Origin of the sequence: Klebsiella sp. EMBS2024 (genome assembly GCF_036233805.1) — a bacterium.
Lineage (GTDB): Bacteria > Pseudomonadota > Gammaproteobacteria > Enterobacterales > Enterobacteriaceae > Klebsiella > Klebsiella pneumoniae.
Genome location: NZ_JAZARW010000001.1, coordinates 4,043,514 through 4,095,690 on the forward strand (window position 1 = coordinate 4,043,514; position 52,177 = coordinate 4,095,690).

The 52,177-nt window shown below is 54.3% G+C and carries 75 protein-coding genes (1 of these 75 running past the window's edge); 16 read left to right on the top strand and 59 right to left on the bottom strand.

Annotation, left to right across the window (positions count from 1 at the left end; all coding sequences use genetic code 11):
- Positions 1-388 precede the first annotated feature (388 nt).
- The gene (locus VZP09_RS18420; RefSeq protein ID WP_002919123.1) at positions 389-943 is read left to right on the top strand and encodes a gamma carbonic anhydrase family protein; all 555 of its coding nucleotides are present in this window, start codon (positions 389-391) and stop codon (positions 941-943) included.
- On the opposite strand, the gene VZP09_RS18425 is transcribed toward VZP09_RS18420, so the two are convergent.
- From VZP09_RS18425 to dprA, 6 genes are read right to left on the bottom strand one after another with little or no spacing between them, the layout of a single operon-like run.
- Positions 919-1,176, bottom strand: coding sequence for a DUF1488 domain-containing protein (locus tag VZP09_RS18425; protein ID WP_064153730.1), 258 nt, complete (start codon positions 1,174-1,176; stop codon positions 919-921). The genes VZP09_RS18420 and VZP09_RS18425 overlap by 25 nt on opposite strands.
- Positions 1,173-1,991: a shikimate dehydrogenase gene (gene aroE, locus VZP09_RS18430; protein ID WP_002919126.1), complete on the bottom strand. Its 819-nt coding sequence runs from the start codon at positions 1,989-1,991 to the stop codon at positions 1,173-1,175. Before aroE ends, VZP09_RS18425 begins: the two co-directional genes overlap by 4 nt.
- Before the next feature lie 3 nt (positions 1,992-1,994).
- Positions 1,995-2,567, bottom strand: coding sequence for an L-threonylcarbamoyladenylate synthase type 1 TsaC (tsaC, locus tag VZP09_RS18435; protein ID WP_002919132.1), 573 nt, complete (start codon positions 2,565-2,567; stop codon positions 1,995-1,997).
- Between the two features lie 4 nt (positions 2,568-2,571).
- Positions 2,572-3,114, bottom strand: coding sequence for a DNA topoisomerase family protein (locus VZP09_RS18440; RefSeq protein ID WP_004145330.1), 543 nt, complete (start codon positions 3,112-3,114; stop codon positions 2,572-2,574).
- A gap of 26 nt (positions 3,115-3,140) precedes the next feature.
- Positions 3,141-3,614 (bottom strand): DUF494 family protein Smg, encoded by a 474-nt coding sequence (gene smg, locus VZP09_RS18445; RefSeq protein ID WP_002919137.1) that lies wholly within the window; start codon positions 3,612-3,614, stop codon positions 3,141-3,143.
- A complete protein-coding gene (dprA, locus tag VZP09_RS18450; protein ID WP_004185889.1) occupies positions 3,586-4,710 on the bottom strand; it encodes a DNA-protecting protein DprA in 1,125 nt (374 codons plus the stop codon). Before dprA ends, smg begins: the two co-directional genes overlap by 29 nt.
- A gap of 128 nt (positions 4,711-4,838) precedes the next feature.
- Between dprA and def the strand changes: the two genes are divergently transcribed.
- From def to mscL, 5 genes are all read left to right on the top strand, one after another.
- The gene (gene def / locus VZP09_RS18455; RefSeq protein ID WP_004174081.1) at positions 4,839-5,348 is read left to right on the top strand and encodes a peptide deformylase; all 510 of its coding nucleotides are present in this window, start codon (positions 4,839-4,841) and stop codon (positions 5,346-5,348) included.
- 14 nt (positions 5,349-5,362) lie between these two features.
- The gene (gene fmt / locus VZP09_RS18460; RefSeq protein ID WP_032415753.1) at positions 5,363-6,310 is read left to right on the top strand and encodes a methionyl-tRNA formyltransferase; all 948 of its coding nucleotides are present in this window, start codon (positions 5,363-5,365) and stop codon (positions 6,308-6,310) included.
- Positions 6,311-6,362: 52 nt separating this feature from the next.
- The gene (gene rsmB, locus VZP09_RS18465) at positions 6,363-7,658 is read left to right on the top strand and encodes a 16S rRNA (cytosine(967)-C(5))-methyltransferase RsmB (RefSeq protein ID WP_004174079.1); all 1,296 of its coding nucleotides are present in this window, start codon (positions 6,363-6,365) and stop codon (positions 7,656-7,658) included.
- 13 nt (positions 7,659-7,671) lie between these two features.
- Entirely contained in the window at positions 7,672-9,048 is a 1,377-nt protein-coding gene (trkA, locus tag VZP09_RS18470) for a Trk system potassium transporter TrkA (protein WP_002919153.1), read from the top strand.
- Between the two features lie 140 nt (positions 9,049-9,188).
- Entirely contained in the window at positions 9,189-9,602 is a 414-nt protein-coding gene (mscL, locus tag VZP09_RS18475) for a large-conductance mechanosensitive channel protein MscL (RefSeq protein ID WP_004145325.1), read from the top strand.
- Here mscL and VZP09_RS18480 read toward each other — a convergent pair.
- From VZP09_RS18480 to rpsJ, 31 genes are all read right to left on the bottom strand, one after another.
- The gene (locus VZP09_RS18480; protein WP_004188380.1) at positions 9,538-9,816 is read right to left on the bottom strand and encodes an alternative ribosome-rescue factor A; all 279 of its coding nucleotides are present in this window, start codon (positions 9,814-9,816) and stop codon (positions 9,538-9,540) included. The genes mscL and VZP09_RS18480 overlap by 65 nt on opposite strands.
- A gap of 57 nt (positions 9,817-9,873) precedes the next feature.
- The gene (gene zntR, locus VZP09_RS18485; protein WP_328795332.1) at positions 9,874-10,299 is read right to left on the bottom strand and encodes a Zn(2+)-responsive transcriptional regulator; all 426 of its coding nucleotides are present in this window, start codon (positions 10,297-10,299) and stop codon (positions 9,874-9,876) included.
- Positions 10,300-10,301: 2 nt separating this feature from the next.
- Complete coding sequence (locus VZP09_RS18490) at positions 10,302-10,670, bottom strand: DUF1992 domain-containing protein (RefSeq protein WP_002919204.1); 369 nt, start codon at positions 10,668-10,670, stop codon at positions 10,302-10,304.
- A gap of 108 nt (positions 10,671-10,778) precedes the next feature.
- A complete protein-coding gene (gene rplQ / locus VZP09_RS18495; RefSeq protein WP_002919206.1) occupies positions 10,779-11,165 on the bottom strand; it encodes a 50S ribosomal protein L17 in 387 nt (128 codons plus the stop codon).
- A 40-nt stretch (positions 11,166-11,205) separates the two neighbouring features.
- The gene (locus VZP09_RS18500; protein WP_002919219.1) at positions 11,206-12,195 is read right to left on the bottom strand and encodes a DNA-directed RNA polymerase subunit alpha; all 990 of its coding nucleotides are present in this window, start codon (positions 12,193-12,195) and stop codon (positions 11,206-11,208) included.
- A gap of 25 nt (positions 12,196-12,220) precedes the next feature.
- On the bottom strand, positions 12,221-12,841 hold the full coding sequence (rpsD, locus tag VZP09_RS18505) for a 30S ribosomal protein S4 (protein WP_002919224.1): 621 nt from the start codon (positions 12,839-12,841) through the stop codon (positions 12,221-12,223).
- A gap of 33 nt (positions 12,842-12,874) precedes the next feature.
- Positions 12,875-13,264: a 30S ribosomal protein S11 gene (gene rpsK / locus VZP09_RS18510; protein WP_002919257.1), complete on the bottom strand. Its 390-nt coding sequence runs from the start codon at positions 13,262-13,264 to the stop codon at positions 12,875-12,877.
- Between the two features lie 16 nt (positions 13,265-13,280).
- Positions 13,281-13,637 (bottom strand): 30S ribosomal protein S13, encoded by a 357-nt coding sequence (gene rpsM, locus VZP09_RS18515; protein WP_002919259.1) that lies wholly within the window; start codon positions 13,635-13,637, stop codon positions 13,281-13,283.
- Between the two features lie 146 nt (positions 13,638-13,783).
- Positions 13,784-13,900, bottom strand: a complete 117-nt coding sequence (gene rpmJ, locus VZP09_RS18520) for a 50S ribosomal protein L36 (RefSeq protein WP_000868187.1) — start codon at positions 13,898-13,900, stop codon at positions 13,784-13,786.
- Between the two features lie 33 nt (positions 13,901-13,933).
- Positions 13,934-15,265, bottom strand: coding sequence for a preprotein translocase subunit SecY (gene secY, locus VZP09_RS18525; protein WP_002919515.1), 1,332 nt, complete (start codon positions 15,263-15,265; stop codon positions 13,934-13,936).
- A 7-nt stretch (positions 15,266-15,272) separates the two neighbouring features.
- Complete coding sequence (gene rplO, locus VZP09_RS18530; protein WP_002919516.1) at positions 15,273-15,707, bottom strand: 50S ribosomal protein L15; 435 nt, start codon at positions 15,705-15,707, stop codon at positions 15,273-15,275.
- A 3-nt stretch (positions 15,708-15,710) separates the two neighbouring features.
- Positions 15,711-15,890 (bottom strand): 50S ribosomal protein L30, encoded by a 180-nt coding sequence (gene rpmD / locus VZP09_RS18535; RefSeq protein WP_001140434.1) that lies wholly within the window; start codon positions 15,888-15,890, stop codon positions 15,711-15,713.
- 3 nt (positions 15,891-15,893) lie between these two features.
- The gene (gene rpsE / locus VZP09_RS18540) at positions 15,894-16,397 is read right to left on the bottom strand and encodes a 30S ribosomal protein S5 (protein ID WP_002919545.1); all 504 of its coding nucleotides are present in this window, start codon (positions 16,395-16,397) and stop codon (positions 15,894-15,896) included.
- A gap of 14 nt (positions 16,398-16,411) precedes the next feature.
- A complete protein-coding gene (gene rplR / locus VZP09_RS18545) occupies positions 16,412-16,765 on the bottom strand; it encodes a 50S ribosomal protein L18 (protein ID WP_000358960.1) in 354 nt (117 codons plus the stop codon).
- A 9-nt stretch (positions 16,766-16,774) separates the two neighbouring features.
- Positions 16,775-17,308, bottom strand: a complete 534-nt coding sequence (gene rplF / locus VZP09_RS18550; protein WP_002919662.1) for a 50S ribosomal protein L6 — start codon at positions 17,306-17,308, stop codon at positions 16,775-16,777.
- Between the two features lie 12 nt (positions 17,309-17,320).
- Positions 17,321-17,713 (bottom strand): 30S ribosomal protein S8, encoded by a 393-nt coding sequence (rpsH, locus tag VZP09_RS18555; RefSeq protein WP_002919665.1) that lies wholly within the window; start codon positions 17,711-17,713, stop codon positions 17,321-17,323.
- A 33-nt stretch (positions 17,714-17,746) separates the two neighbouring features.
- Complete coding sequence (gene rpsN / locus VZP09_RS18560) at positions 17,747-18,052, bottom strand: 30S ribosomal protein S14 (protein WP_002919667.1); 306 nt, start codon at positions 18,050-18,052, stop codon at positions 17,747-17,749.
- A 14-nt stretch (positions 18,053-18,066) separates the two neighbouring features.
- On the bottom strand, positions 18,067-18,606 hold the full coding sequence (rplE, locus tag VZP09_RS18565) for a 50S ribosomal protein L5 (RefSeq protein ID WP_001096200.1): 540 nt from the start codon (positions 18,604-18,606) through the stop codon (positions 18,067-18,069).
- A 14-nt stretch (positions 18,607-18,620) separates the two neighbouring features.
- On the bottom strand, positions 18,621-18,935 hold the full coding sequence (gene rplX / locus VZP09_RS18570) for a 50S ribosomal protein L24 (RefSeq protein ID WP_000729185.1): 315 nt from the start codon (positions 18,933-18,935) through the stop codon (positions 18,621-18,623).
- A gap of 10 nt (positions 18,936-18,945) precedes the next feature.
- On the bottom strand, positions 18,946-19,317 hold the full coding sequence (gene rplN / locus VZP09_RS18575) for a 50S ribosomal protein L14 (RefSeq protein WP_002919748.1): 372 nt from the start codon (positions 19,315-19,317) through the stop codon (positions 18,946-18,948).
- A 165-nt stretch (positions 19,318-19,482) separates the two neighbouring features.
- Complete coding sequence (rpsQ, locus tag VZP09_RS18580; protein ID WP_002919751.1) at positions 19,483-19,737, bottom strand: 30S ribosomal protein S17; 255 nt, start codon at positions 19,735-19,737, stop codon at positions 19,483-19,485.
- On the bottom strand, positions 19,737-19,928 hold the full coding sequence (gene rpmC / locus VZP09_RS18585; RefSeq protein WP_002919754.1) for a 50S ribosomal protein L29: 192 nt from the start codon (positions 19,926-19,928) through the stop codon (positions 19,737-19,739). The genes rpsQ and rpmC overlap by 1 nt, the downstream gene beginning before the upstream one ends.
- Positions 19,928-20,338, bottom strand: coding sequence for a 50S ribosomal protein L16 (gene rplP, locus VZP09_RS18590; protein ID WP_002919759.1), 411 nt, complete (start codon positions 20,336-20,338; stop codon positions 19,928-19,930). The genes rpmC and rplP overlap by 1 nt, the downstream gene beginning before the upstream one ends.
- 12 nt (positions 20,339-20,350) lie before the next feature.
- Positions 20,351-21,049 (bottom strand): 30S ribosomal protein S3, encoded by a 699-nt coding sequence (gene rpsC / locus VZP09_RS18595; protein ID WP_002919766.1) that lies wholly within the window; start codon positions 21,047-21,049, stop codon positions 20,351-20,353.
- 17 nt (positions 21,050-21,066) lie between these two features.
- Positions 21,067-21,399 (bottom strand): 50S ribosomal protein L22, encoded by a 333-nt coding sequence (gene rplV / locus VZP09_RS18600; RefSeq protein ID WP_002919773.1) that lies wholly within the window; start codon positions 21,397-21,399, stop codon positions 21,067-21,069.
- Positions 21,400-21,413: 14 nt separating this feature from the next.
- A complete protein-coding gene (gene rpsS, locus VZP09_RS18605) occupies positions 21,414-21,692 on the bottom strand; it encodes a 30S ribosomal protein S19 (protein WP_001138115.1) in 279 nt (92 codons plus the stop codon).
- A gap of 16 nt (positions 21,693-21,708) precedes the next feature.
- Positions 21,709-22,530, bottom strand: coding sequence for a 50S ribosomal protein L2 (rplB, locus tag VZP09_RS18610; protein WP_002919786.1), 822 nt, complete (start codon positions 22,528-22,530; stop codon positions 21,709-21,711).
- A gap of 17 nt (positions 22,531-22,547) precedes the next feature.
- On the bottom strand, positions 22,548-22,850 hold the full coding sequence (rplW, locus tag VZP09_RS18615) for a 50S ribosomal protein L23 (RefSeq protein ID WP_000617546.1): 303 nt from the start codon (positions 22,848-22,850) through the stop codon (positions 22,548-22,550).
- Positions 22,847-23,452, bottom strand: coding sequence for a 50S ribosomal protein L4 (gene rplD / locus VZP09_RS18620; RefSeq protein WP_002919794.1), 606 nt, complete (start codon positions 23,450-23,452; stop codon positions 22,847-22,849). The genes rplW and rplD overlap by 4 nt, the downstream gene beginning before the upstream one ends.
- 10 nt (positions 23,453-23,462) lie before the next feature.
- Positions 23,463-24,092 carry a 50S ribosomal protein L3 gene (gene rplC, locus VZP09_RS18625; protein WP_002919796.1) on the bottom strand — a complete coding sequence of 210 codons (630 nt, stop codon included), beginning with the start codon at positions 24,090-24,092 and terminating at the stop codon, positions 23,463-23,465.
- Positions 24,093-24,124: 32 nt separating this feature from the next.
- Positions 24,125-24,436: a 30S ribosomal protein S10 gene (gene rpsJ / locus VZP09_RS18630; RefSeq protein ID WP_001181005.1), complete on the bottom strand. Its 312-nt coding sequence runs from the start codon at positions 24,434-24,436 to the stop codon at positions 24,125-24,127.
- 383 nt (positions 24,437-24,819) lie between these two features.
- Here rpsJ and VZP09_RS18635 point away from each other — a divergent pair, with 383 nt between their 5' ends.
- The gene (locus VZP09_RS18635) at positions 24,820-25,305 is read left to right on the top strand and encodes a prepilin peptidase (RefSeq protein WP_020801891.1); all 486 of its coding nucleotides are present in this window, start codon (positions 24,820-24,822) and stop codon (positions 25,303-25,305) included.
- On the opposite strand, the gene bfr is transcribed toward VZP09_RS18635, so the two are convergent.
- From bfr to fkpA, 11 genes are all read right to left on the bottom strand, one after another.
- A complete protein-coding gene (bfr, locus tag VZP09_RS18640) occupies positions 25,289-25,765 on the bottom strand; it encodes a bacterioferritin (RefSeq protein WP_002919971.1) in 477 nt (158 codons plus the stop codon). The genes VZP09_RS18635 and bfr overlap by 17 nt on opposite strands.
- A 73-nt stretch (positions 25,766-25,838) precedes the next feature.
- Positions 25,839-26,033 carry a bacterioferritin-associated ferredoxin gene (bfd, locus tag VZP09_RS18645; RefSeq protein WP_004152415.1) on the bottom strand — a complete coding sequence of 65 codons (195 nt, stop codon included), beginning with the start codon at positions 26,031-26,033 and terminating at the stop codon, positions 25,839-25,841.
- A 180-nt stretch (positions 26,034-26,213) separates the two neighbouring features.
- Complete coding sequence (gene tuf / locus VZP09_RS18650; protein WP_004174069.1) at positions 26,214-27,398, bottom strand: elongation factor Tu; 1,185 nt, start codon at positions 27,396-27,398, stop codon at positions 26,214-26,216.
- A 69-nt stretch (positions 27,399-27,467) separates the two neighbouring features.
- Positions 27,468-29,582: an elongation factor G gene (gene fusA, locus VZP09_RS18655; RefSeq protein ID WP_002920103.1), complete on the bottom strand. Its 2,115-nt coding sequence runs from the start codon at positions 29,580-29,582 to the stop codon at positions 27,468-27,470.
- A gap of 96 nt (positions 29,583-29,678) precedes the next feature.
- Positions 29,679-30,149, bottom strand: coding sequence for a 30S ribosomal protein S7 (gene rpsG, locus VZP09_RS18660; RefSeq protein ID WP_002920113.1), 471 nt, complete (start codon positions 30,147-30,149; stop codon positions 29,679-29,681).
- Between the two features lie 95 nt (positions 30,150-30,244).
- On the bottom strand, positions 30,245-30,619 hold the full coding sequence (rpsL, locus tag VZP09_RS18665; RefSeq protein WP_002920115.1) for a 30S ribosomal protein S12: 375 nt from the start codon (positions 30,617-30,619) through the stop codon (positions 30,245-30,247).
- A gap of 124 nt (positions 30,620-30,743) precedes the next feature.
- On the bottom strand, positions 30,744-31,031 hold the full coding sequence (tusB, locus tag VZP09_RS18670) for a sulfurtransferase complex subunit TusB (protein WP_032415754.1): 288 nt from the start codon (positions 31,029-31,031) through the stop codon (positions 30,744-30,746).
- A gap of 7 nt (positions 31,032-31,038) precedes the next feature.
- Positions 31,039-31,398 (bottom strand): sulfurtransferase complex subunit TusC, encoded by a 360-nt coding sequence (gene tusC, locus VZP09_RS18675; protein WP_004174061.1) that lies wholly within the window; start codon positions 31,396-31,398, stop codon positions 31,039-31,041.
- Positions 31,398-31,784 (bottom strand): sulfurtransferase complex subunit TusD, encoded by a 387-nt coding sequence (gene tusD / locus VZP09_RS18680; RefSeq protein ID WP_002920128.1) that lies wholly within the window; start codon positions 31,782-31,784, stop codon positions 31,398-31,400. The genes tusC and tusD overlap by 1 nt, the downstream gene beginning before the upstream one ends.
- Positions 31,784-32,506 carry a helix-turn-helix transcriptional regulator gene (locus VZP09_RS18685; protein WP_002920130.1) on the bottom strand — a complete coding sequence of 241 codons (723 nt, stop codon included), beginning with the start codon at positions 32,504-32,506 and terminating at the stop codon, positions 31,784-31,786. Before VZP09_RS18685 ends, tusD begins: the two co-directional genes overlap by 1 nt.
- A gap of 168 nt (positions 32,507-32,674) precedes the next feature.
- Entirely contained in the window at positions 32,675-33,505 is an 831-nt protein-coding gene (fkpA, locus tag VZP09_RS18690) for an FKBP-type peptidyl-prolyl cis-trans isomerase (protein WP_004185922.1), read from the bottom strand.
- Between the two features lie 222 nt (positions 33,506-33,727).
- On the opposite strand from fkpA, the gene VZP09_RS18695 reads away from it, so the two are divergent.
- The gene (locus VZP09_RS18695; RefSeq protein WP_002920136.1) at positions 33,728-33,946 is read left to right on the top strand and encodes a protein SlyX; all 219 of its coding nucleotides are present in this window, start codon (positions 33,728-33,730) and stop codon (positions 33,944-33,946) included.
- Between the two features lie 58 nt (positions 33,947-34,004).
- On the opposite strand, the gene slyD is transcribed toward VZP09_RS18695, so the two are convergent.
- The 4 genes from slyD to kefG all read right to left on the bottom strand — a co-directional run bounded on the left by slyD (position 34,005) and on the right by kefG (position 37,253).
- On the bottom strand, positions 34,005-34,592 hold the full coding sequence (slyD, locus tag VZP09_RS18700) for a peptidylprolyl isomerase (RefSeq protein WP_002920140.1): 588 nt from the start codon (positions 34,590-34,592) through the stop codon (positions 34,005-34,007).
- A gap of 93 nt (positions 34,593-34,685) precedes the next feature.
- Entirely contained in the window at positions 34,686-34,886 is a 201-nt protein-coding gene (locus VZP09_RS18705; RefSeq protein WP_002920143.1) for a YheV family putative zinc ribbon protein, read from the bottom strand.
- An 11-nt stretch (positions 34,887-34,897) separates the two neighbouring features.
- The gene (kefB, locus tag VZP09_RS18710) at positions 34,898-36,703 is read right to left on the bottom strand and encodes a glutathione-regulated potassium-efflux system protein KefB (RefSeq protein ID WP_032415755.1); all 1,806 of its coding nucleotides are present in this window, start codon (positions 36,701-36,703) and stop codon (positions 34,898-34,900) included.
- Positions 36,690-37,253 carry a glutathione-regulated potassium-efflux system ancillary protein KefG gene (gene kefG / locus VZP09_RS18715; RefSeq protein ID WP_328795333.1) on the bottom strand — a complete coding sequence of 188 codons (564 nt, stop codon included), beginning with the start codon at positions 37,251-37,253 and terminating at the stop codon, positions 36,690-36,692. Before kefG ends, kefB begins: the two co-directional genes overlap by 14 nt.
- A 173-nt stretch (positions 37,254-37,426) precedes the next feature.
- Here kefG and VZP09_RS18720 point away from each other — a divergent pair, with 173 nt between their 5' ends.
- The 4 genes from VZP09_RS18720 to VZP09_RS18735 all read left to right on the top strand — a co-directional run bounded on the left by VZP09_RS18720 (position 37,427) and on the right by VZP09_RS18735 (position 41,678).
- On the top strand, positions 37,427-39,331 hold the full coding sequence (locus VZP09_RS18720; protein WP_004174057.1) for an ABC transporter ATP-binding protein: 1,905 nt from the start codon (positions 37,427-37,429) through the stop codon (positions 39,329-39,331).
- Positions 39,332-39,558: 227 nt separating this feature from the next.
- Entirely contained in the window at positions 39,559-40,557 is a 999-nt protein-coding gene (locus VZP09_RS18725; RefSeq protein WP_024264627.1) for a hydrolase, read from the top strand.
- Positions 40,554-40,772: a YheU family protein gene (locus VZP09_RS18730; RefSeq protein WP_002920151.1), complete on the top strand. Its 219-nt coding sequence runs from the start codon at positions 40,554-40,556 to the stop codon at positions 40,770-40,772. Before VZP09_RS18725 ends, VZP09_RS18730 begins: the two co-directional genes overlap by 4 nt.
- Positions 40,773-40,808: 36 nt before the next feature.
- Positions 40,809-41,678: a phosphoribulokinase gene (locus tag VZP09_RS18735; RefSeq protein WP_002920153.1), complete on the top strand. Its 870-nt coding sequence runs from the start codon at positions 40,809-40,811 to the stop codon at positions 41,676-41,678.
- A gap of 54 nt (positions 41,679-41,732) precedes the next feature.
- Here the strand turns inward: VZP09_RS18735 and VZP09_RS18740 are convergent, their stop codons facing one another.
- Positions 41,733-42,137: an OsmC family protein gene (locus VZP09_RS18740; RefSeq protein WP_002920158.1), complete on the bottom strand. Its 405-nt coding sequence runs from the start codon at positions 42,135-42,137 to the stop codon at positions 41,733-41,735.
- A gap of 306 nt (positions 42,138-42,443) precedes the next feature.
- On the opposite strand from VZP09_RS18740, the gene crp reads away from it, so the two are divergent.
- Both crp and VZP09_RS18750 read left to right on the top strand, forming a co-directional pair.
- Positions 42,444-43,076 (top strand): cAMP-activated global transcriptional regulator CRP, encoded by a 633-nt coding sequence (gene crp, locus VZP09_RS18745; RefSeq protein ID WP_000242758.1) that lies wholly within the window; start codon positions 42,444-42,446, stop codon positions 43,074-43,076.
- Between the two features lie 51 nt (positions 43,077-43,127).
- On the top strand, positions 43,128-45,206 hold the full coding sequence (locus VZP09_RS18750) for a YccS/YhfK family putative transporter (RefSeq protein WP_328795334.1): 2,079 nt from the start codon (positions 43,128-43,130) through the stop codon (positions 45,204-45,206).
- Here VZP09_RS18750 and argD read toward each other — a convergent pair.
- The 5 genes from argD to ppiA form a co-directional block, all read right to left on the bottom strand.
- A complete protein-coding gene (gene argD / locus VZP09_RS18755; RefSeq protein ID WP_004174049.1) occupies positions 45,196-46,416 on the bottom strand; it encodes a bifunctional acetylornithine/succinyldiaminopimelate transaminase in 1,221 nt (406 codons plus the stop codon). The genes VZP09_RS18750 and argD overlap by 11 nt on opposite strands.
- Positions 46,417-46,506: 90 nt before the next feature.
- Complete coding sequence (gene pabA, locus VZP09_RS18760; protein WP_002920229.1) at positions 46,507-47,070, bottom strand: aminodeoxychorismate synthase component 2; 564 nt, start codon at positions 47,068-47,070, stop codon at positions 46,507-46,509.
- Between the two features lie 32 nt (positions 47,071-47,102).
- Positions 47,103-47,705 (bottom strand): putative adenosine monophosphate-protein transferase Fic, encoded by a 603-nt coding sequence (locus VZP09_RS18765; protein WP_004181446.1) that lies wholly within the window; start codon positions 47,703-47,705, stop codon positions 47,103-47,105.
- Complete coding sequence (locus VZP09_RS18770) at positions 47,695-47,862, bottom strand: YhfG family protein (protein WP_002920231.1); 168 nt, start codon at positions 47,860-47,862, stop codon at positions 47,695-47,697. Before VZP09_RS18770 ends, VZP09_RS18765 begins: the two co-directional genes overlap by 11 nt.
- A gap of 106 nt (positions 47,863-47,968) precedes the next feature.
- Positions 47,969-48,538 carry a peptidylprolyl isomerase A gene (gene ppiA, locus VZP09_RS18775; RefSeq protein WP_002920238.1) on the bottom strand — a complete coding sequence of 190 codons (570 nt, stop codon included), beginning with the start codon at positions 48,536-48,538 and terminating at the stop codon, positions 47,969-47,971.
- A 276-nt stretch (positions 48,539-48,814) separates the two neighbouring features.
- On the opposite strand from ppiA, the gene tsgA reads away from it, so the two are divergent.
- The gene (gene tsgA / locus VZP09_RS18780) at positions 48,815-50,002 is read left to right on the top strand and encodes an MFS transporter TsgA (RefSeq protein WP_032415757.1); all 1,188 of its coding nucleotides are present in this window, start codon (positions 48,815-48,817) and stop codon (positions 50,000-50,002) included.
- Here tsgA and VZP09_RS18785 read toward each other — a convergent pair.
- Complete coding sequence (locus VZP09_RS18785) at positions 49,999-51,321, bottom strand: cytosine deaminase (protein ID WP_004174045.1); 1,323 nt, start codon at positions 51,319-51,321, stop codon at positions 49,999-50,001. The two genes, tsgA and VZP09_RS18785, sit on opposite strands and share 4 nt — an antisense overlap.
- Before the next feature lie 238 nt (positions 51,322-51,559).
- On the opposite strand from VZP09_RS18785, the gene nirB reads away from it, so the two are divergent.
- On the top strand, positions 51,560-52,177 hold the start of the coding sequence (gene nirB, locus VZP09_RS18790; RefSeq protein WP_002920243.1) for a nitrite reductase large subunit NirB. Its footprint extends 1,926 nt past the window's final position; 618 of the gene's 2,544 nt are visible here — the first part of the coding sequence; it begins with the start codon at positions 51,560-51,562; its stop codon lies off the right edge, out of view.

The window sequence follows — 52,177 nt, forward strand, 5'->3', positions numbered from 1 at the left end:
GTTAAGAATCCATGTCACTTTGAGTGCCCACACAGATTGTCTGATAAATTGTTAAAGAGCAGTTGCGACGCGCTTTAGCGCTCTGTCGCGAGGTGGCGTATATTACGCTTTCCTCTTTCAGAGTCAACCCGTTTTTCAGGATTTTTCTCTGCAACCGAACCGGCTGTTTGTGTGAAGTGATTCACATCTGCCGTGTCAGTGGGTGCGCATTATAGGGATCCCATTTTTTTGCACAAGCCTTTTTTCGATCTTTTTTTCTGAATGGTGATTTTTCACCCTTTTCGCCGTGTAATTGCACGATTTGCTCAATTTTCACCGTTTTCAGGGGTTGCACAGGGAGATAAAAGCCACCAAAGTCTTCTTACGTTCCCGTANNNNTGAGGTCTATATGTCTGCTCAGCTGCGCCCCTACAAAGCATTTTTCCCACAAATCGGTCTTCGCGTCATGATTGACGCATCCAGCGTTGTCATCGGCGATGTCAGAATTGCCGATGACGTCAGCGTCTGGCCTCTGGTGGCCATTCGCGGCGACGTCAACTATGTATCGATAGGTCAACGCAGCAATATTCAGGACGGTAGCGTTCTCCATGTGACCCATAAGTCCTCTTATAAGCCGGAGGGAAATCCGCTGATCATTGGTGAGGATGTAACTGTTGGTCATAAAGTGATGCTGCACGGCTGCACTATCGGCAACCGCGTACTGGTTGGTATGGGTTCGATCTTATTAGATGGTGTCGTCGTTGGCGATGACGTCATGATTGGTGCGGGCAGTCTGGTTCCGCAGAACAAACAGCTGGAAAGCGGCTACCTTTACTTTGGCAATCCGGTCAAACAGATCCGCCCCCTGACAGAGGCGGAACGGGAAGGACTCAAGTATTCAGCAAATAACTATGTGAAATGGAAAAATGAGTACCTGGATCAGGATAACCAGATCCAGCCCTGAGCATCTTCCTGACCATCGCGGATCAATGCTTCTGCCTCTTCCTCTAGATCCCAACGATGTTCCTGGAAGGCGGCCAGCCACTGCGCTGGCCCCTCTGCGCCGAAACGCTGCTGCAAGATTTGCCCTGAAATTGCGCAGGTTAATTGCATCCCATTCACCAGCACGGGAAAAACCACGCCCTGCCGTTCGGCATCCCATGATTCCCGGTCAGGAAACTGAATCGCCTGATTCATGCATTCAGTTCCTGCTGCAGCGTTTCAATGACCGGAGCGATAGCCGGCAGAACGCCGTGCCATAGCAGAACAGCATGGGCGGCTTGCGCCACCAGCATTCCCAGCCCATCGGCACAGTGGACTGCGCCATATTGCTGGCACCAGTGAAGAAACGGTGTCGGCCCTTTCTGGTAAAACATGTCATAGCAATATACGTCAGCGTTGACAATAGATGCCGGGATAGCTGGTACATCACCGTCTATTCCACTGGACGTCGCATTGACGATCAGATCGAATGTTTCCCCGGATAAGGTATCCATCTCCCTTGCGCTAACGCTCCCGGTATGGGCGAAGAGAGTGGCTAACTCACGGGCACGAGAATAGGTGCGATTCACGATCGTGACGGCGCATCCCAGCGACAGAAGCGGCAAAAGAACCCCGCGAGATGCCCCACCAGCACCAACCAGCAGGATCCGTTGGCGTGGCTTAATGAATCCCAGGCGTTCCAGATCGCTCAGAAGACCAATACCGTCGGTGTTGTCCCCCAGTAAACGGCCATCTTCCAGGCGTTTCAGGGTGTTTACTGCTCCCGCCAGCGCTGCGCGTTCTGTCAGTTCGTCGGCACGCGCAAAGGCTTCCTCTTTAAAAGGAACGGTGACGTTGGCCCCCTTTCCTCCTTCTGCAAAGAACTGATTCAGAGAAGAGACAAAATCGTCCAGCGGCGCCAGTACACGTCCATAAGGATGAGTAATTCCTAACTGGCGGGCAAACAGCTGATGAATAGCAGGCGACTTGCTGTGCGCGATCGGATTACCAAAAACGGCATAGGTTTCCATGGTTCACCCCTGGCGGAACAGTTCACCCGTCAGGGCATCACGGATTTCAGATGGGTTTTGCCGGCCGCCCGTGGCGCCATCCACCACCGGGAAGCTGTCGCCAAACTGAGCATGGACCTCTGCGGTAGTACGGCACGGTGGTTGCCCGGTGAGATTGGCGCTGGTCGAAACCAGTGGTTTTCCGTAGGCTTCGCACAATTCGATTACCAGCGGATGGTTAGTCACGCGTACGGCCAGTGAATCAAAACGTCCAGTCAGCCAGCGCGGCGTTTCAGGACGCGCCGGGAATACAAACGTCACCGGTCCCGGCCAGCAAGAGAAGATGGCTTCCCGCTGTGAGTCACTTAACCGTGAATCATCAATATAGGGCTTCAGTTGCTCAAAGCTGGCGGCGATAAGGATCAATCCTTTCTCAACAGGACGCTGCTTCAGCTCCAGCAGGCGCATAACGGCCGTTTCGCTGTCAGGGTCGCAGCCGACGCCAAACACAGCTTCGGTGGGATAGGCGATGACATGTTCATTTTTCAGGACCGCCACGGCATGGGCGACGGCTTCTGAGGGCAGGTTATTGTTCACTGATTTATTCCGCCGGGATCGGCTTTCCACATTGTTTACTGGCACAGAAGCGTCTGAGCCCCTGCGCCGTCTTCTTTTCTATTAACAGCGGGTAATGGCATTCAGGGCATTCGCCCGCCACCGGTTTAAAATTGATAACGAACTGGCAATCAGGATAGCGATCGCAGGAGTGAAAGGTTTTACCGAAACGGGAACGACGCTGGACCAGATGGCCTTGTCCGCACTGCGGGCAAGCGATAGCCGTCTCATCGGGTTTATCAATCAGCTCGGTATGTTCACATTCCGGATAGCGGCTACAGCCAATGAACATCCCAAAACGCCCCTGGCGTAACACCATAACCGCACCGCACGATGGGCACTCTTGCCCCTCCAGCACCTTAACGATATGCCCGTCCGCCTGGCTTTTCAGGGGACGAATATAGTCACAGTCCGGATAATGCGAACAGCCGAGAAACGGGCCATGTTTCCCGGAACGGATCACCAGTTCGGCCCCGCACTGCGGGCAGGGCTCATTTTTACGCACCGAAAACAGTGCTGATTTGGTCATAACAACTCGATGTTGCTGCAAAAAGATTAATGCAGCATACCTTCATTTACTTCGAAGAGTAATTCTTCCATTTGCTGATAGGCGTTTTCACAGCCCGGAATATTGAACAGTACCATCAGGATGACCCATTTCAGGTCTTCCAGCTCAAATTCCGCCGTATCCAGCGCCAGTACGCGCTCTATCACCATTTCTCGCGTTTCGAGGTTCAACACCTGAATCTGCTCGAGGAAGAGTAAAAACCCCCGGCAACTGGCATCCAGACGCTGGCACTCCTCTTCGGTATATACCCGAAGAGAGAGCGGGTCGGAAGCGAGCTGCATGGGTTCAACGAGACCTTCCTGATAATCAGCCAGTTTCTCGAGCCACATTAACGCGTTATAGATGTCTTCCCGCTCAAAACCCGCATCGGTAAGATCCCGCGTCAGTTTGTCCTGATCCACGCGCATTTCTGCTTCGCTATGGATGTAAGTTTCAAACAAATACATGAGTACGTCGAACATGGCTTGCCCTCCTTAATCGGACATAGCCGCCGGGTACAGCTGCGATCCAGCCTGCTAACTCCAGTTCAAGTAGCTGAGCTACGGTTACTGGCACAGATTGGCCGGCACGTTCAGCGACAACGTCAACAGGTGTTACCTCATCTCCTACGTTAGCCAGGAGCTCCGGAAATGGCAATGCTACAGACGGCTGATCGACGCAAATATTTATCGAATCAGACGTATCAGTCAGCCAGGCCAGCTCGTTATGCCAGTATTCCACAATATCCTCTGGCGAGGTCACTGGCACCGCGCCTTGCTTAATTAACCAGTGCGGGCCTTCCGATCCCGGATTGCCTATCGGGCCAGGCAGGGCGAACACATCCCTTCCCTGCTCCAGGGCGCAGCGGACGGTGACCAGCGATCCGCTTCGCAACGCCGCCTCAATCACCAGCACGCCCAGGCTTAAGCCGCTGATAATCCGGTTGCGCCTGGGGAAATGTGCGGGAAGCGGCGGCGTAATGAGTGGAAATTCAGATACCAGCGTACCGCCATTGTCGATGATCTGCCGGGCGAGAGTTGCATGGCGCCGCGGATAAACCTGACTCAGCCCATTGCCCAGTACCGCGATAGTTTTACCCTCCGCCGCCAGCGCGCCGCGGTGCGCGACCCCGTCAATGCCTAACGCCAGCCCACTGGTGATGGTAATCCCTTTATGCGCCAGCGTTTCGCTGAACAGTTTCCCCCAGCGGGCGCCATACCAGGAGTGCGAGCGACTGCCAATAACGGCAAGCTGCGCGCTGTGAAGCAGGGCGAGGCCGCCGCTGACCAGCAACGCGCCGGGGTAATCAGCGATAGCCTTTAACCGCAATGGATAGCGCGGATCGTCACCCCGTAACAGATGATGATCCGGTTGTTCCAGCCAGCGCCGCGTCTCGTCAAGCTCATGCTCGTCAAGCCGGAAAAATAACTTTGCCTGCGCCGCGGTCATCCCGACGGCATGCAGCGCTTCACGATCAACGCTGGCGGCTGCGCATAAGCGCTGAGCGACCTCTACCATCCTGTCGCCATACAAGCTACTGACCTTCATCAGCCGCAGCCAAATCTCGTCGGGCGTCATCCTTACCCCCTGCCATAAGCGGTATTGACAATCTTTGCGATTGGACAGTGAGACTGTCAATTGCAGGGGGTTTTGTCTAGAATAGAGCTAATAATCTTATCAACTCCTGAATACGACTCTGGAACTTTATGGCAGTTTTGCAAGTGTTACATATTCCGGACGAGCGCCTTCGCAAAGTCGCCGAGCCGGTCAAAGAAGTGAATGCGGAAATTCAGCGTATCGTCGATGATATGTTCGACACCATGTACGCCGAGGAAGGCATCGGTCTGGCCGCAACCCAGGTCGATATCCATCAGCGCATTATCGTTATTGATGTGTCGGAAAATCGTGAAGAGCAGCTGGTATTAATTAACCCGGAAATGCTGGAGAAAGATGGCGAAACCGGTATTGAAGAAGGCTGCTTGTCTATTCCTGAACAGCGCGCCCTGGTGCCGCGTGCGGAAAAAGTGAAGATCCGGGCACTGGATCGCGATGGTAAGCCGTTTGAACTGGAGGCCGATGGCCTGCTGGCTATCTGTATCCAGCATGAGATGGATCACCTGGTCGGCAAACTGTTTATTGACTATCTGTCACCACTCAAACAACAGCGCATTCGTCAGAAGGTAGAGAAACTGGATCGTTTACGTTCCCGTGCCTGATAACAAGGAATACCGTGTCACAATCACTACGTATCATTTTCGCCGGCACCCCTGATTTTGCAGCGCGTCATCTTGATGCGCTGCTGTCGTCTGAACATCAGGTTGTTGGCGTATTCACTCAGCCTGATCGCCCTGCTGGTCGCGGCAAAAAATTGATGCCAAGCCCGGTAAAAGTGCTGGCAGAAGCCCATAACTTACCTGTGTTCCAGCCATCCTCCCTGCGTCCGCAGGATAACCAGCGGTTAGTCGCCGATCTCGGCGCCGATATTATGGTGGTAGTGGCGTACGGTCTGATTCTGCCTAAAGCGGTGCTGGAGATGCCCCGTCTGGGCTGTATCAACGTTCACGGCTCGCTGCTACCGCGCTGGCGTGGCGCAGCGCCTATTCAGCGTTCACTGTGGGCGGGGGATAGCGAAACTGGCGTAACCATCATGCAGATGGACGTCGGCCTTGATACGGGGGATATGCTGTATAAGCTTTCCTGCCCCATTACCGCAGAGGATACCAGCGGCAGCCTGTACGATAAGCTGGCCGAGCTCGGCCCTCAGGGGCTGCTGGCAACGTTAGCCCAGCTGGCCAACGGCACCGCACGGCCTGAAGTACAAGATGAATCGCTGGTGTGCCATGCCGAAAAGCTGAGTAAAGAAGAGGCTCGTATCGATTGGTCGCTTTCCGCTGCGCAGTTGGAACGCTGCATCCGCGCGTTTAATCCGTGGCCAATGAGCTGGCTGGAAATTGACGGACAACCGGTAAAAGTGTGGCGGGCATCGGTCATCGCCGAAGCCGCTCACGCCGAACCGGGTACTATCGTGGCAGCAACCAAACAGGGTATTCAGATCGCCACGGGGGATGGGATCCTCAGCCTGGAGTCGCTACAGCCTGCGGGTAAAAAAGCGATGAGCGCCCAGGACTTACTCAATTCCCGCCGGGAGTGGTTTATCCCTGGCACCCGTCTCGCCTGACGGTCGTCTCTTCTGAAGCCCGGGTTCGCCGGGCATTTTTATTTTTGCGCTTATGAAAAAGAATATAAATTTACGCAGCCTGGCCGCCCAGGCTATCGAGCAAGTTGTTGAAAAAGGGCAGTCTTTAAGCAACGTACTGCCCCCTCTACAGCAGAAAGTCAGCGATAAAGATAAAGCGCTACTGCAGGAGTTGTGCTTTGGTGTACTACGTACTCTAAGCCAGCTGGAGTGGCTTATCAGCAAGCTAATGGCGCGTCCGATGACCGGCAAACAGCGCACCGTGCACTTTCTGATCATGGTTGGTCTCTATCAGTTACTCTACACCCGCATTCCACCACACGCCGCGCTGGCGGAAACGGTAGAAGGCGCGGTGGCCATTAAACGCCCGCAGCTTAAAGGGCTAATCAACGGCGTGCTACGCCAGTTCCAGCGCCAGCAGGAAGCGTTGTTAGCCGAATTTGCTGAGCATGAAAACCGCTATCTTCATCCCAAATGGCTGCTGAAACGCCTGCAGCAGGCCTGGCCGCAGCAGTGGCAGGAGATCGTCGAGGCGAACAACCAGCGCCCGCCGATGTGGCTGCGCGTTAACCGCAACCATCATTCCCGGGATGAGTGGCTTGCCCTGCTTAACGAGACCGGTTTAGAGGGCTTTACCCACCCTGATTATCCGGACGCCGTACGCCTGGCCACCCCTGCTCCGGTCCACGCGTTACCAGGCTTTGCCGAAGGCTGGGTGACCGTCCAGGACGCCTCGGCTCAGGGCTGTATGCGCTACCTGCAACCGGAAAATGGCGAACGCATTCTCGATCTCTGCGCGGCGCCGGGCGGGAAGACGACGCATATTCTGGAAGTCGCTCCCCAGGCTCAGGTTATGGCGGTGGATATTGATGAACAGCGTCTGTCCCGCGTCTATGACAACCTGAAGCGTCTGGGTGTAAAAGCGGATGTAAAACAGGGCGATGGCCGCTTCCCTGAGCAGTGGTGTGGCAATGAGCAGTTCGATCGTATTCTGCTGGATGCTCCCTGCTCCGCAACCGGCGTTATTCGCCGCCATCCGGATATCAAATGGCTGCGCCGGGATCGGGATATCGCCGAGTTAGCCCAACTGCAGGCCGAGATCCTCAATGCCACCTGGACGCACCTGAAGCCAGGCGGCACGCTGGTTTACGCAACCTGTTCTATTCTGCCGGAAGAGAACAGTCAGCAAATTGCCGCTTTCCTCGCGCGAACTCCGGATGCAGAACTTCACGCCACCGGCACGCCGGCGAGCCCCGGGCAGCAAAATCTGCCGGGCGTGGAAGAAGGTGATGGCTTCTTTTACGCTAAGCTAATCAAACGTCGGAACTAATGGGTCACTGCAGATGAAGATTATTATTCTGGGCGCCGGCCAGGTCGGCGGCACGCTGGCGGAAAACCTCGTCGGCGAGAACAATGATATTACGCTGGTTGATACCAATGGCGACCGTCTGCGCAGCCTGCAGGATAAGTTCGATCTGCGTGTCGTCCAGGGGCATGGCTCTCACCCTCGCGTACTGCGCGAGGCGGGAGCCGATGATGCCGATATGCTGGTAGCGGTCACTAGTTCGGACGAAACCAACATGGTGGCCTGCCAGGTCGCTTACTCATTGTTCAATACGCCAAACCGCATAGCGCGTATTCGTGCGCCTGATTACGTTCGTGATGCGGAAAAGCTCTTCAACTCTGAAGCGGTACCCATCGATCACTTAATCGCTCCGGAACAACTGGTCATCGACAACATCCACCGTCTGATCGAATATCCCGGCGCGCTGCAGGTCGTGAACTTCGCCGAAGGAAAAGTCAGTCTCGCGGTAGTAAAAGCCTATTATGGTGGCCCGCTGGTGGGGAATGCCTTATCCACTATGCGGGAGCATATGCCGCATATCGATACGCGCGTGGCCGCCATTTTCCGCCACGATCGCCCCATCCGCCCGCAGGGCTCGACGATTGTCGAGGCCGGAGATGAAGTCTTCTTTATTGCCGCCTCGCAGCATATTCGCGCGGTCATGAGTGAACTGCAGCGACTGGAAAAGCCGTATAAGCGTATTATGCTGGTCGGCGGGGGCAATATTGGCGCGGGTCTGGCCCATAAGCTGGAAAAAGATTACAGCGTTAAGCTTATCGAACGTAATCAGCAGCGAGCCGCTGAGCTAGCGGAAAAGCTGCAGCATACTATCGTCTTCTACGGGGATGCATCGGACCAGGAGCTGTTGGCTGAAGAGCATATTGACCAGGTGGACCTGTTTATTGCCGTCACTAACGACGACGAAGCCAATATTATGTCGGCTATGTTGGCCAAGCGAATGGGCGCGAAAAAAGTGATGGTGCTAATCCAGCGCAGAGCCTACGTGGATCTGGTCCAGGGTAGCGTCATCGATATTGCGATTTCGCCTCAGCAGGCCACAATTTCCGCACTCCTCAGTCATGTCCGTAAAGCCGATATTGTCGGCGTCTCCTCCTTGCGCCGCGGCGTTGCAGAAGCGATTGAGGCAGTCGCGCACGGCGATGAGAGCACCTCCCGGGTAGTCGGGCGTTCGATCGACGAGATCAAGCTTCCACCGGGCACGATCATCGGCGCCGTCGTGCGGGGCAATGACGTGATGATCGCCAATAATAATCTACGGATCGAGCAGGGCGACCATGTGATCATGTTTTTGACCGATAAGAAGTTTATTTCCGATGTCGAAAGGCTGTTCCAGCCAAGTCCTTTCTTCCTGTAATTCCCAGGGCGCCGAACAGGCGCCTTTTTATTATCCCTTATTATTCAAAGGTTAATATTTTGCAGTAACTATCTGCTGGGAATGGCAAATGAAAATACATTTGTTAAACTTACAACGTCAGCTGGCACAAGGAGAATAAAATGAGTTTTTTAAAAGAGTTTCGCGAATTCGCGATGCGCGGGAACGTTGTCGATTTGGCAGTGGGTGTGATCATCGGTGCAGCATTCGGTAAAATTGTTTCATCACTGGTCGCGGATATTATTATGCCGCCACTCGGCCTGTTGATTGGCGGGATCGATTTTAAACAGTTTGCCGTCACGCTACGTGATGCCCAGGGCGATGTCCCGGCTGTGGTGATGCATTATGGGGTATTCATTCAGAACGTTTTCGATTTCATCATCGTCGCGTTTGCCATCTTCATGGCGATTAAATTGATGAATAAGTTAAATCGTAAGAAAGAAGAGGCTCCGGCGGCACCGCCAGCTCCCTCTAAAGAAGAAGTTCTGCTGAGCGAAATTCGCGATCTGCTGAAAGAACAAAACAACCGTTCTTAATCAGCAGAGAAAGCAGAAGGCCAGTGGTAAAAAAGCGATTCGCTTGCTTGCCACTGGCCTCCCGATCAACCCTTCCTGCATGTTTATCTTTACGTTGATAGCTTCCTTTCCCTTTCTTGTTTTTCTCTACGCGCTGCCTGAATAACGGATCGTGGAGAAGTGCCTCAATGGCGTTATCTTTAATTTGTCCTTTAGTATGCTGATAGCGACTCATAGTTACTCCGGTATATGTATAAACTCGGCGCGAGTGTAGATCCGCGCGTTTAAAAAATCAACGTCCGCCATTGCCGTTGCTGGCCCCTTGTTCAAGGGCCTCAAGGATAGAACAGTAAACGCTGCTGTGGGTAGTGCCGCAACAGGCATCGTTGAGCCGCTGCAGAGAGCGGCGCATCGTCTGTAGCTCTTTAATCCGCGCCTCGACTTCACTTAATCGCGCCTGAACGATCCCTTTCGACTCCTGACAGGTATGATGCTCCGGATCGATGCGGATCGACAATAATTCGCGGATCGCTTCCAGGGTGAAACCCAGTTGTCGGGCATAACGAATAAAGCGCAGCCGTTGAAGATCGTTATCCGAGTACAGACGAAATCCTCCCTCGGTGCGTATGTCATGATCCATCATCTGCTGCTTTTCATAGTAGCGGATGGTATCAGGCGTCACGTCGGCCAGTTTTGCCAGTTCACCAATACGATACATATTTACTCCTGATTTATTTTTTGCAGCAACGCATCGGCGTACTCACCGCGTAAAAAGTCGGTGTTCAGACCTGCCTGACGTAACTTCAGCTCGAGCAGGGCAAGGCGTTTGCTAAGTTCGGCATGACGCGGATCGTCCTGACGGACGCCGTTCAGTAAGTCTGCCAGAGCCAACGCTTCTTTGCGTTGCTCCAGTTCCGGAGGAAGACATCCTGCATTTTTCAGAAGGCGATAGCCTGCCCGCAACTCCGCCGGCACATGTGAATCGTCATCGAGAGTCAGCGGTTCTCCGCTGCCGGGTAAATTATCGAACTCACCTTTGGTTTGGGCATCGAGGATATGACGTTCCGCCCACTGATCCAGCAACCACATTCTACGGCTCCAGGGGATGAACAAAAAGAGTACAGATAGTGTAGTGAAATGGGGATGGGGTAGATATAAAAAAACCCGCCAGGGCGGGTTTTTTTACGTTACTACAGATTACTCTGCAGCAGCTTCTGCTTTCGGCTCAGCACGATCAACCAGCTCGATGTATGCCATCGGCGCGTTGTCGCCTGCACGGAAGCCACACTTCAGAATGCGAGTGTAACCACCGGCGCGGCTCGCGAAACGCGGGCCCAGCTCGTTAAACAGTTTTGCCACGATCTCGTTATCACGAGTGCGGGCGAATGCCAGACGACGATTAGCAACGCTATCAGTCTTGGCAAGAGTAATCAGCGGCTCAACTACGCGACGCAGTTCTTTCGCTTTCGGCAGGGTCGTCTTGATGATTTCATGACGAACCAGCGAACCTGCCATGTTACGGAACATAGCCTGGCGATGGCTGCTGTTGCGGTTCAGTTGACGACCACTCTTACGATGGCGCATGACCTTATCCTTCTCAGTAAAACCTTAACCTGTGATCCGGTTACTCGTCAGCAATGCTTGCTGGTGGCCAGTTTTCCAGGCGCATGCCCAGAGACAGTCCACGGGAAGCCAGCACGTCTTTAATCTCAGTAAGAGATTTTTTACCCAGGTTCGGCGTTTTCAGCAACTCAACCTCGGTACGCTGTACCAGATCACCGATATAGTGGATAGCTTCTGCCTTGAGGCAGTTAGCAGAGCGGACAGTCAATTCCAGATCGTCAACAGGGCGCAGCAGGATCGGATCGAATTCTGGTTTCTCTTCTTTCACTTCTGGCTGACGTACATCACGTAGGTCAACAAAAGCTTCCAGTTGTTCAGCCAGGATGGTTGCCGCACGACGAATCGCCTCTTCAGGATCGATTGTGCCGTTGGTTTCCATTTCGATGACCAGCTTGTCCAGGTCGGTACGCTGTTCTACACGCGCAGCTTCAACATTGTAGGCAATACGCTCTACAGGGCTGTAGCAGGCGTCGACCAGCAGACGGCCGATTGGGCGCTCATCTTCTTCCGAATGAATTCGGGCAGAAGCCGGCACATAACCGCGACCGCGCTGAACTTTGATACGCATGCTAATAGCAGCGTTCTCATCAGTCAGGTGGCAAATCACGTGCTGCGGCTTGACGATTTCGACATCACCGTCGTGGGTAATGTCGGCTGCGGTCACAGGGCCAATGCCAGATTTATTCAAAGTAAGGATGACTTCATCTTTACCCTGAACTCTCACCGCCAGCCCTTTCAGGTTGAGCAGGATTTCAAGGATGTCTTCCTGAACGCCTTCTTTGGTGCTGTACTCGTGCAGTACACCATCAATCTCAACCTCGGTCACCGCGCAACCCGGCATCGATGAGAGCAGAATACGGCGCAGTGCGTTACCCAGAGTATGGCCGAAGCCACGCTCTAAAGGCTCAAGGGTCACCTTGGCGTGCGTCGAACTCACTTGCTCGATATCGACCAGGCGCGGTTTTAGAAACTCTGTCACAGAACCCTGCATTGTGTCCTCTCTTTGGTACTAAGCTTTACTTGGAGTAAAGCTCGACGATCAGGTGTTCGTTAATGTCCGCAGACAGATCAGAACGCTCCGGCTGACGCTTGAACGTACCTTCCATCTTGCCAGCATCAACTTCCAGCCAGGTTGGCTTTTCACGCTGCTCAGCCAGCTCCAGAGCGGCTTTCACGCGAGATTGCTTTTTCGCTTTCTCACGAATGCTGACAACGTCATTCGCTTTAACCTGATAAGAAGCGATGTTAACAACACGACCGTTTACCATAATCGCTTTGTGGCTAACCAGCTGGCGTGCTTCAGCACGAGTGGCGCCAAAGCCCATACGGTATACAACGTTGTCCAGACGACCTTCCAGCAGAGCCAACAGGTTTTCACCGGTGTTGCCTTTCAGACGTGCTGCTTCTTTATAGTAGTTACGGAACTGACGCTCCAGCACACCGTACATACGGCGAACTTTTTGCTTTTCACGCAACTGCACACCATAGTCAGACAGACGCGGCTTACGCGCACCGTGCTGGCCAGGAGCTTGTTCAATTTTACACTTGGTATCGATCGCGCGAACGCCAGACTTAAGGAATAAGTCGGTGCCCTCACGACGGCTCAGCTTGAGCTTAGGACCCAAATATCTTGCCATTTTCTTTCTCCAACTAACCTGGAAAACGCAGCGTTATACGCGACGTTTTTTCGGCGGACGACAACCGTTATGAGGGATCGGAGTCACATCAGTAATATTAGTGATGCGGAAACCAGCGGCGTTCAGTGCACGAATGGTAGATTCGCGACCCGGACCCGGACCTTTGACCATAACTTCCAGATTCTTGATGCCGTATTCTTTTACGGCTTCTGCGCAACGCTCTGCTGCAACCTGAGCTGCGAACGGAGTGGATTTGCGAGAACCACGGAAACCGGAACCACCGGCTGTTGCCCAACCCAGTGCGTTACCCTGACGATCAGTGATGGTAACGATGGTGTTGTTAAAAGAAGCATGGATATGAGCCACGCCGTCAGAGACTTGTTTTCTTACACGCTTACGTGCACGAATTGGTGCCTTTGCCATTATTCAATCACCCCGATTATTTCTTGATCGGTTTACGCGGACCCTTACGGGTACGTGCGTTGGTCTTGGTACGCTGACCGCGAACCGGGAGACCACGACGATGACGCAAACCACGGTAGCAACCAAGGTCCATCAGACGCTTGATGCTCAGGGTGATTTCACGGCGCAGATCACCTTCAACGACAAATTTACCTACTGCTTCACGCAGAATATCAATTTGTTCTTCAGACAGCTCACTGATCTTAACATTTTCAGCGATGCCCGTTTCAGCGCAGATGGCTTTAGAACGGGTTTTGCCGATACCGAAAATAGCGGTTAAAGCGATAACGGTATGTTTGTGATCAGGAATGTTAATGCCTGCTATACGGGCCACTATGCACTCCTACTATTTAATATGTACGCACCATGCTGAAAAGCCCGTTTTCAGGATACTCAAATGGAAACGTACAGACATACAAAAGATTGGCTGGCTAATCTAGCCAGCTCAATCCAACTTTGCAAGAAAAATATGCGAAAAAATCAGCCTTGGCGCTGTTTATGCTTCGGCTCGGCACTGCAAATCACACGGATGACACCATCACGCTTAACGATTTTGCAGTTACGGCATAATTTCTTGACGGAAGCACGAACTTTCATTTTTACTCTCCGTAACTTCTCGGGCGACCAGTTTTAACGGCCGTAGCCTTTCAGGTTCGCCTTCTTCAATGCAGACTCATACTGACTGGACATCATCAGAGTTTGCACTTGAGCCATAAAGTCCATAATCACGACAACAACGATAAGCAGCGAGGTCCCACCGAAGTAGAACGGCACTTTCATCGCGTCACGCATGAACTCCGGGATCAGGCAGATAAAAGTAATGTACAACGCACCAACCAGAGTCAGGCGAGTCATCACTTTATCGATATACTTCGCCGTTTGCTCTCCCGGACGAATTCCTGGTACAAATGCACCGGACTTCTTCAGGTTATCTGCTGTTTCACGCGGGTTGAAAACCAACGCCGTGTAGAAGAAACAGAAGAAGATGATTGCAGACGCATAGAGTAACACATAAAGCGGTTGCCCAGGCTGCAAATACAGCGAAATTGTTGTCAGCCAGTTCCAACCAGTACCACCCCCGAACCATGACGTGATGGTTGCCGGGAACAGTATAATACTGGAAGCGAAGATTGCCGGGATTACCCCCGCCATATTCACTTTCAGCGGTAAATGTGTGCTCTGTGCAGCATAGACACGACGACCCTGTTGACGTTTCGCGTAGTTTACCACAATGCGGCGTTGACCACGCTCAACGAATACAACAAAGAAGGTCACTGCAAATACTAATACTGCAACCAACAGCAACAGGAGGAAGTGCAGGTCGCCTTGACGCGCTTGCTCGATAGTATGGGCGATGGCCGGCGGGAGTCCCGCAACGATACCGGCGAAGATAATGATCGAGATACCGTTACCGATACCACGTTCAGTGATCTGTTCGCCGAGCCACATCAGGAACATAGTCCCTGTGACCAGACTGACAACAGCGGTGAAATAGAATGCAAAGCCTGGATTAATCACCAGGCCTTGCATACCAGGCATATTCGGCAGACCGGTAGCAATACCGATCGACTGAAATATCGCCAGCACCAGAGTACCGTAGCGGGTGTACTGGCTGATCTTACGACGACCAGACTCCCCTTCTTTCTTCAGTTCCGCTAGCGGTTGATAAACCACCGTCAGCAGCTGCACGATGATCGATGCCGAAATGTACGGCATAATCCCCAGCGCAAAGATAGAAGCACGGCTGAGAGCACCACCAGAGAACATGTTGAACATTTCAATGATGGTGCCTCGCTGTTGCTCAAGCAGTTTGGCAAGTACAGCGGCATCAATACCAGGGATCGGAATAAAAGAGCCAATACGGAACACTATCAGCGCACCGACCACAAACAGAAGTCTGCGTTTCAGTTCGCCAAGGCCACCTTTGGCACTTTGAAAATCTAATCCCGGTTGTTTAGCCATCTGCTACTTATTCCTCAATTTTACCGCCAGCAGCTTCGATAGCAGCACGAGCACCTTTAGTCACACGCAGGCCACGAACAGTTACCGGACGAGTTACCTCACCAGACAGGATCACTTTCGCGAACTCGATCTGGACACCGATAATGTTAGCCGCTTTCAGCGCGTTCAGGTCTACTACATCGCCTTCTACGTGAGCCAGATCGGAGAGACGGATCTCTGCGGTGATCATCGCTTTACGAGAAGTGAAGCCGAATTTCGGCAGACGACGGTACAGAGGCATCTGACCACCCTCGAAACCGCGACGTACGCCACCGCCAGAACGAGATTTCTGACCTTTGTGACCACGACCACCGGTTTTACCGAGGCCAGAACCGATACCACGACCCAGGCGTTTACCCGCCTTTTTGGAGCCTTCGGCCGGAGACAGAGTATTTAAACGCATCTCTTACTCCTCAACTTTAACCATGAAGGAAACCGCGTTGACCATACCACGAACAGCAGGAGTATCCTCGCGCTCTACGGTGTGACCAATACGACGCAGACCCAGGCCAAGCAGCGTTGCCTTGTGTTTCGGCAGACGACCGATTGCACTGCGGGTTTGAGTAATTTTAATAGTCTTTGCCATGGTTTATTTCCCCAGAATTTCTTCAACGGATTTACCACGCTTGGCAGCGACCATATCCGGGGACTTCATGTTTTCCAGACCGTCGATAGTTGCACGAACCACATTAATCGGGTTAGTGGAACCATACGCTTTAGCCAGAACGTTACGAACCCCAGCGACTTCCAGAACGGCGCGCATTGCACCACCGGCGATGATACCGGTACCTTCGGAAGCCGGCTGCATGAATACACGAGAACCCGTGTGAGTACCCTTAACCGGGTGCTGCAGGGTGCCGTGGTTCAGCGCGACGTTAATCATATTGCGACGGGCTTTTTCCATCGCTTTCTGGATCGCTGCTGGAACTTCACGCGCTTTACCGTAACCAAAACCAACGCGACCGTTACCATCGCCTACTACAGTCAGAGCTGTGAAGGAGAAAATACGACCACCTTTAACGGTTTTAGATACGCGGTTTACCGCGATCAGCTTTTCCTGCAGTTCGCCAGCTTGTTTTTCGATGTGAGCCATCTTACACCTCTACCTTAGAACTGAAGGCCAGCTTCACGGGCAGCATCTGCCAGTGCCTGGACACGACCATGATATTGGAACCCGGAACGGTCAAAGGAAACATCTTTGATGCCTTTTTCCAGAGCGCGTTCAGCGACAGCTTTACCCACAGCTGCTGCAGCGTCTTTGTTACCGGTGTACTTCAGTTGTTCAGCGATAGCTTTTTCTACAGTAGAAGCAGCTACCAGAACTTCAGAACCATTCGGTGCAATTACCTGTGCGTAAATGTGACGCGGGGTACGATGTACCACCAGGCGAGTTGCGCCCAGCTCCTGGAGCTTGCGGCGTGCGCGGGTCGCACGACGGATACGAGCAGATTTCTTATCCATAGTGTTACCTTACTTCTTCTTAGCCTCTTTGGTACGCACGACTTCGTCGGCGTAACGAACACCCTTGCCTTTGTAAGGCTCAGGACGACGGTAGGCGCGCAGATCTGCTGCAACCTGGCCGATCACCTGCTTATCAGCGCCTTTCAGCACGATTTCAGTCTGAGTCGGACATTCTGCAGTGATACCCGCAGGCAGCTGATGATCAACCGGGTGAGAGAAACCTAAAGCCAGGTTTACTACATTCCCTTTGACCGCTGCACGATAACCTACACCAACCAGCTGCAGCTTCTTAGTGAAGCCTTCGGTAACACCGATAACCATTGAGTTCAGCAGGGCACGCGCGGTACCAGCCTGAGCCCAACCGTCTGCGTAACCATCACGCGGACCGAAGGTCAGTGCATTATCTGCATGTTTAACTTCAACAGCATCGTTGAGAGTACGAGTCAGCTCGCCGTTTTTACCTTTGATCGTAATAACCTGACCGTTGATTTTTACATCAACGCCGGCAGGAACAACGACCGGTGCTTTAGCAACACGAGACATTTTTTCCTCCGATTAGGCTACGTAGCAGATAATTTCGCCACCAAGACCAGCCTGGCGCGCTGCACGATCAGTCATAACACCTTTAGAGGTAGAAACAACTGCGATACCCAGACCGGCCATAACTTTCGGCAGCTCATCTTTTTTCTTATAGATGCGCAGACCTGGGCGGCTGACACGCTGAATGCTTTCTACAACAGCTTTGCCCTGGAAATACTTGAGAGTAAGTTCCAGTTCAGGCTTGGTGTCGCCTTCAACTTTAAAATCTTCGATAAAACCTTCTTCCTTCAGCACGTTGGCGATTGCCACTTTCAGCTTGGAGGAAGGCATGGTGACCGCAGCTTTGTTCGCGGCCTGACCGTTACGGATACGGGTCAGCATATCCGCGATCGGATCTTGCATGCTCATCTGTCTTTACTCCCGTGATTCAATTGGTGACAATTACCAGCTAGCCTTTTTCAGACCCGGGATTTCACCGCGCATAGCGGCTTCACGGACCTTAATACGGCTCAACCCGAACTTCCGCAGGAAACCATGCGGACGACCTGTTTGACGGCAGCGGTTACGCTGACGAGACGGGCTGGAATCACGCGGCAGAGTCTGCAGCTTGAGAACGGCATTCCAACGATCTTCGTCGGTTGCGTTCACATCAGAGATGATAGCTTTCAGTTCAGCGCGTTTAGCGAAGAATTTATCAGCTAAAGCCACGCGCTTTACTTCGCGTGCTTTCATTGATTGCTTAGCCATTAAGTAACCCTACCTTACTTGCGGAACGGGAAGTCAAAGGCAGCCAGCAGAGCACGGCCTTCTTCGTCAGATTTCGCAGTAGTGGTAATGGTAATATCCAAACCACGAACGCGGTCGACTTTATCGTAGTCGATTTCTGGGAAGATGATCTGCTCACGGACACCCATGCTGTAGTTGCCACGACCGTCGAAAGACTTAGCGGACAGGCCGCGGAAGTCACGAATACGCGGTACAGCAATAGTGATCAGGCGCTCAAAGAACTCCCACATGCGTTCGCCACGCAGAGTTACTTTACAGCCGATCGGATAGCCCTGACGGATTTTGAAGCCTGCAACTGATTTGCGTGCTTTGGTGATCAGCGGTTTTTGACCGGAGATTGCTGCCAGGTCAGCTGCTGCGTTATCCAGCAGTTTCTTGTCAGCGATCGCTTCACCAACACCCATGTTCAGGGTGATCTTCTCGACCCGAGGGACTTGCATGACAGAATTGTAGTTAAACTCAGTCATGAGTTTCTTAACTACTTCGTCTTTGTAGTAATCATGCAGTTTCGCCATCGTACTACTCCAAATTACTTGATAGTTTCGCTGTTAGACTTGAAGAAACGGACTTTTTTACCGTCTTCGAATCTAAAGCCTACACGGTCAGCCTTGCCGGTTGCCGCATTGAAGATTGCAACGTTAGAAACCTGAATTGCAGCTTCTTTTTCAACGATGCCGCCTGGTTGGTTCAGAGCCGGAACCGGCTTCTGGTGTTTCTTAACCAGGTTGATACCTTCAACAATGACCTTGCCGGAAGACAGGACATTCTTAACTTTACCGCGCTTACCTTTATCTTTACCGGTTAACACGATAACTTCGTCATCACGACGGATTTTCGCTGCCATGATTCGCTCCTTAGAGTACTTCTGGTGCCAGAGAGATAATTTTCATGAACTTCTCGGTACGAAGTTCACGAGTTACCGGCCCAAAAATACGCGTACCGATAGGCTGCTCGCTGTTATTGTTCAGAATAACGCATGCATTACCATCGAAGCGAATGACAGAACCGTCCGGGCGACGAACACCCTTCTTGGTGCGCACCACTACCGCCTTCAGCACATCACCTTTTTTGACCTTACCACGCGGAATTGCTTCTTTGATGGTGATCTTGATGATGTCGCCTACGCCTGCGTAGCGACGGTGCGAGCCACCCAGAACCTTGATACACATTACGCGACGTGCACCGGAGTTGTCGGCGACGTTCAGCATAGTCTGTTCTTGGATCATTTTAGTGCTCCGCTAATGTCAACTACTACTGAGACCCGAAAATTAGGGTCGTTAAAAAGCCCCATATCGAGGGCGCGGCATTATAACACCACAAACCAGATATGGGTAGAAAAAATAAACGGCTCATCGCTGAGCCGTTTATCCGTATCGAGAATGCGTACTCTATTACAGAACCGCTTTCTCTACAACGCGAACCAGCGTCCAGGACTTAGTCTTGGACAGCGGACGGCATTCGCGGATTTCAACCTTGTCGCCGATACCGCATTCGTTGTTCTCGTCATGTACGTGCAGTTTGGTCGTACGTTTGATGAATTTACCGTAAACCGGGTGTTTCACCATACGTTCGATAGCAACAACAATGGATTTCTCCATTTTGTCGCTAACTACGCGACCTTGCAGAGTACGGATTTTATCGGTCATTACGCACCCGCCTTCTGAGTCAGTAAAGTCTTAACGCGTGCAACATCACGACGCACTTGCTTCAGCAGATGAGTCTGTTGCAGCTGGCCACTTGCAGCCTGCATGCGCAGGTTGAACTGCTCACGCAGCAGGTTCAGCAGCTCAGCGTTCAGCTCTTCAACGCTTTTTTCACGCAGCTCTTTTGCTTTCATTACATCACCGTCTTAGTTACAAAGGTGGTTTTGATCGGCAGTTTCGCTGCTGCCAGGCCGAATGCTTCACGGGCCAGCTCTTCCGGTACACCGTCCATTTCATACAGGACTTTACCCGGCTGAATCAAGGCAACCCAGTACTCCACGTTACCTTTACCTTTACCCATACGAACTTCCAGCGGCTTCTCGGTGATCGGTTTGTCCGGGAATACACGGATCCAGATCTTACCTTGACGCTTAACTGCACGGGTCATAGCACGACGTGCTGCTTCGATCTGACGTGCAGTCAGACGACCACGGCCAACAGCTTTCAGACCGAAAGTGCCGAAGCTAACATCCGTACCCTGCGCCAGACCACGGTTGCGGCCTTTGTGCACTTTACGGAATTTTGTACGCTTTGGTTGTAACATCAGCGACGCTCCTTATTTACGGCCTTTACGCTGCTGCTTTTTAGGTTGAGCAGCCGGTTCCGGTTGTTCAACAGCAGCCATACCACCCAGGATCTCACCTTTGAAGATCCATACCTTAACGCCGATTACACCGTAAGTGGTGTGCGCTTCAGAGGTGTTGTAGTCGATGTCAGCACGCAGAGTGTGCAGCGGTACGCGACCTTCACGGTACCATTCGGTACGTGCGATTTCCGCGCCGCCCAGACGGCCGCTAACTTCAACTTTGATACCTTTAGCGCCCAGACGCATTGCGTTCTGTACAGCACGCTTCATCGCACGACGGAACATAACGCGACGTTCCAGCTGAGAAGTGATGCTGTCAGCAACCAGTTTTGCGTCCAGTTCAGGTTTACGAACTTCGGCGATATTGATCTGTGCAGGTACGCCAGCGATATCCGCTACGACCTTGCGCAGTTTTTCTACGTCTTCGCCTTTCTTACCGATAACGATACCCGGGCGAGCGGTGTGAATGGTCACACGGATGCTCTTAGCCGGACGCTCGATAACGATGCGAGATACAGACGCTTTAGCCAGTTCTTTAGTCAGGAACTGACGTACTTTAAAATCGCTGTCCAGGTTGTCAGCGAATTCTTTGGTGTTCGCGAACCAGGTAGAGTTCCATGGTTTGACAATACCCAGGCGAATACCATTAGGATGTACTTTCTGACCCATTGCTAGTCTCCAGAGTCTCAGCGATCGGACACAACCACAGTGATGTGGCTGGTGCGCTTCAGGATGCGATCTGCACGACCTTTAGCACGCGGCATAATGCGCTTCATGCTCGGGCCTTCGTCTACGAAAATTTTCGCAACTTTCAGATCATCAATGTCAGCGCCATCGTTGTGTTCAGCGTTAGCAATGGCAGATTCCAGTACCTTCTTGACCAGTACAGCAGCTTTTTTGTTGGTGTAGGTCAGAATATCCAGGGCCTGCGACACTTTCTTACCGCGAATCAGGTCAGCTACAAGGCGAACCTTCTGAGCAGAAGAACGAGCATGGCGATGTTGAGCTAAAGTTTCCATCTCTTCCTCCTACCTTATTTCTTCTTCGCTTTTTTATCAGCAGCGTGGCCGCGATAAGTACGAGTCGGTGCGAATTCACCCAGTTTGTGACCGACCATTTCGTCGGAAACAAATACTGGAACGTGCTGACGACCATTATGGACAGCGATGGTCAAACCGATCATGTTAGGAAAGATCGTTGAACGACGGGACCAAGTGCGCAGGGGCTTCTTGTCTCCGCTTTCCACCGCTTTCTCTACCTTCTTCAGCAAGTGCAGGTCAATAAAAGGACCTTTCTTGAGAGAACGTGGCATGGCTTATCCTCTAAAATTATTTGCTACGGCGACGTACGATGAATTTATCAGTACGCTTGTTGCTGCGGGTCTTCTTACCTTTGGTCTGCAGGCCCCACGGGGATACCGGGTGCTTACCAAAGTTACGACCTTCACCACCACCATGTGGGTGGTCTACTGGGTTCATCGCAGTACCGCGAACGGTAGGACGAACACCACGCCAGCGTGCAGCACCTGCTTTACCCAGAACGCGCAGCATATGCTCAGCATTGCCAACTTCGCCCAGAGTCGCGCGGCAGTCTGCTTCGACTTTACGCATTTCACCAGAACGCAGACGCAGGGTGACATAAGCACCGTCACGAGCAACGATCTGAACGTAAGTACCAGCGGAACGAGCCAGCTGACCGCCTTTACCTGGTTTCATTTCTACGTTATGAACGGTAGAACCAACCGGGATATTGCGCATCGGCAGGGTGTTGCCTGCTTTGATTGCAGCATCAACGCCAGACTGAATCTGGTCGCCAGCTTTCAGGCCTTTCGGGGCCAGGATGTAACGGCGCTCGCCGTCTTTGTACAGAACCAGCGCGATGTTCGCGGAGCGGTTCGGATCGTACTCAAGACGTTCAACAACTGCCGGGATACCATCTTTGTTGCGTTTGAAGTCAACAATACGGTAAGCCTGCTTGTGGCCACCACCGATATGACGGGTGGTGATACGGCCATTGTTGTTACGACCACCGGATTTGCTGTTTTTTTCCAGCAACGGAGCAAAAGGTTTGCCCTTGTGCAGCTCTGGGTTAACCACTTTAACGACGTGGCGACGACCCGGAGATGTCGGTTTACATTTAACAACTGCCATTGTATTACTCCTCCGACTTACTCAGCGCCGCCAACGAAGTCCAGATTCTGGCCTTCTTTCAGGGTGACGTAAGCTTTTTTCCAGTCGCTACGACGACCGATACGCTGTCCGTGACGTTTAACTTTCCCTTTAACAACCAGGGTGTTAACGACTTCGACTTCGACTTCAAACAGTTTCTGCACAGCAGCTTTGATTTCTGCTTTGGTCGCGTCTTTAGCAACTTTGAGAACGATGGTGTTTGTTTTTTCCATCGCAGTAGACGCTTTTTCAGAAACGTGCGGTGCGCGCAGCACCTTCAGCAGACGTTCTTCACGAATCATGCCAGCATCTCCTCAACTTGCTTAACAGCATCAGCAGTCATTACGACTTTGTCGAAGGCGATCAGGCTAACCGGGTCGATACCGTTCGCATCACGTACGTCAACCTTATGCAGGTTACGTGCGGCCAGGAACAGGTTCTCGTCCAGCTCACCGGTGATGATCAGCACATCTTCCAGAGCCATGTCTTTCAGTTTCTGTGCCAGCAGCTTAGTTTTCGGCGCTTCAACAGAGAACTTCTCGACAACGATCAGACGATCCTGACGTACCAGTTCGGACAGAATGCTTTTCAGCGCGCCGCGGTACATCTTCTTGTTAACTTTTTGACTGTGGTCCTGCGGACGAGCAGCGAAGGTCACGCCACCGGAACGCCAGATCGGGCTCTTGATAGAACCAGAACGCGCACGGCCGGTACCTTTCTGGCGCCACGGTTTTTTACCGGAGCCAGTGATTTCAGCACGAGTCTTCTGAGCACGAGTGCCCTGACGCGCACCGGCTGCATAAGCAACAACAACCTGGTGAACCAGCGCTTCGTTGAAATCACGACCGAAGGTAGTTTCGGAAACAGTCAGCGCGCTCTGCGCGTCTTTCAATACTAATTCCATTGCTATCTCCTCACGCCTTCACAGCTGGTTTAACGATCAGGTCGCTACCGGTCGCACCCGGGACAGCACCTTTAACCAGCAGCAGGTTGCGCTCAGCGTCAACACGTACTACGTCCAGGCTCTGAACGGTTACACGCTCATTACCCAGCTGACCTGCCATTTTCTTGCCTTTGAACACTTTGCCCGGAGTCTGGTTCTGACCGATAGAACCCGGAACGCGGTGGGACAAGGAGTTACCGTGAGTAGCGTCCTGGGTACGGAAGTTCCAGCGCTTAACGGTACCAGCAAAACCTTTACCTTTAGAGGTACCGGTTACGTCAACTTTTTTAACGTCAGCAAACAGTTCAACGCTAATGTTCTGACCTACGGTGAATTCTTCGCCGTCAGCCAGACGGAATTCCCACAGACCACGGCCAGCTTCAACGCCAGCTTTAGCGAAGTGACCCGCTTCCGGCTTGGTTACACGGTTAGCTTTTTTAGCACCGGTGGTAACCTGGATTGCGCGGTAGCCATCGTTAGCCAGGTCTTTAACCTGAGTAACACGGTTTGCTTCAACTTCGATTACGGTTACTGGGATAGAAACGCCATCTTCAGTGAAGATGCGGGTCATGCCCACTTTTTTACCGACTAAACCAATCATTGTTTCAACCTCTCAATCGCTCGATGACCTGATTAACCCAGGCTGATCTGCACGTCTACACCGGCAGCCAGATCCAGACGCATCAGAGCATCAACGGTTTTTTCAGTTGGCTCAACGATGTCAACCAGACGCTTGTGAGTGCGAATTTCGTACTGGTCACGCGCGTCTTTGTTGACGTGCGGGGAGATCAGAACGGTAAAGCGCTCTTTGCGGGTCGGCAGCGGGATCGGACCACGGACTTGCGCACCAGTGCGCTTAGCAGTCTCGACGATTTCCGCGGTTGATTGATCGATCAGACGATGATCAAACGCTTTCAGGCGGATACGGATTCTTTGGTTCTGCATGAGACCAGAGCTCCAATTATTTTATAGACGAAATGATTACTCCTCATACCCATTACGATTGATGGGAGAGTGTAACCGTTCTTACATAGTCCCCCGATTGGGGACATTGTTTGATAACCCAAATGCGATTACCAGGGTTCATATTGAACCGGCCGTCAACTTTGACAGGCCCGCGCATTATACGCAAATTCTGGCGCGACGCAAGTGCTGTTTAGAAAATCATCACCAGGATTTGCGCGCCTTCGCGTTAGCGCGCTGTACGGGGCTGCAATGCGGAGTAAGAGCGCGGATTGTGGGATCCATTCCCGGAAAATGCCTTTTGTGCTGAACGGGAGAGGATGAGCATAGTGACGCAATGTTCATCGATCATTGCGGGGTCNNCTATGCTCGCCGCCCTCCCCTTCTTGCTGTGCTATAGCGGTTTGACCGTGGCATTATGCCACCAGGATCTGCGCCACGGTCTGCTGCCCGACCGTTACACCTGTCCCCTGCTGTGGAGTGGTTTACTTTTTTATCTCTGTCTGGCGCCGCACCAGCTGCATGATGCCGTCTGGGGGGCGATAGCGGGCTATCTCTCTTTGGCTGCGATTTACTGGCTATACCGCGGTATCCGCGGCTATGAAGGGTTGGGTTATGGAGATATAAAATATCTTGCCGCCCTCGGCGCCTGGCATGGCTGGCGATTGCTGCCGCAGTTGGTCCTGGTTGCCTCGCTACTCGCCGGCATAGCGTGGGCAGGAGCAGGTTTATACGCCAGTTGCGGCGGGAGGAGCAAATGGAGAAGAAGCAACCCGCTGCCGTTTGGGCCATTCCTGGCGGCCGCGGGTTTTTGGTGCGGGTGGCAGACGCTGGCTAATCTGACACTTTGATCTGCGACTGCAGGTAATTTTGCAGACCGATTTTGCCAATCAAATCGAGTTCGGTTTCCAGCCAGTCGATATGGCCTTCTTCATCCGCCAGGATCTCAATCATCATATCGCGGCTGACGTAGTCATGGACGCTGTCGGCATAGGCAATAGCCTCACGCAAATTTTGCGCCCCTTCCAGCTCCAGCCTCAAATCGGACCGCAGCATCTCTTCCACATCTTCACCGATGCCAAGTTTGCCGAGATCCTGCAGATTAGGGATACCTTCGAGAAAAAGAATACGCTCGATATACTTATCGGCGTGCTTCATTTCGTCGATGGATTCGTGGTACTCAATATCGTTGAGGCGCATCAGGCCCCAATTTTTAAACATTCTCGCATGAAGAAAGTACTGATTAATTGCGACTAGCTCATTTCCCAATAATTTATTGAGATAACTTATGATTTTGACATCACCTTTCATTATATAGTCCCTCCGCTTCCACTCATTGAAGCGTAGTCCGGCCTATAGGGATGTCAAAAGAGAAGCGTGGACTTCAGGCGATTTCTTTGAATTCCGGCATGGTGGTTAATTCATCTTCCATCACTTCACGCGCGGCACGAACACACTTACCGCATTGATTTCCCACGGGAACAAACTTACGTAATTGCTGAAAAGATTGCGGTTGAAACTGGCGCACAACCTGACGAATTTTTTTATCGCTGACGCCATTGCACAAACAAACGTACATAGAAACTCCCGTTCAATTTATGCACAAATATTAAATGAGAATGGTTATGATTACAATAGACCATTTGCTCATTATCCGCCGCAACGCACGATATGAATAGCCAGCAAAAATCCGTTTTTCGCTGAATGACAGACAGCAAAAAGGGCGCCGAAGCGCCCTTTTTAATTCAAAGCTAACGAATTAGCCCAGAACTTTAGCTACAACGCCCGCGCCAACGGTACGGCCGCCTTCACGGATTGCGAAACGCAGACCGTCGTCCATCGCGATCGGGTGGATCAGGGTAACAACCATTTTGATGTTGTCGCCCGGCATTACCATCTCTACGCCTTCCGGCAGTTCGATGGTGCCAGTCACGTCAGTAGTACGGAAGTAGAACTGCGGACGGTAGCCTTTGAAGAACGGAGTGTGACGGCCGCCTTCATCTTTGGACAGGATGTACACTTCAGATTCGAACTTGGTGTGCGGGTTGATGGTGCCCGGCTTAGCCAGTACCTGACCACGTTCGATTTCTTCACGTTTGATACCACGCAGCAGAACACCTACGTTCTCACCAGCACGGCCTTCGTCCAGCAGTTTGCGGAACATTTCAACGCCAGTACAGGTGGTTTTCGCGGTTTCTTTGATACCAACGATTTCAACTTCTTCACCTACTTTGATGATACCGCGCTCTACACGACCGGTAACAACGGTACCACGACCNGAGATGGAGAATACGTCTTCGATCGGCAGCAGGAACGGCTTGTCAATCGCACGCTCTGGTTCCGGGATATAGGTATCCAGGTGGCCAGCCAGTTCGATGATTTTCGCTTCCCACTCTGCGTCGCCTTCCAGCGCTTTCAGAGCAGAACCACGAACGATCGGGGTGTCGTCGCCCGGGAAATCGTACTGAGACAGCAGTTCACGAACTTCCATCTCAACCAGTTCCAGCAGCTCTTCGTCATCAACCATGTCGCATTTGTTCAGGAACACGATGATGTACGGAACGCCTACCTGACGACCCAGCAGGATGTGCTCACGAGTCTGCGGCATCGGGCCGTCAGTCGCAGCAACAACCAGGATCGCGCCGTCCATCTGCGCAGCACCGGTGATCATGTTTTTAACATAGTCGGCGTGGCCCGGGCAGTCTACGTGCGCGTAGTGGCGAGTCGGGGTGTCGTATTCAACGTGAGAGGTGTTGATGGTGATACCACGAGCTTTTTCTTCCGGCGCGTTATCGATCTGGTCGAATGCGCGAGCGGAACCACCGTAGGTTTTAGCCAGAACGGTAGTGATGGCAGCAGTCAGGGTAGTTTTACCATGGTCAACGTGGCCGATAGTACCAACGTTGACGTGCGGTTTTGTACGTTCAAATTTTTCTTTAGACACGGCTATATTCCTTACTATAGTGCTCTCCCCTTCGGAGAGAGCACGGGACTTAGGTTTTAATCCTGTGGATTATTTACCACGGGCTTCAATAACGGCCTGAGCAACGTTGTTCGGCGCATCATCATACTTCAGGAATTCCATGGTGTATGATGCACGACCTTTGGTCAGAGAACGCAGCTGAGTTGCATAACCGAACATTTCGGACAGCGGTACTTCAGCGTGGATCTTAACGCCGGTTACTTCGGATTCCTGACCGCGCAGCATACCGCGACGACGGCTCAAGTCACCGATAACGTCACCAGTGTTCTCTTCCGGAGTTTCTACTTCAACCTTCATGATCGGCTCAAGCAGAACTGGTTTTGCTTTCTTAAAGCCTTCTTTAAAGGCAATAGACGCAGCCAGTTTAAACGCCAGCTCAGAGGAGTCAACGTCGTGGTAAGAACCGAAGTGCAGACGGATACCCATATCAACTACCGGGTAACCTGCCAGCGGACCAGCTTTCAGCTGTTCCTGGATGCCTTTATCAACGGCCGGGATGTATTCGCCAGGAATTACACCACCTTTGATGTCGTTGATGAACTCGTAACCTTTCGGGTTAGAGCCCGGCTCCAGCGGGTACATGTCGATCACAACGTGACCGTACTGACCACGACCACCAGACTGCTTGGCGTGTTTACCTTCGATATCGGTAACTTTCGCGCGAATCGCTTCACGGTAAGCAACCTGAGGTTTCCCGACGTTCGCTTCAACGTTGAATTCACGCTTCATACGGTCAACGATGATGTCGAGGTGCAGCTCACCCATACCGGCGATAATGGTCTGGTTAGACTCTTCGTCAGTCCATACGCGGAAAGACGGGTCTTCTTTAGCCAGACGACCCAGAGCCAGACCCATTTTTTCCTGGTCAGCTTTGGTTTTCGGCTCAACGGCGATGGAGATTACCGGCTCAGGGAATTCCATACGCTCCAGAATGATCGGCGCATCCGGGTCACACAGGGTGTCACCAGTAGTTACGTCTTTCAGACCGATAGCAGCAGCGATGTCGCCCGCGCGAACTTCTTTGATCTCTTCACGTTTGTTAGCGTGCATCTGAACGATACGACCGAAACGCTCACGTGCAGCTTTCACGGAGTTCAGTACGGTATCACCAGAGTTAACCACACCGGAGTACACGCGGAAGAAGGTCAGGTTACCCACGAACGGGTCGGTAGCGATTTTGAACGCCAGTGCAGAGAACGGCTCGTCGTCGCTTGCGTGACGCTCAGCCGGGGTATCTTTACCGTCGTCCAGGATACCGTTGATCGCAGGTACGTCAACCGGGGATGGCAGGTAATCAATTACCGCATCCAGCATCGCCTGAACGCCTTTGTTCTTGAACGCAGAACCACAGGTTACCAGGATGATTTCGTTGTTCAGAACGCGCTGACGCAGAGCTTTTTTGATCTCTTCTTCAGTCAGTTCTTCACCACCCAGGTATTTTTCCATCAGCTCTTCAGAAGCTTCAGCTGCGGATTCGATCAGGTTCTGGTGCCATTCATCAGCCAGGTCCTGCATGTCAGCCGGGATATCTTCGTATTCGAAGGTTACGCCCTGGTCTGCATCGTTCCAGTTGATGGCTTTCATTTTCACCAGGTCAACAACGCCGGTGAAACCTTCTTCAGCACCAATTGCCAGCTGCAGCGGAACCGGGTTCGCGCCCAGACGGGTTTTGATCTGACCAACAACTTTCAGGAAGTTAGCGCCCATGCGGTCCATTTTGTTAACGAACGCGATGCGCGGAACTTTATATTTGTTTGCCTGACGCCATACGGTTTCAGACTGCGGCTGAACACCACCAACTGCGCAGTAAACCATTACCGCACCATCAAGAACACGCATGGAACGTTCTACTTCGATAGTGAAGTCAACGTGCCCCGGGGTGTCGATGATGTTTACGCGGTGCGGTTCATACTGTTTGGCCATACCAGACCAGAATGCAGTAGTCGCAGCGGAAGTGATGGTGATACCACGTTCCTGCTCCTGCTCCATCCAGTCCATGGTAGCGGCGCCGTCATGAACTTCACCGATTTTGTGGTTTACACCGGTGTAGAACAGAATACGTTCGGTAGTAGTGGTTTTACCGGCGTCGATGTGCGCACTGATACCGATGTTACGGTAGCGTGCGATGGGTGTTGTACGAGCCATTTGATTCCTCGTTTATTTCTTTAGGCGTTCAGTTAAGTTATCCAGAGCGGGCGACTCATCTGAAGCGCCCGCCTGGTGACTATGACTCCGAAGGGATTACCAACGGTAGTGAGCGAACGCCTTGTTGGCTTCGGCCATACGGTGAACGTCTTCACGTTTCTTAACTGCAGTACCTTTGTTGTCTGCAGCATCAGTGAGTTCGTTCGCCAGGCGCAGAGCCATGGATTTATCACCGCGTTTACGAGCAGCTTCAACGATCCAACGCATTGCCAGGGCATTACGACGGACCGGACGAACTTCAACTGGAACCTGATAAGTAGAACCACCTACGCGGCGGGACTTAACTTCGACAGTCGGGCGCACGTTTTCGAGCGCAACTTCGAAGGCTTCCAGTTCAGATTTACCAGAACGCTGAGCCAGGGTCTCCAGCGCGCTGTATACGATAGTTTCTGCAGTAGATTTTTTACCATCTACCATCAGGATATTGACAAATTTAGCCAGCAGTTCTGATCCGAACTTCGGATCCGGCAGAATTTTACGCTGACCAATGACGCGACGACGTGGCATGGAAATACTCCGTTGTTAATTCAGGATTGTCCAAAACTCTAAGAGTTTAGTATGACATTAAGATAAANNGTTTGGCCTTACTTAACGGAGAACCATTAAGCCTTAGGACGCTTCACGCCGTACTTGGAGCGAGCCTGCTTACGGTCTTTAACGCCGGAGCAGTCAAGCGCACCACGAACGGTGTGGTAACGAACACCCGGAAGGTCTTTAACACGACCGCCACGGATCAGGATCACGGAGTGCTCCTGCAGGTTGTGACCTTCACCACCGATGTAGGAGGTGACTTCGAAACCGTTAGTCAGACGCACACGGCAAACTTTACGCAGTGCGGAGTTCGGTTTCTTAGGAGTGGTGGTATATACGCGAGTACATACGCCACGTTTCTGCGGGCAGGCTTCCAGCGCTGGCACGTTGCTCTTTGCAACTTTGCGCGCGCGTGGTTTGCGTACCAGCTGGTTAATTGTTGCCATTAAATAGCTCCTGGTTTTAGCTTTTGCTTCGTAAACACGTAATAAATCGCCTCATATATTATGAGGACGCAGAATTTTAGGGCGGTGCCGAAAAGGTGTCAAGAAATATACAACGATCCCGCCATCACCAGGCCAACTGACCGGCATGTTTGACTGTGAGTCTGACGAAATCAGTATAGCTAACCCTGCCGACACTGTCCGCAATTTGACCAGCCAGCCCGCGGGCGTCAACGTCGTCTTGCAGCACGTATAGGGTTATGGGGGCGGATTGCAGGATCTCAAGGAAGCGACCATCGGCGATGGCCGCGGTGACGCCGTCAGACAGTAGTACCAGATCGTCGCCGCGCTCCATCAAACGAAGCATCGCTGCGATGTCGGCATGCCAGGGGGAAACACTGAGCGTATGGAGCATGGGGGCCTCAGAAACGCAAAATCACATCAAATTCATGCAGACGGGCGCGCAGGGCATCCGGCGCCAGGCATTCGACATCCACCACCCACGGGGTCGCGGGATCCAGGCCGCGCTCTCGCGCTGAGTCGGCGCACAGCCAGCACTGGTCGATATCATATAGCGACAGCAATTTAAAGGTAGCGATGTAGTCGCGGGCAAGCACAGCGCCAGGCCGCTGTTCGGGTAACAGCTGAAACACGCCGTCGCCCACAAAAAACACGCCAATATCGTCGGTGAGCGCGGAGGTTGCTAATAAGGCATCGAGGCCTTCCCTGCCGGCGGCGCTGCCGTGCGGCGCAGAGGAAAATACAAAAGCCACACGTTTCATCAGAACTGCACCATCCGATCGCAAGTAAGCGCCGCTTCCGCTAGCGCGCCGAGCCCGCTCAAGGTAAAACCCGGCTGCAAATTGTGGCCAGGCAGAGCGAGCTGTTGCGCTTCGCGTTCGTCCGTTACGCCACGACGCAGGGCGGCCGCTACGCAGATATGCAGCGCGACGCCGTGCTCATCGTGGAGGGATTGCCACCCGCGCACCAGATCGAACTCATCGCTGGCGGGCGCCGTCAACTGGTTAGCGTTAAGCACGCCTTCGCGATAGAAAAAAACGCACGCCAGCTCATGGCCTTCCTGCAGCACGGCCTGGGCAAATTGCCAGGCGCTGCTCGCCTGCTGCGTGCCATAGGCTGGGCCGGTCACCGTGAGGGCAAAACGCATTACTTATCCAGTCCCTGGAAATCGCCGCTTTTGAACTGGCGAATATAGAGGTAGACGGTGTGCTTGGAGATGTTCAGACGATCGGCTACCTGGTTAATAGCGTCTTTAATATCGAAGATCCCTTTCTCGTAGAGATTCAGCACGATTTGACGGTTTTTCGCATTGTTAGACACGCTGCGATCGGCATTCACCTCTTCAATGGTGAACTCCAGCGTCTGGGCGACCAGATCGTCTACCGAAGAAGCAAAGTTCACCGGCGAGTTCACTTCAGGCGTTTCTGGCGGAATAAAGGTGCTCATGATCTGGGAAAACGGCACATCCAGATTCATGTTGATACACAGCAGACCAATCACCCGGTGATCGCGGTTGCGAATGGCAATCGTCACCGACTTCATCAGTACGCCGCTTTTAGCACGGGTAAAGTAGCATTTGGAAACGCTGCTATCGGCGCCCGTCATATCGTGCAGCATGCGCAGCGCAAGATCGGTAATCGGTGAACCGATTTGGCGGCCGGTATGTTCACCATTGGCGATACGGATGGCAGAGCATTTCAGATCCTGCAAAGAATGCAGCACGATTTCACAGTGCGAACCGATGAGCATCGCCAACCCGTCCACTACCGCTTCATAAGATTTGAGAATATCGAAATCGGTCTGGTCAAAGGGACGTTGATCCAGCAGGTCAAGCTCGCTGGTTTCATTGGTTAAAAGCGACCTGGACATGAAAAAAAGCACTCCTTTTCAGGAGCCTGTCGTTATTGTCAGGGCAGGCTCATCATCATTATTAAGCTATCTAAAGTAATACAGCGCCTGAGGATCTTTCCAGTTTTAATTATATCTGCGCTCAATAAAAAAGCCGCCGCCTCTGACGAGACGGCGGCCTGAACCTGATTACTTCTTAGCGTCAGCTTTCGCGTCCGCGGCTTTCGCATCGCCTGCGGCTTCCGGCTGTGCATCTGCCTTCGGCGCCGGTTTGATATCCAGCAGTTCTACATCAAAGACCAGCGTAGAGTTGGCCGGGATGCCCGGGACGCCAGTTTTACCGTAGGCCAGGTCCGGCGGAATAACCAGCTTGATTTTGCCGCCTTTCTTGATGTTCTTCAGGCCTTCAGTCCAGCCCGGGATCACGCCGTCGAGACGGAAAGAGAGCGGCTCGCCGCGAGTATAAGAGTTATCAAACTCTTTACCGTCGATCAGGGTACCTTTGTAGTTTACCACCACGGTATCGCTGTCTTTCGGCGCATCGCCAGCGCCTTCTTTCTCGACTTTATACAGCAGGCCAGTTTTTGAGGTTTTCACGCCCTTCTCTTTGGCAAAGTTGTCACGGAAAGCTTTGCCTTTGGCTTCGTTCTCAGTGGCGTCTTTTTCCATTTTCTGCTGAGCCGCGGTCTTCACGCGCGTTTCAAAGGCCTGCAGAGTCTGTTCGATCTCCTGGTCGGACAGTTTGCTCTTATCGGCAAACGCGTCCTGTACGCCGGCGATCAGCTGGGCTTTATCCAGCTTAATGCCCAGCTTCTCTTGTTCTTTCAGGGAGTTTTCCATGTAACGCCCCAGGGACGCGCCCAGCGCATAGGCCGATTTCTGATCGTCATTTTTAAATGCCGATTTACTCTCAGCCGCCGGGGCTGCCTTCGTTGCCGTATCTGCAGCGAAGGTCAGCGGTGCATTCAGGGCGACGGCCATTGTGGCCGCCAGCAGCGTTACTTTAAACAGTGATTTCATCCATTTCTCCAGGGCCGGGGCCTCTCGCCCCAGGGTTATCGTAAAAAGCAAAAAACGTACTATAGAACGTTGCCGTTAAAATCTACATACGGACGTTCCTGAATATCGCCTCTTTTAGGACTATTTTTGTATGAATAAGTTTCCTGTACGGCGCAGCGATGCTGCGCGCCAGGGGAAACTTAAGTAGAATCCGCCCGCAGGATCAGACTAAAGAGGTTACCCATGCACGATAGCACATTAGAAACGCGCCTTGCGGAGCTGGAAAGCCGGCTGGCGTTTCAGGAAATCACCATCGAAGACCTCAACAAAACCGTGACCGCCCACGAGATCGAGATGGCGAAGATGCGGGAGCATATGCGTCTGATGATCGAGAAGCTGAAGGCGACCCAACCCTCCCATATCGCCTCCCAGGCGGAAGAAACGCCACCGCCGCACTATTGAGGCGTAAAAAAAGCGGGTTTCCCCGCTTTTTTGTCGTCTTCGTGCCGAAGCGCAAAGATTAGTGGCAGCCGCAGCCACCGTGGCCGCCGCAGCCGCCTTTACCATGGTCGTGACCATGATCGTGGCCGTGGCCGCCGCAGCAACCGTCATGACCATGGTCATGATCGTGATCGTGGCCATGCGCGCCGTGCACGTGACCGTGCTCCAGCTCTTCCGCAGTCGCTTCGCGGATGGCGACGACTTCCACATTAAACTTCAGGTTCTGGCCAGCCAGCATGTGGTTGCCATCAACCACAACGTGGTCGTCTTCAACTTCAGTGATTTCTACTGGTACCGGACCCTGATCGGTTTCCGCCAGGAAGCGCATGCCAACCTGCAGTTCATCAACGCCCATGAAGACGTCTTTCGGTACACGCTGCACCAGGTTTTCGTCATACTGACCGTAAGCGTCGTTAGCGCCGACGGCAACGTCAAATTTGTCGCCCACTTCGTGGCCATCCAGCGCGTTTTCCAGGCCGGAAATCAGGGAGCCGTGACCGTGCAGGTAATCCAGCGGCGCGCTTACCGGAGACTCATCAACCAACACACCGTCTTCTGTACGTACCTGATAGGCCAGGCTGACCACCAGGTCTTTTGCTACTTTCATGATATCTCCTGAGATGGGAAGAATAGTGGCGCAGATTGTAGCGGAATTCTGCTGCCGTGTACCCTTTAGCTTAAAAAAAGCCGACGGATAACGCTAGTCGGGATGAAAAATGCCAATCACCTGCTCCTCTTTGCGTACATGCTCACGGGCCTCTTTATCTGCCTCACGCATCTGATGACCGCACTTAACGCACTCAACAACATCGACATTATTCTCACGCCACATTGCCAGCGAATCCTGCGCCTGGCACGCCGGACATTTCGCCCCGGCAATAAAACGTTTACGCACTGCCATAAGATTTACCTTTATTCAAACTCGTCCCAGCCGTCCAGCTGCCGGCTCTCTTTCTGCATTTCGCGCTGGAAAATCTCTTCCAGTTCGCGCCGGGCCTCCCGCACGCGTGATATCTGTACCGTATCAGTATGCACTGGCATTAGCTCGCGCAGCATTCGCATATCGAGGCGTCGGAAGTGCAGCTGCGCGCGCTGGGCCTGGTGAGGATGCATCCCGAGGGTGATGAGCGCTTTGCGCCCCAGTTCCAACGCACTGGAGAAAGTTTCACGAGAAAACTGCGTCACGCCGGCCTGCAGCAGCTCATGCGCCTCAACGCGCCCGCGAGCGCGGGCCAGAATATGCAGATGTGGAAAGTGTTGTTGACACATTTCCACCAGCCGCATGGTATCTTCTGGCTCATTACAGGTGATGACGATCGACTGCGCCTCTTCCGCTCCCGCCGAGCGCAGCAGCTCCAGCTGGGTGGCATCGCCAAAATAGACTTTATAGCCATAGTTGCGCATCAGATTTACCGCGCTGATGTCCCGCTCCAGTACCGTAATACGCATCTTATTGGCCATCAGCAGGCGACCAATGACCTGACCAAAGCGACCAAACCCGACAATAATCACCTGCGGCTTGTCATCCTCCACCCACGGCGCCTCACCGGTATCGTCCGCCGGGTTCAGCCGTCGCGACAATAGCTTATCTATCCCCTTCATCAGCAGCGGCGTCGTCATCATCGACAACGTTACCGCCACCAGCAGCAGCGCCATCTGGTCGTGCTGAAACAACCGCTGAGAGGCGGGCAGCGAAAAGAGGACAAACGCGAATTCGCCGCCCTGGCTTAATACGCCCGCGAACTGCATCCGCTCGGAACTTCGCAGGCCATAGAGACGGGCCAGCAGATAGAGCACCAGCATTTTTACCGCCACCAGCACCGCCACGCTCACAGCCACCCACAGCAGATGGGTATACAGTACGCCAAGGTTCAGCGCCATGCCGACGGAAATAAAGAACAACCCGAGCAGCAGCCCCTTGAACGGATCGATAGCGATCTCCAGTTCGTGGCGATACTCACTTTCCGCCAGCAGCACGCCGGCAATAAAGGTGCCCAGCGCCATCGACAGCCCCAGCGCCTCCATAAACAGGGCAGATCCGAGGACCAACAGCAGCGTGGCGGCAGTGAACACCTCCCTGACCCCCGAGCTGGCGATAAAACGGAACACCGGCCGCAGCAGATAGCGTCCGCCAATCAGCATCCCGGCAAAGGCCAGGACCTTCATGCCGACCGTCAACCAGTTCACATGCTCATCCGCTGAACCGGCCAGCAGGGGCACCAGCGCCAGCGCCGGGATCACCGCCAGATCCTGAAACAGCAGCACCGAAAAGCCTAGCTGTCCCGCTTCGCTGCGGCTCATTCCCTTCTCACGCATCAGCTGCAGCGCCATGGCGGTGGAAGACATCGCCAGGCCGATCCCGCCGACCACCGCCGCCTGCCATGAAAACCCGGTCGTCATCAGCAACCCACCGAGGATCGCCGCGCTGAGCATCACCTGCGCCGCGCCAACGCCGAAGATGGGGCTCCGCAGTCGCCATAGCTTGGCGGGATTGAGCTCCAGGCCGATGATAAACATCAGAAACACTACGCCGAGCTCAGAGAAATGGAGAATTTCATCCACATCGCTGATAAACCCGAGCCCCCACGGACCAATGGCGATCCCGGCCAGCAGATAGCCCAGCACCGCGCCAATCCCCAGTCTTGAAGCCAGAGGGACGGCGATGACGGCCGCGAACAAAAACAACACCCCCGCCAGCAGCAAATCAGATCCCGCCATGGACACCTCCGGCGGCGATGGGGTTGGCCAACCAGTCCCGGTAGGCCAGGGCGCGGCTGCGCAGCTCCTCTGGCTGCTGCCTCCGGGCCCAGTAGACGATAATGGGGCTCATCCAGTGCATACGGCACATGCCGGCGGTCAGTTCAAAAGGAAGTAAAATATCGTTCATCGGATAGCGATTAGCATCGCGACGGTAGGCGCTCTCAGGCTCGCCGGTAGTGATCACGCTGCGCCAGTACTTTCCCGCCAGTTCGTTCCCTCCGGCGCCGCTGGCGAAGCCGCGGCTTAACACACGATCCAGCCACTCCTTAAGCAGCGCCGGACAGCTCCAGGTATATAAAGGGTGCTGGAAAACAATCACCTCATGCTGGCGCAGCAGGTCCTGTTCGTAAGCAATATCGATAAAAAAATCCGGATAGTGCGCGTAGAGATCGTGCACGGTGACGTTCGGCAACTGTAAGGCCGGCTCTAATAAAACCCGGTTGGCCACGGAATCCTGAGATTCTGGGTGGGCATACAGCAGCAACACTTTCGCTGTCTGAGACATCATTCCCCTCCCGTAGGTCTTCTGGCGGCCTGCACAGCCCCGGCGTTTTGACACAGCCAGAATGACTTTGTGTATCGTCTTCGTTTTGGGCTACCATGGCGGCCCGGTGAAGCGATTCGCTTCCACACTACATTATCATAATGACAAATTAACATAGTCTGAACATACGGCGCCTTATGATTGTTTTCTCCTCGTTACAAATTCGTCGCGGCGTACGCGTCCTGCTGGACAACGCCACCGCTACCATCAATCCTGGCCAAAAGGTCGGTCTGGTGGGGAAAAACGGCTGCGGGAAATCGACGCTGCTATCGCTTTTGAAAAACGAGATAAGCGCTGACGGCGGCAGTATGACCTATCCCGGCAACTGGCAGCTGGCCTGGGTGAATCAGGAAACCCCGGCGCTACCGCAGCCGGCAATCGATTATGTCATTGACGGCGATCGAGAGTATCGCCAGCTGGAGGCCGCGCTCCAGCAGGCTAACGAACGCAACGACGGTCATGCTATCGCCACCGTCCACGGTAAGCTGGACGCCATCGACGCCTGGACGATCCGTTCGCGCGCCGCCAGCCTGCTGCACGGTCTGGGGTTCAGCAATGAACAGCTTGAGCGGCCGGTCAGCGATTTTTCCGGCGGCTGGCGTATGCGCCTTAACCTCGCCCAGGCGCTGATCTGCCGCTCCGATCTGCTGCTGCTCGATGAACCGACTAACCACCTCGATCTCGATGCGGTGATCTGGCTGGAGAAGTGGCTGAAGGGCTATACGGGAACGCTGATCCTCATCTCCCACGATCGCGATTTTCTCGATCCTATCGTCGACAAAATTATCCATATTGAACAGCAGACAATGTTTGAGTACACCGGCAACTACAGTTCGTTTGAAGTGCAGCGCGCCACCCGCCTCGCTCAGCAGCAGGCGATGTACGAAAGCCAGCAGCAGCGCGTCGCGCACCTGCAAAGCTATATCGATCGCTTCCGTGCTAAAGCCACCAAGGCCAAGCAGGCGCAAAGCCGGATCAAAATGCTGGAGCGGATGGAGCTTATCGCTCCGGCGCACGTGGATAACCCGTTCCACTTCAGCTTCCGCCAGCCGGAGAGCTTGCCTAACCCGCTGCTGAAGATGGAGAAAGTCAGCGCCGGCTACGGCGAGCGTATAATTCTCGACTCCATCAAGCTTAACCTGGTGCCGGGCTCGCGTATCGGCCTGCTGGGCCGCAACGGCGCCGGGAAGTCGACGCTGATTAAGCTCCTGGCAGGCGAGCTCCAGCCCGTAAGCGGCGAGATCGGCCTCGCGAAAGGCATCAAGCTCGGCTACTTCGCCCAGCATCAGCTGGAATTCCTGCGCGCCGATGAGTCGCCGCTGCAGCACCTGGCGCGTCTGGCGCCGCAGGAGCTGGAGCAGAAGCTGCGTGATTATCTCGGCGGCTTTGGTTTCCAGGGCGATAAGGTGAGCGAAGAAACCCGCCGCTTCTCCGGTGGAGAAAAGGCGCGCCTGGTACTGGCCCTGATCGTCTGGCAGCGCCCTAACCTGCTGCTGCTCGATGAACCGACCAACCACCTTGACCTCGATATGCGTCAGGCCTTAACCGAAGCGCTGATCGACTTTGAAGGGGCGCTGGTGGTCGTATCGCACGATCGGCACCTGATCCGTTCCACCACTGACGATCTGTACCTCGTCCACGATGGTAAAGTCGAGCCGTTCGACGGCGATCTGGAAGATTATCAGCAGTGGCTCAGCGACTCGCAAAAACAGGAGTCCCAGAGCGGCGAGGCGCCAAAAGAGAGCGGCAATAGCGCCCAGGCGCGCAAAGACCAGAAACGTCGGGAAGCGGAGCTGCGCAGCCAGACCCAACCGCTGCGCAAAGAGATCGCCCGTCTGGAAAAAGAGATGGACAAGCTCAACGCGCAGTTGGCCAGTGCGGAAGAAAAACTTGGCGACAGTGAGCTTTATGACGCCTCACGTAAAGCCGAGCTGACCGAATGCCTGCAGCAACAGGCCAGCGCGAAGTCCGGGCTGGAGGAGTGCGAGATGGCCTGGCTGGAGGCCCAGGAGCAGCTGGAGCGCATGCTTCAGGAAGGCTAAACTCTTCCTCTTCATCCTGCCTGCGCGTACGCTGCCGCTGGCAGGGTGGGTTTCTGCCCTCTTCATGGCCTGGCCATCAGCGACATCAATGATTTGTTTTTGCTGTAAGCTGGCGTCACTGGCCGCAAGACCACATATTGGCTAACCCCCTGCATGCCCTGCGCGGTATAGTCATCATCACGTTTATTAATTGTTCTGGTGCTATGGTTGAAATCATCCCCACAGACATGACGCCCCCCGAAAACGATTCGCGTGAGTTCCATCCGATGCGCGGCGTGGGCAATCGTCATCTGCAAACCATGCTGCCGCGGCTGATTCGCCGTAAATTGCGCTTTACCCCGCACTGGCAGCGCCTTGAGCTGCCGGACGGCGATTTTGTCGATCTGGCCTGGAGCGAAGACCCGCACCAGGCGCGCCATAAGCCGCGCCTCGTCGTTTTTCACGGCCTGGAAGGCAGTCTGCACAGCCCGTACGCCCATGGTCTGATCCACGCGGCGATGCAGCGCGGCTGGCTGGGCGTGGTGATGCATTTCCGCGGCTGCAGCGGCGAACCTAACCGCAATCACCGCATCTATCACTCCGGCGAAACGGAAGATGGCACCTGGTTTTTGCACTGGCTGAAGCGCGAGTTTGGTCCCGCGCCGACCGCGGCCGTCGGCTATTCGCTGGGCGGCAATATGCTGGGCTGCCTGCTGGCAGAAGAAGGCGACCGCTGCCCGCTGGATGCGGCGGTGATCGTCTCCGCGCCTTTCATGCTCGAAGCCTGCAGCTATCATATGGATAAGGGCTTCTCGCGGGTTTATCAGCGCTATCTGCTCAATCTGTTAAAAGCCAACGCTTCACGCAAGCTGAAAGCGTACCCGGGCTCGCTGCCCGTCGATTTACGCCAGCTCAAAGGGATGCGCCGCATCCGGGAATTTGACGATATGATCACCGCCAAAATCCATGGCTTTGCCGATGCGCTGGATTATTACCGGCAATGCAGCGCCATGCCGCGGCTCAGCGATATCACTAAGCCGACGCTCATCATTCACGCGAAAGACGATCCGTTTATGGATCACCACTCTATTCCGCCGCAGGAGCAACTGCCCGCGAACGTAGAGTATCAATTGACCGAGCAAGGCGGCCACGTTGGTTTTGTTAGCGGCACTCTGCGTAAACCGGAGATGTGGCTGGAAAGACGCATTCCCGACTGGTTAAACCGCTGGCTGGAGGTTCCCGTATGATTATTCCCTGGCAGGATCTGGATCCCGAAACGCTGGATAACCTGATTGAAAGCTTTGTGTTACGTGAAGGCACCGATTATGGTGAACATGAACGTTCACTTGCCGATAAAGTCGCCGATGTAAAACAGCAGCTGAAACGCGGAGAGGCGGTCCTTGTGTGGTCGGAACTGCATGAGACAGTCAATATTATGCCGCGCGCGCTGTTTAACGGCTAAGGCGACGCCACTACATCGTTTAACCAGGGAGTTGTTATGTCTGCCAAACATCCGGTGATCGCCGTCACGGGCTCCAGCGGCGCGGGCACTACCACCACCAGCCTTGCCTTTCGCAAAATCTTCGCGCAGCTAAACCTGCACGCCGCGGAGGTGGAAGGCGATAGCTTTCATCGCTACACCCGCCCGGAAATGGACATGGCGATCCGTAAGGCGCGGGATCAGGGCAAACATATCAGCTACTTTGGCCCGGAGGCGAACGACTTCGGCCTGCTGGAGCAGACCTTTGTCGACTATGGTCGCCACGGCAAAGGTCAGTCGCGGAAATACCTCCACACCTATGACGAAGCCGTGCCGTGGAATCAGGTGCCGGGGACCTTTACCCCCTGGCAGCCGCTGCCGGAGCCGACAGACGTGCTGTTCTATGAGGGGCTGCACGGCGGGGTTGTCACGCCGCAGCATGATGTCGCCAGCCATGTCGACCTGCTGGTCGGGGTGGTGCCTATCGTTAACCTCGAGTGGATCCAAAAGCTTATTCGCGACACCAGCGAACGCGGCCACTCCCGGGAGGCGGTGATGGACTCGGTCGTCCGCTCGATGGAAGATTACATCAACTTCATTACGCCGCAATTTTCCCGCACCCATATCAACTTTCAGCGCGTGCCGACGGTGGACACCTCCAACCCGTTTGCCGCCAAAGCGATCCCCTCGCTGGACGAGAGCTTTGTGGTGATCCATTTCCGCAATCTGCAGAATATCGATTTCCCCTGGCTGTTGGCGATGCTGCAGGGCTCGTTTATCTCGCACATGAACACCCTGGTGGTGCCGGGCGGTAAAATGGGGCTGGCGATGGAACTTATCATGACGCCGCTGGTCGAGCGCCTGATGGAAGGCCGTAAGATAGGCTAACCAAAAAACCCCGGCCTGGCCGGGGTTGAGATTCGATACAACGGCAGGCGAAGACTACGCCTCGATCACTTCATAGGAGTGAGTGATGTTCACCGCTTTTTCCAGCATCAGCGCCACCGAGCAGTATTTCTCTGCCGACAGGTCCACCGCCCGGGAGACCGCGGCATCTTTCAGCGCCTTGCCGGTGACGATAAAATGCAGATTAATATGCGTGAACAGACGCGGAGCCTCTTCGCGACGCTCGGAGGTCAGCTTCACTTCGCAATTGGTCACGTCGTGACGACCTTTTTGCAGAATGGAGACCACATCGATCGCACTGCAACCGCCCGCCGCCATCAGCACCATCTCCATCGGGCTGGGAGCCTTATCCCCGGAGTTGCCATCCATCAGAATCTGGTGTCCCGATGCGGACTCCCCGATAAAGGTTAACCCTTCTACCCATTTCACACGCGCTTGCATAAAATTTAACTCCAGTATCGCAATATTCCTGTCAGATTACGCGCACATAACAATTCTCGCAACGGAAGGCGACCTGCGTCATGCTGAAGCGAGACACCAGGAGACATGCGGCGAAAGCTATGCTAAAACAGTCTGGATGCTACAGTAATACATTGATGTACTGCATGTATGCAGAGGAGTTCACATTACGGGCTGTCGAAAAATCATCAGCCAGCTTCCCAGGTATAGGGAAACAATACGATTGCATGCCCGGACGCCGTGTAGTGTCGGCGCCCGGAGATAGCTTATAACAGAGGATAACCGCGCATGGTGCTTGGCAAACCGCAAACAGACCCTACCCTTGAATGGTTCTTGTCTCATTGCCACATTCATAAGTACCCATCAAAGAGCACGCTGATCCACCAGGGTGAAAAAGCAGAAACGCTGTACTACATCGTTAAAGGCTCCGTGGCTGTACTCATCAAGGATGAAGAAGGTAAAGAGATGATCCTCTCCTACCTCAACCAGGGCGATTTCATCGGTGAATTAGGCCTGTTTGAAGAGGGTCAGGAGCGTAGCGCCTGGGTACGGGCGAAAACCGCATGTGAAGTGGCCGAAATCTCTTATAAGAAATTCCGTCAGCTGATCCAGGTGAACCCGGACATTCTGATGCGTCTCTCTTCGCAAATGGCTCGCCGTCTGCAGGTCACGTCTGAGAAAGTGGGCAACCTGGCCTTCCTCGACGTGACGGGCCGTATCGCCCAGACGCTGCTGAACCTGGCGAAGCAACCGGATGCCATGACCCACCCGGACGGTATGCAAATTAAAATTACCCGCCAGGAAATTGGTCAGATCGTCGGCTGCTCTCGTGAAACCGTTGGTCGTATTTTGAAAATGCTGGAAGATCAGAACCTGATTTCCGCGCACGGTAAAACCATCGTCGTCTACGGCACCCGTTAAGTTGCTAAGCGGTGTATTGCTCCCGCAGTACGCCGTTTTTGTTTTTCCCTCATGTGGCGCAGGCTGATTTACCACCCGGAAGTCAACTATGCACTGCGGCAAACGCTGGTGCTGTGTCTGCCCGTGGCCATCGGTCTTCTGCTCGGCCATCTCCAGCAGGGGCTGTTATTTTCCTTAGTCCCCGCCTGCTGCAACATTGCCGGTCTTGATACCCCGCATAAGCGCTTTTTCAAACGCCTGATTATCGGCGGCTGCCTGTTTGCCGGATGCAGTCTGGTGGTGCAGTTGCTGCTTGCCCAGGCGATACCCCTGCCGTTTATTCTCAGCGGCCTGGCGCTCTTGCTCGGCGTTACCGCGGAGATCAGTTCGCTGCACGCGCGGCTGCTGCCCGCGTCGCTGATCGCCGCCATCTTTACCCTGAGCCTGGCGGGCAATATGCCCATCTGGGAGCCGCTGCTGATCTACGCCTTCGGCACGCTGTGGTACGGCGTGTTTAACTGGTTCTGGTTCTGGCTGTGGCGCGAACAGCCGCTACGGGAGTCGCTTAGCCTGCTTTACCGGGAGCTGGCGGACTACTGTGAAGCCAAATACAGCCTGCTGACCCAGCATACCGATCCCTCGACCGCCCTGCCGCCGCTGCTCACCCGCCAGCAGAAAGTGGTCGATCTGATTACCCAGTGCTATCAGCAGATGCATATGCTGGCCGCTAACCAACGCAACGATCATAAGCGCCTGCTGCGGGCGTTTCAGATGGGGCTGGATCTACAGGAGCATATTTCGGTCAGCCTGCATCAGCCGGAAGAGGTGCAAAAGCTGGTGGAACGCAGCCATGCCGAAGCGGTGATCCGCTGGAACGCGCAGACCGTCGCCGCCCGCCTGCGCGTGCTGGCGGATGACATGCTCTATCATCGCTTTCCAAAGCGCTTTCAGATGGATAAACAGATCGAGGCTCTGGAAAAGATCGCCAGACAACATCCGGATAACCCGGTCGGCCACTTCTGCGCCTGGCACTTCAGCCGCATCGCCCGGGTGCTGCATACCCAGCGCCCGCTGTATGCCCGGGACCTGATGGCCGACAAAGAGCGTCGTTTACCGCTATTGCCTGCGCTAAAGAACTACCTGTCGCTAAAATCGCCCGCGCTGCGCAATGCCGCCCGCATCAGCGTGATGCTGAGCGTCGCCAGCCTGATGGGCAACGCCCTGCACTTGCCTAAGCCCTACTGGATCCTGATGACGGTGCTTTTCGTCACCCAGAACGGCTATGGCGCCACCCGGGTGCGTATTGTTCACCGGGCGGCGGGGACGCTCGCCGGCCTGACGATCGCCGGGCTGACCTTGCATTTTCACGTTCCGGAGAGCTACACCCTGAGCGGGATGCTGCTGATTACCCTGCTCAGCTATCTGATCATTCGCAAACACTATGGCTGGGCGATGGTTGGGTTTACGGTGACGGCGGTATATACCCTGCAGCTGCTGACGCTTAACGGCGAACAGTTTATTATCGCCCGGCTGATCGACACCCTTATCGGCTGCCTGATTGCCTTCAGCGGGATGGTCTGGCTGTGGCCGCAGTGGCAAAGCGGCCTGCTGAAAAAAAACGCCCACGATGCGCTGGAGGCCGACCAGCAGGCAATTCGCCTGATCCTCAGCGCCGATCCAAAAGCCCCCGCGCTGGCCTATCAACGCATGCGCGTCAACCAGGCGCACAACGCGCTCTACAACTCCCTGAATCAGGCGATGCAGGAACCCGGGTTTAATACCCACTATCTGGAAGATATGAAGCTGTGGGTGACGCACAGCCAGTTTATCGTCGAACACATCAACGCTATGACCACCCTGGCCCGGGAGCATACGATGCTGACCCCGGATCTTGCCCAGCGCTATCTCGAATCCTGTGAGATTGCGCTGCAGCGCTGCCAGCAGCGGCTGGACAGCGATGGTCCCGGCAGCGCAGGGGATGCCAATATTATGGAGTCGCCGGAAAGCGAGGCGCCGATCGGTCCGTTAAGCACCCTGGAGCAGCATCTGCAACGCATTCTGGGCCATCTGAACACCATGCACACCATTTCATCAGTGGCATGGCGTCAGCGGCCGCACCATGGCATCTGGCTGCGGAAGATCAGCCGTTAATCACCTTTGCCACCGCCTGGGCAAAGCGCGCCATCCCTTCAGTAATATCCTGCTCGTCGATGATCAGCGAGGGAACAAAACGCATCACGTCCGGCCCGGCGTTGAGCACCATGACGCCGGCGTCGGCCGCGGCATAGAGGAAATCACGCGCGCGGCCTTTGTGCTGCGGCTTGAGTTCCGCGCCGATCAGCAGGCCCATCCCGCGTATATCACTGAACAGATCAAACTCGGCATCCAGCCGCTGCAGGTGTTTGACGAACAGTTCGCGCTTCGCGCTCACGCCATCCAGCACCGCCGGGGTATTGATCAGATCGAAGGCGGCGTTGGCGACCGCGCAGGCCAGCGGGTTGCCGCCGTAGGTTGAGCCATGGGAGCCCGCATGGAAGGCGCTGGCGATCTCGTGGGTGGTCAGCATGGCGCTGACCGGGAAGCCGCCGCCCAGCGCTTTGGCGCTGGTCAGAATATCCGGGGTCACGCCGTAGTGCATATAGGCGAACAGCGATCCGGTACGCCCCATACCACACTGTACTTCATCAAAGACGAGCAGCGCCTGGTGCTGATCGCACAGCTCGCGCAGTCCCTGCAGGAAAGCCGGCGTGGCCGCCGTCACGCCGCCTTCGCCCTGAATCGGCTCCACCACCACCGCGCAGGTGTGGTCATCCATCACCGCTTTTACCGCCTGCAGATCGTTGAAGGGAACATGGACAATATCCGCCGGTTTTGGGCCGAAACCATCGGAATACTTCGGCTGACCGCCGACGGAAACGGTAAACAGGGAGCGGCCATGAAAGGCATTATGGAAGGCGATGATTTTGGTTTTATACGGGCTATGGCGGGTCACCGCATAGTGACGCGCCAGCTTAAAGGCCGTTTCATTGGCTTCGGTGCCGGAGTTCATAAACACCACGCGCTCGGCGAAGGTAGCCTCGACAAGTTTACGTCCCAGACGCAGCGCCGGCTCATTGGTAAAGACGTTGCTGGTGTGCCACAGCGTTTCGCCCTGCTGATGCAGCGCCGCCACCAGCGCCGGATGGCAATGGCCAAGCGCCGTCACCGCGATACCGCCGGCGAAATCGATATACTCTTTCCCCTGCTGATCCCAGACGCGGCTGCCTTTCCCCTTCACCGGGATGAATTCTGCCGGTGCATAAATTGGCAAAATAACTTCATCGAATGTGGCGCGGGTGATTGCCGGTTGTTCAGTTGCCATGTCTTGCCCATCCCTCTTCGTTACGCAGATGCGATTATGATAATCTAATCACAAAATATGCATAAAAAATCAGTCAATAGCAACTGAAAATCACCGTTTCAAAAAGTTGGCCAGCAATTGATGGCCCTGCTCGCTGAGGATGCTTTCCGGATGAAACTGCACGCCCTCGAGATCCCATTCGCGGTGACGGATCCCCATAATCTCACCGCTGGCGCTGCGGGCAGTGACGTTAAACTCGGACGGGAGCGTCGGCGGGTCAATCACCAGCGAGTGATAGCGGGTCACCGTCAGGGGATTATTCAGCCCCTGAAACACCCCTTCGCCGTTATGCTCGATAAGCGAGGTTTTGCCATGCATGACCTGGGCCGCCCGCACGATAGTCGCGCCAAACGCCTGGGCGATCGCCTGATGCCCGAGACAGACGCCCAGCAGCGGCGTTTTTCCGGCATAGTGGCGGATAACCGCGAGGGAAATCCCCGCCTCATCCGGCGTACAGGGGCCTGGCGAGATCACGATTTTCTCCGGCGCCAGCGCCGCTATCTCCTCCAGCGTCAACGCATCGTTGCGCCTGACCAGTACTTCCGCCCCCAGTTCGCAGAAGTACTGATACAGATTCCAGGTGAAAGAGTCATAGTTATCGATAAGCAGGATCATAGCGGCTCCGGAACAATCAAAACCGGGCTATTCTACTCAGATTCCCGCGCTTCGCTTACCACTTTGCGAAAGATCGCCACCAGCGGGGCCAGATCGCCCATCGCGCTCTGCTGGCAGGCCGCACTCCAGCCGGCGGGGTCAACGTCACGCCAGTTAAGAAGGTAGCCGGCATGTATCGCCAGCTGTTCAAAGAAAATGCGCTGGGTCAGGCCATTGCCAAGACGAAAAGGGTGCAGCACATTAATTTCACCATAGAACCAGCTCAGGCGTTCGATGAAGGTATCGCGCGGCAGGCCATTGAGATAATCCTCCTGCTCAAGGGCCTGCATCAGGGCATTCCCCTCCTCCTCGATCCGGGCAAAGTGGCAGAACGGCGTATCGCCCAGGTAGAGGTTCACTTCACGCAAGCGGCCCGCCCAGTCAAACAGATCCTGATACAACTGGTGATGAATAGCGCACAGATAGGGTAAGCCGCGCACCCGCGGGCCCAGCGGCAGAGTGGCCGCCCGCAGCGCTGTCATCTCAAAGGCGGCCTGCTGCAGATTTTTAGCCTGGCGGATGCCGAGACGGTTGCGCAGCACGTTCAGCGCCGGATAGAGATAAGGATCGCGTTCATCGCCGAATTTATCGCTCATACTCCCTCCGCAACGTCGCCAGACGCGCCAGCGCCTCTTCGGCAGTCAGCGTAACCAGCGGCACCGTCACGCCTTCAAGGCGACGGCTGGCCTGAAAATTGGTATTGCGTGTCTGTTCCCAGAGTCGGGATTTTTGCTTATCGGTGAGTGGACGCATCGTCGCCCCCCATATCGTCCCCTGTGTGCCACAAGTATAAGCAGCAATTTCAGGTTATGCCGGGAGGTGACCGGGCGCGGCGATAGACCACCGCGCCGCGGGAGGATTAGGGTAGCACTTTCGCAGAGAGGATTACGACCGGTTTGGTCGGCACATTCTGGTACGGACCAACGTTATGGGTCTGGACCTGAGAGATCTTATCCGCAACATCCATCCCCTTCACCACTTTGCCGAATACCGCATAGCCAAAGTCGCGCTGGCCATGGTCGAGGAAGGCGTTATCCGCCACGTTGATGAAGAACTGACTGGTGGCGCTATCCTGATCGGCGGTACGCGCCATCGCGATGGTGCCGCGGGTGTTGCGCAGGCCGTTGTCTGCTTCATTCTTGATCGGCGGGTTAGGCTGCTTCTGCTGCATCTGTTCGTTAAAGCCGCCGCCCTGCACCATGAATCCCGGGATCACGCGGTGAAAGGTGGTGTTGTTGTAGAAGCCGCTGTTGACGTACTTCAGGAAGTTATCCACGGAAATCGGGGCTTTCTGGCTGTTTAACTCAAGCTCAATGTTACCTGCCGAAGTGGTCAGCAGCACATGCGGATCGCCCTTTGCCGCCATGGCCGGGGAGAACGCTGAAATAGCGAAAACGGCAGCCATCGCCGCCAGTGTTGATTTGAGCATGGAAATTCCTTAACGGAGCAGAATAAAAGCGAGTGCCTTGATTCTAAAGAGCCTTTGCATCCTGGGCCAGCCTTTTACCAAATTTTACTTAGCTGTAATAATTGTAACCGCGCAAACGATCTCCTTTGCAGCGAACAAGCGTGATGCAGATCACATTAAAACATGCAAAAGATAACCCATTTCACAATAAACATTTAATTACATCACCTGAACGAATAAAATCTGTCCGCCCGGCGCAGCGTCAACGCGCTTTACCTTTCTATTCACAGGCCAGTCATGACTAACAGCAACCGTATTAAGCTCACATGGATCAGCTTCTTCTCCTACGCCCTGACCGGCGCGTTGGTGATCGTCACCGGGATGGTGATGGGTAACATTGCGGATTATTTCCATCTGCCCGTTTCCAGTATGAGCAACACCTTTACCTTTCTGAACGCCGGTATTCTTATCTCCATCTTCCTCAATGCCTGGCTGATGGAAATCGTGCCGCTGAAAACTCAGCTGCGCTTTGGCTTTATTTTGATGGTGCTGGCGGTGACCGGCCTGATGCTCAGCCACAGCCTGGCGCTGTTCTCCGCGTCAATGTTCGTTCTTGGCCTGGTGAGCGGGATCACCATGTCGATCGGGACCTTCCTGATCACCCATATGTATGAAGGCCGTCAGCGCGGGGCACGTCTGCTGTTTACCGACTCCTTCTTTAGCATGGCGGGCATGATTTTCCCGATGGTCGCCGCCGTCCTGCTGGCGCGCAGCATCGAGTGGTACTGGGTCTACGCCTGTATTGGTCTGGTGTATGTCGCTATTTTCGTCCTGACTTTCGGCTGTGATTTTCCGGTGCTGGGCAAAAAAGCCCAGAGCGAAAACAGCCAGCCGGTGGTGAAAGAGAAGTGGGGCATCGGCGTGCTGTTCCTCTCCGTTGCGGCGCTGTGCTACATCCTCGGTCAGCTGGGCTTTATCTCCTGGGTACCGGAATATGCGAAGAGCCTGGGCATGAGCCTCGGCGACGCCGGTAAACTGGTGAGCGATTTCTGGATGTCCTACATGATCGGCATGTGGTCATTCAGCTTCATCCTGCGCTTCTTCGACCTGCAGCGTATCTTAACCGTCCTCGCCGGGCTCGCGACGGTGCTGATGTACCTGTTTATCAATGGTTCGCCGGAGCATATGCCGTGGTTTATTCTGACCCTGGGCTTCTTCTCCAGCGCCATTTACACCTCGATCATTACGCTCGGTTCGCAGCAGACGCGGGTCGCTTCGCCGAAGCTGGTGAACTTTATCCTCACCTGCGGCACCATCGGCACCATGCTCACTTTCGTGGTCACCGGCCCGATTGTGGCGGCCAGCGGTCCCCTGGCCGCGCTGCACACCGCTAACGGCCTCTATGCCGTGGTATTCGTAATGTGCTTTATCCTCGGCTTCGTCTCCCGTCATCGCCAGAACAACGCTCAGGCGGCGTCTCACTAAGCCTTCGGCCCCTTTGCATCCGCAAGGGGGCTGTTCCTCATAAAAGAAAGCTCCTCGCCACCGCGGTCAGTTTGGATCCAGCTTTGCGCCGGCTGGGTGGTCGCGATCACCCTTCCCTGGCGAATTGACCAGCGCACCGGCACCTGGCAGCGGACGGCCTCAAAGCCATTCTCCGCCGGGAGAATGATCAGGTTAGCCGGGTTGCCGCTGACAATGCCGTAATCCTCGAGGCCAAACGTGCGGGCGCTGTTGTCGGTGATAAGCTGCAGGCCGTCGTTGATCTGCTGGTAGCCCATCAGCTGGCAAACATGGAGCCCCATATGCAGGACCTGCAGCATATTGCCGGTCCCCAGCGGGTACCACGGGTCAAAGACGTCATCATGACCAAAGCAAACGTTGATCCCCGCCGCCAACAGCTCCTTCACCCGGGTAATGCCCCGTCGCTTCGGGTAGTCGTCAAACCGGCCCTGCAGATGAATATTCACCAGCGGATTGGCGACAAAGTTGATGCCGGAGAGCTTAAGCAAGCGGAACAGACGCGAGGTATAAGCGCCATTATAGGAGTGCATAGCGGTGGTATGGCTGGCCGTTACCCGCGGCCCTATCCCCGCTTTCAGCGCCAGCGCGGCAACGGTTTCAACAAAGCGCGACTGCTCATCGTCAATTTCATCGCAGTGAATATCCAGTGGGCGGTCATATTGCTGCGCCAGACGGAAGGCAATATGCAGCGATTCCACACCATATTCACGGGTGAACTCAAAATGCGGGATCGCCCCGACGACGTCCGCCCCCAGCTTGAGGGCCTCCTCCAGCAGCGCCTCGCCGTTGGGGTAAGAGAGGATCCCCTCCTGTGGGAAAGCGACAATCTGTAACTCGACCCATGGCGCCACCTCCTGTTTGACCTCCAGCATCGCCTTCAGCGCCGTTAACGTGGGATCGGAAACATCGACATGAGTGCGGACAAACTGCACGCCATTGGCGATCTGCCACTTCAGGGTTTTCCACGCCCGGGCTTTGACGTCCTCATGGCTGAGCAGCGCTTTCCGCTCCGCCCAGCGCTCAATCCCCTCGAACAAAGTACCGGACTGATTCCAGTTCGGCTCGCCGGCCGTCTGGGTGGTATCCAGATGGATATGCGGCTCGATAAAAGGCGGGATCGCTAGCCCGCCGCGAGCGTTCAATACCTCGTAGCTTTCATCGTGTGCCTCCCCCATCGGCGTGATCGCGCCAAAGCGGCCCTTATCAATGGCTATTTGCCACAGGCCGTCGCGGTCTGCCAGGCGTACGTTCTGAATCAACCAAAGCGGCGCTGCTGTCATATCACCCTCTCTATTCAATACGGCTTGTTTTCTGTCTAACCCCAATCGCGGCTTACCCAATTCTTGTACACAAAATCAGCAAAAAGGAAAAGTCAGCATTTTCCATGACTTATAAAAATACTGACAAATCAAACGCATACCCATTAAGTGGTAGGTGAGGTTGTCATTGATTTGCATCAATAAGCCTGATGGCTGAATCGTTAAGGTAGGCGGTAATAGAAAAGAAATCGAGGCAAAAATGAGCAAAGTCAGAATCGCTATTATCGGTAACGGCATGGTTGGCCATCGCTTTATCGAAGAGCTTCTCGATAAGGCGCCTGCCGGACAGTTCGACATTACCGTGTTCTGTGAAGAACCGCGTATCGCCTACGACCGCGTCCACCTGTCGTCTTATTTCTCCCATCACACTGCGGAAGAACTGTCGCTGGTACGCGAAGGTTTCTATGAGAAACACGGCGTCAAGGTGCTGGTCGGCGAACGGGCGATCACCATCAACCGCCAGGAGAAAGTGATCCACTCCAGCGCCGGGCGTACCGTGTTCTACGACAAGCTGATTATGGCGACCGGCTCATACCCGTGGATCCCGCCGATTAAAGGCGCGGAAACCCAGGATTGCTTCGTCTATCGCACTATTGAAGATCTTAACGCCATCGAATCCTGCGCCCGCCGCAGCAAACGCGGCGCGGTAGTCGGCGGCGGCCTGCTCGGCCTGGAAGCGGCCGGCGCGTTGAAAAACCTCGGCGTGGAAACCCATGTTATCGAATTCGCGCCGATGCTGATGGCCGAACAGCTCGACCAGATGGGCGGCGAGCAGTTGCGGCGCAAAATCGAAAGCATGGGCGTGAAAGTTCACACC

Coding starts and splice junctions, on each gene's coding strand:
- VZP09_RS18420 (WP_002919123.1), top strand. CDS start 389: ATGTCTGCTCAGCTGCGCCCCTACAAAGCATTTTTCCCACAAATCGGT.
- VZP09_RS18425 (WP_064153730.1), bottom strand. CDS start 1,176: ATGAATCAGGCGATTCAGTTTCCTGACCGGGAATCATGGGATGCCGAA.
- aroE (WP_002919126.1), bottom strand. CDS start 1,991: ATGGAAACCTATGCCGTTTTTGGTAATCCGATCGCGCACAGCAAGTCG.
- VZP09_RS18440 (WP_004145330.1), bottom strand. CDS start 3,114: ATGACCAAATCAGCACTGTTTTCGGTGCGTAAAAATGAGCCCTGCCCG.
- smg (WP_002919137.1), bottom strand. CDS start 3,614: ATGTTCGACGTACTCATGTATTTGTTTGAAACTTACATCCATAGCGAA.
- dprA (WP_004185889.1), bottom strand. CDS start 4,710: ATGACGCCCGACGAGATTTGGCTGCGGCTGATGAAGGTCAGTAGCTTG.
- def (WP_004174081.1), top strand. CDS start 4,839: ATGGCAGTTTTGCAAGTGTTACATATTCCGGACGAGCGCCTTCGCAAA.
- rsmB (WP_004174079.1), top strand. CDS start 6,363: ATGAAAAAGAATATAAATTTACGCAGCCTGGCCGCCCAGGCTATCGAG.
- trkA (WP_002919153.1), top strand. CDS start 7,672: ATGAAGATTATTATTCTGGGCGCCGGCCAGGTCGGCGGCACGCTGGCG.
- mscL (WP_004145325.1), top strand. CDS start 9,189: ATGAGTTTTTTAAAAGAGTTTCGCGAATTCGCGATGCGCGGGAACGTT.
- VZP09_RS18480 (WP_004188380.1), bottom strand. CDS start 9,816: ATGAGTCGCTATCAGCATACTAAAGGACAAATTAAAGATAACGCCATT.
- zntR (WP_328795332.1), bottom strand. CDS start 10,299: ATGTATCGTATTGGTGAACTGGCAAAACTGGCCGACGTGACGCCTGAT.
- VZP09_RS18490 (WP_002919204.1), bottom strand. CDS start 10,670: ATGTGGTTGCTGGATCAGTGGGCGGAACGTCATATCCTCGATGCCCAA.
- rplQ (WP_002919206.1), bottom strand. CDS start 11,165: ATGCGCCATCGTAAGAGTGGTCGTCAACTGAACCGCAACAGCAGCCAT.
- VZP09_RS18500 (WP_002919219.1), bottom strand. CDS start 12,195: ATGCAGGGTTCTGTGACAGAGTTTCTAAAACCGCGCCTGGTCGATATC.
- rpsD (WP_002919224.1), bottom strand. CDS start 12,841: ATGGCAAGATATTTGGGTCCTAAGCTCAAGCTGAGCCGTCGTGAGGGC.
- rpsK (WP_002919257.1), bottom strand. CDS start 13,264: ATGGCAAAGGCACCAATTCGTGCACGTAAGCGTGTAAGAAAACAAGTC.
- rpmJ (WP_000868187.1), bottom strand. CDS start 13,900: ATGAAAGTTCGTGCTTCCGTCAAGAAATTATGCCGTAACTGCAAAATC.
- secY (WP_002919515.1), bottom strand. CDS start 15,265: ATGGCTAAACAACCGGGATTAGATTTTCAAAGTGCCAAAGGTGGCCTT.
- rplO (WP_002919516.1), bottom strand. CDS start 15,707: ATGCGTTTAAATACTCTGTCTCCGGCCGAAGGCTCCAAAAAGGCGGGT.
- rpmD (WP_001140434.1), bottom strand. CDS start 15,890: ATGGCAAAGACTATTAAAATTACTCAAACCCGCAGTGCAATCGGTCGT.
- rpsE (WP_002919545.1), bottom strand. CDS start 16,397: ATGGCTCACATCGAAAAACAAGCTGGCGAACTGCAGGAAAAGCTGATC.
- rplR (WP_000358960.1), bottom strand. CDS start 16,765: ATGGATAAGAAATCTGCTCGTATCCGTCGTGCGACCCGCGCACGCCGC.
- rplF (WP_002919662.1), bottom strand. CDS start 17,308: ATGTCTCGTGTTGCTAAAGCACCGGTCGTTGTTCCTGCCGGCGTTGAT.
- rpsH (WP_002919665.1), bottom strand. CDS start 17,713: ATGAGCATGCAAGATCCGATCGCGGATATGCTGACCCGTATCCGTAAC.
- rpsN (WP_002919667.1), bottom strand. CDS start 18,052: ATGGCTAAGCAATCAATGAAAGCACGCGAAGTAAAGCGCGTGGCTTTA.
- rplE (WP_001096200.1), bottom strand. CDS start 18,606: ATGGCGAAACTGCATGATTACTACAAAGACGAAGTAGTTAAGAAACTC.
- rplX (WP_000729185.1), bottom strand. CDS start 18,935: ATGGCAGCGAAAATCCGTCGTGATGACGAAGTTATCGTGTTAACCGGT.
- rplN (WP_002919748.1), bottom strand. CDS start 19,317: ATGATCCAAGAACAGACTATGCTGAACGTCGCCGACAACTCCGGTGCA.
- rpsQ (WP_002919751.1), bottom strand. CDS start 19,737: ATGACCGATAAAATCCGTACTCTGCAAGGTCGCGTAGTTAGCGACAAA.
- rpmC (WP_002919754.1), bottom strand. CDS start 19,928: ATGAAAGCAAAAGAGCTGCGTGAAAAAAGCGTTGAAGAGCTGAACGCT.
- rplP (WP_002919759.1), bottom strand. CDS start 20,338: ATGTTACAACCAAAGCGTACAAAATTCCGTAAAGTGCACAAAGGCCGC.
- rpsC (WP_002919766.1), bottom strand. CDS start 21,049: ATGGGTCAGAAAGTACATCCTAATGGTATTCGCCTGGGTATTGTCAAA.
- rplV (WP_002919773.1), bottom strand. CDS start 21,399: ATGGAAACTTTAGCTCAACATCGCCATGCTCGTTCTTCTGCTCAGAAG.
- rpsS (WP_001138115.1), bottom strand. CDS start 21,692: ATGCCACGTTCTCTCAAGAAAGGTCCTTTTATTGACCTGCACTTGCTG.
- rplB (WP_002919786.1), bottom strand. CDS start 22,530: ATGGCAGTTGTTAAATGTAAACCGACATCTCCGGGTCGTCGCCACGTC.
- rplW (WP_000617546.1), bottom strand. CDS start 22,850: ATGATTCGTGAAGAACGTCTGCTGAAGGTGCTGCGCGCACCGCACGTT.
- rplD (WP_002919794.1), bottom strand. CDS start 23,452: ATGGAATTAGTATTGAAAGACGCGCAGAGCGCGCTGACTGTTTCCGAA.
- rplC (WP_002919796.1), bottom strand. CDS start 24,092: ATGATTGGTTTAGTCGGTAAAAAAGTGGGCATGACCCGCATCTTCACT.
- rpsJ (WP_001181005.1), bottom strand. CDS start 24,436: ATGCAGAACCAAAGAATCCGTATCCGCCTGAAAGCGTTTGATCATCGT.
- VZP09_RS18635 (WP_020801891.1), top strand. CDS start 24,820: ATGCTCGCCGCCCTCCCCTTCTTGCTGTGCTATAGCGGTTTGACCGTG.
- bfr (WP_002919971.1), bottom strand. CDS start 25,765: ATGAAAGGTGATGTCAAAATCATAAGTTATCTCAATAAATTATTGGGA.
- bfd (WP_004152415.1), bottom strand. CDS start 26,033: ATGTACGTTTGTTTGTGCAATGGCGTCAGCGATAAAAAAATTCGTCAG.
- fusA (WP_002920103.1), bottom strand. CDS start 29,582: ATGGCTCGTACAACACCCATCGCACGCTACCGTAACATCGGTATCAGT.
- rpsG (WP_002920113.1), bottom strand. CDS start 30,149: ATGCCACGTCGTCGCGTCATTGGTCAGCGTAAAATTCTGCCGGATCCG.
- rpsL (WP_002920115.1), bottom strand. CDS start 30,619: ATGGCAACAATTAACCAGCTGGTACGCAAACCACGCGCGCGCAAAGTT.
- tusB (WP_032415754.1), bottom strand. CDS start 31,031: ATGCTCCATACGCTCAGTGTTTCCCCCTGGCATGCCGACATCGCAGCG.
- tusC (WP_004174061.1), bottom strand. CDS start 31,398: ATGAAACGTGTGGCTTTTGTATTTTCCTCTGCGCCGCACGGCAGCGCC.
- tusD (WP_002920128.1), bottom strand. CDS start 31,784: ATGCGTTTTGCCCTCACGGTGACCGGCCCAGCCTATGGCACGCAGCAG.
- VZP09_RS18685 (WP_002920130.1), bottom strand. CDS start 32,506: ATGTCCAGGTCGCTTTTAACCAATGAAACCAGCGAGCTTGACCTGCTG.
- fkpA (WP_004185922.1), bottom strand. CDS start 33,505: ATGAAATCACTGTTTAAAGTAACGCTGCTGGCGGCCACAATGGCCGTC.
- VZP09_RS18695 (WP_002920136.1), top strand. CDS start 33,728: ATGCACGATAGCACATTAGAAACGCGCCTTGCGGAGCTGGAAAGCCGG.
- slyD (WP_002920140.1), bottom strand. CDS start 34,592: ATGAAAGTAGCAAAAGACCTGGTGGTCAGCCTGGCCTATCAGGTACGT.
- VZP09_RS18705 (WP_002920143.1), bottom strand. CDS start 34,886: ATGGCAGTGCGTAAACGTTTTATTGCCGGGGCGAAATGTCCGGCGTGC.
- kefB (WP_032415755.1), bottom strand. CDS start 36,703: ATGGCGGGATCTGATTTGCTGCTGGCGGGGGTGTTGTTTTTGTTCGCG.
- kefG (WP_328795333.1), bottom strand. CDS start 37,253: ATGATGTCTCAGACAGCGAAAGTGTTGCTGCTGTATGCCCACCCAGAA.
- VZP09_RS18720 (WP_004174057.1), top strand. CDS start 37,427: ATGATTGTTTTCTCCTCGTTACAAATTCGTCGCGGCGTACGCGTCCTG.
- VZP09_RS18725 (WP_024264627.1), top strand. CDS start 39,559: ATGACGCCCCCCGAAAACGATTCGCGTGAGTTCCATCCGATGCGCGGC.
- VZP09_RS18730 (WP_002920151.1), top strand. CDS start 40,554: ATGATTATTCCCTGGCAGGATCTGGATCCCGAAACGCTGGATAACCTG.
- VZP09_RS18735 (WP_002920153.1), top strand. CDS start 40,809: ATGTCTGCCAAACATCCGGTGATCGCCGTCACGGGCTCCAGCGGCGCG.
- VZP09_RS18740 (WP_002920158.1), bottom strand. CDS start 42,137: ATGCAAGCGCGTGTGAAATGGGTAGAAGGGTTAACCTTTATCGGGGAG.
- crp (WP_000242758.1), top strand. CDS start 42,444: ATGGTGCTTGGCAAACCGCAAACAGACCCTACCCTTGAATGGTTCTTG.
- VZP09_RS18750 (WP_328795334.1), top strand. CDS start 43,128: ATGTGGCGCAGGCTGATTTACCACCCGGAAGTCAACTATGCACTGCGG.
- argD (WP_004174049.1), bottom strand. CDS start 46,416: ATGGCAACTGAACAACCGGCAATCACCCGCGCCACATTCGATGAAGTT.
- pabA (WP_002920229.1), bottom strand. CDS start 47,070: ATGATCCTGCTTATCGATAACTATGACTCTTTCACCTGGAATCTGTAT.
- VZP09_RS18765 (WP_004181446.1), bottom strand. CDS start 47,705: ATGAGCGATAAATTCGGCGATGAACGCGATCCTTATCTCTATCCGGCG.
- VZP09_RS18770 (WP_002920231.1), bottom strand. CDS start 47,862: ATGCGTCCACTCACCGATAAGCAAAAATCCCGACTCTGGGAACAGACA.
- ppiA (WP_002920238.1), bottom strand. CDS start 48,538: ATGCTCAAATCAACACTGGCGGCGATGGCTGCCGTTTTCGCTATTTCA.
- tsgA (WP_032415757.1), top strand. CDS start 48,815: ATGACTAACAGCAACCGTATTAAGCTCACATGGATCAGCTTCTTCTCC.
- VZP09_RS18785 (WP_004174045.1), bottom strand. CDS start 51,321: ATGACAGCAGCGCCGCTTTGGTTGATTCAGAACGTACGCCTGGCAGAC.